General features: G+C 66.2%; 59 protein-coding genes (2 of these 59 only partly in view). 29 read left to right on the top strand and 30 right to left on the bottom strand.

Annotated elements, in window-relative coordinates; genetic code table 11:
- The 9 genes from FCG67_RS18770 to FCG67_RS18725 form a co-directional block, all read left to right on the top strand.
- On the top strand, positions 1-799 hold the 3' portion of the coding sequence (locus tag FCG67_RS18770; RefSeq protein WP_136911270.1) for an NAD(P)/FAD-dependent oxidoreductase. 458 nt of this gene lie to the left of the window's left edge; only the last 799 of its 1,257 coding nucleotides appear in the window; its start codon lies off the left edge, out of view; the stop codon is at positions 797-799.
- Between the two features lie 307 nt (positions 800-1,106).
- Positions 1,107-2,771 (top strand): PucR family transcriptional regulator, encoded by a 1,665-nt coding sequence (locus FCG67_RS18765; protein ID WP_136911206.1) that lies wholly within the window; start codon positions 1,107-1,109, stop codon positions 2,769-2,771.
- Between the two features lie 455 nt (positions 2,772-3,226).
- Positions 3,227-3,685: a RidA family protein gene (locus FCG67_RS18760; protein WP_425467859.1), complete on the top strand. Its 459-nt coding sequence runs from the start codon at positions 3,227-3,229 to the stop codon at positions 3,683-3,685.
- 100 nt (positions 3,686-3,785) lie between these two features.
- Entirely contained in the window at positions 3,786-4,025 is a 240-nt protein-coding gene (locus FCG67_RS18755) for a hypothetical protein (protein WP_136911204.1), read from the top strand.
- Between the two features lie 285 nt (positions 4,026-4,310).
- Positions 4,311-4,544, top strand: a complete 234-nt coding sequence (locus FCG67_RS18750; protein ID WP_136911203.1) for a DUF3263 domain-containing protein — start codon at positions 4,311-4,313, stop codon at positions 4,542-4,544.
- Positions 4,545-4,600: 56 nt separating this feature from the next.
- On the top strand, positions 4,601-4,939 hold the full coding sequence (locus tag FCG67_RS18745; RefSeq protein ID WP_136911202.1) for a WhiB family transcriptional regulator: 339 nt from the start codon (positions 4,601-4,603) through the stop codon (positions 4,937-4,939).
- Between the two features lie 32 nt (positions 4,940-4,971).
- A complete protein-coding gene (gene alr, locus FCG67_RS18740) occupies positions 4,972-6,195 on the top strand; it encodes an alanine racemase (protein ID WP_136911201.1) in 1,224 nt (407 codons plus the stop codon).
- Between the two features lie 1,395 nt (positions 6,196-7,590).
- Complete coding sequence (gene trpS, locus FCG67_RS18730; RefSeq protein ID WP_136911200.1) at positions 7,591-8,631, top strand: tryptophan--tRNA ligase; 1,041 nt, start codon at positions 7,591-7,593, stop codon at positions 8,629-8,631.
- A gap of 393 nt (positions 8,632-9,024) precedes the next feature.
- Positions 9,025-9,651, top strand: coding sequence for a helix-turn-helix domain-containing protein (locus FCG67_RS18725; protein WP_211243264.1), 627 nt, complete (start codon positions 9,025-9,027; stop codon positions 9,649-9,651).
- On the opposite strand, the gene FCG67_RS18720 is transcribed toward FCG67_RS18725, so the two are convergent.
- Positions 9,633-10,208: a dihydrofolate reductase family protein gene (locus tag FCG67_RS18720; RefSeq protein ID WP_136911198.1), complete on the bottom strand. Its 576-nt coding sequence runs from the start codon at positions 10,206-10,208 to the stop codon at positions 9,633-9,635. The genes FCG67_RS18725 and FCG67_RS18720 overlap by 19 nt on opposite strands.
- A 316-nt stretch (positions 10,209-10,524) precedes the next feature.
- Here FCG67_RS18720 and FCG67_RS18715 point away from each other — a divergent pair, with 316 nt between their 5' ends.
- On the top strand, positions 10,525-11,088 hold the full coding sequence (locus FCG67_RS18715; RefSeq protein ID WP_136911197.1) for a hypothetical protein: 564 nt from the start codon (positions 10,525-10,527) through the stop codon (positions 11,086-11,088).
- Positions 11,089-11,706: 618 nt separating this feature from the next.
- Here the strand turns inward: FCG67_RS18715 and FCG67_RS18710 are convergent.
- From FCG67_RS18710 to FCG67_RS18685, 5 genes are all read right to left on the bottom strand, one after another.
- Positions 11,707-12,765: a serine hydrolase domain-containing protein gene (locus FCG67_RS18710; RefSeq protein WP_136911196.1), complete on the bottom strand. Its 1,059-nt coding sequence runs from the start codon at positions 12,763-12,765 to the stop codon at positions 11,707-11,709.
- Positions 12,766-13,854: 1,089 nt separating this feature from the next.
- Positions 13,855-14,436, bottom strand: a complete 582-nt coding sequence (locus FCG67_RS18700) for a GTP-binding protein (protein ID WP_136911195.1) — start codon at positions 14,434-14,436, stop codon at positions 13,855-13,857.
- A gap of 6 nt (positions 14,437-14,442) precedes the next feature.
- A complete protein-coding gene (locus FCG67_RS18695; RefSeq protein ID WP_136911194.1) occupies positions 14,443-14,832 on the bottom strand; it encodes a DUF742 domain-containing protein in 390 nt (129 codons plus the stop codon).
- Between the two features lie 6 nt (positions 14,833-14,838).
- Positions 14,839-15,252, bottom strand: a complete 414-nt coding sequence (locus FCG67_RS18690; protein WP_136911269.1) for a roadblock/LC7 domain-containing protein — start codon at positions 15,250-15,252, stop codon at positions 14,839-14,841.
- A 2-nt stretch (positions 15,253-15,254) separates the two neighbouring features.
- Positions 15,255-17,561 (bottom strand): sensor histidine kinase, encoded by a 2,307-nt coding sequence (locus tag FCG67_RS18685; protein ID WP_246045154.1) that lies wholly within the window; start codon positions 17,559-17,561, stop codon positions 15,255-15,257.
- A gap of 541 nt (positions 17,562-18,102) precedes the next feature.
- Between FCG67_RS18685 and FCG67_RS18680 the strand changes: the two genes are divergently transcribed.
- Positions 18,103-18,417 (top strand): hypothetical protein, encoded by a 315-nt coding sequence (locus tag FCG67_RS18680; protein ID WP_136911192.1) that lies wholly within the window; start codon positions 18,103-18,105, stop codon positions 18,415-18,417.
- Between the two features lie 159 nt (positions 18,418-18,576).
- Here FCG67_RS18680 and FCG67_RS18675 read toward each other — a convergent pair whose 3' ends face one another.
- The gene (locus tag FCG67_RS18675) at positions 18,577-19,452 is read right to left on the bottom strand and encodes an alpha/beta fold hydrolase (RefSeq protein ID WP_136911191.1); all 876 of its coding nucleotides are present in this window, start codon (positions 19,450-19,452) and stop codon (positions 18,577-18,579) included.
- Positions 19,453-19,966: 514 nt separating this feature from the next.
- Between FCG67_RS18675 and FCG67_RS18670 the strand changes: the two genes are divergently transcribed.
- The 4 genes from FCG67_RS18670 (at position 19,967) to FCG67_RS18655 (ending at position 23,903) form a co-directional block, all read left to right on the top strand.
- The gene (locus tag FCG67_RS18670) at positions 19,967-21,481 is read left to right on the top strand and encodes an MFS transporter (RefSeq protein WP_246045153.1); all 1,515 of its coding nucleotides are present in this window, start codon (positions 19,967-19,969) and stop codon (positions 21,479-21,481) included.
- Complete coding sequence (locus FCG67_RS18665; protein ID WP_246045152.1) at positions 21,471-22,088, top strand: acyl-CoA-like ligand-binding transcription factor; 618 nt, start codon at positions 21,471-21,473, stop codon at positions 22,086-22,088. Before FCG67_RS18670 ends, FCG67_RS18665 begins: the two co-directional genes overlap by 11 nt.
- Before the next feature lie 161 nt (positions 22,089-22,249).
- Complete coding sequence (locus tag FCG67_RS18660) at positions 22,250-22,921, top strand: SRPBCC family protein (RefSeq protein WP_136911188.1); 672 nt, start codon at positions 22,250-22,252, stop codon at positions 22,919-22,921.
- A 106-nt stretch (positions 22,922-23,027) separates the two neighbouring features.
- Positions 23,028-23,903 (top strand): hypothetical protein, encoded by an 876-nt coding sequence (locus tag FCG67_RS18655; RefSeq protein WP_136911187.1) that lies wholly within the window; start codon positions 23,028-23,030, stop codon positions 23,901-23,903.
- 101 nt (positions 23,904-24,004) lie between these two features.
- Here the strand turns inward: FCG67_RS18655 and FCG67_RS18650 are convergent, their stop codons facing one another.
- On the bottom strand, positions 24,005-24,523 hold the full coding sequence (locus FCG67_RS18650) for a hypothetical protein (protein ID WP_136911186.1): 519 nt from the start codon (positions 24,521-24,523) through the stop codon (positions 24,005-24,007).
- Between the two features lie 238 nt (positions 24,524-24,761).
- On the opposite strand from FCG67_RS18650, the gene FCG67_RS18645 reads away from it, so the two are divergent.
- The 5 genes from FCG67_RS18645 (at position 24,762) to FCG67_RS18625 (ending at position 30,175) form a co-directional block, all read left to right on the top strand.
- Positions 24,762-25,352, top strand: coding sequence for a hypothetical protein (locus FCG67_RS18645; RefSeq protein WP_246045151.1), 591 nt, complete (start codon positions 24,762-24,764; stop codon positions 25,350-25,352).
- 112 nt (positions 25,353-25,464) lie between these two features.
- Positions 25,465-26,130 carry a DUF6891 domain-containing protein gene (locus tag FCG67_RS18640; protein WP_136911185.1) on the top strand — a complete coding sequence of 222 codons (666 nt, stop codon included), beginning with the start codon at positions 25,465-25,467 and terminating at the stop codon, positions 26,128-26,130.
- A 119-nt stretch (positions 26,131-26,249) separates the two neighbouring features.
- Positions 26,250-27,119, top strand: coding sequence for a DUF1707 SHOCT-like domain-containing protein (locus tag FCG67_RS18635; RefSeq protein ID WP_136911184.1), 870 nt, complete (start codon positions 26,250-26,252; stop codon positions 27,117-27,119).
- Between the two features lie 26 nt (positions 27,120-27,145).
- Positions 27,146-27,940 carry a DUF1707 SHOCT-like domain-containing protein gene (locus FCG67_RS18630; RefSeq protein ID WP_246045150.1) on the top strand — a complete coding sequence of 265 codons (795 nt, stop codon included), beginning with the start codon at positions 27,146-27,148 and terminating at the stop codon, positions 27,938-27,940.
- Positions 27,941-28,003: 63 nt separating this feature from the next.
- Positions 28,004-30,175, top strand: a complete 2,172-nt coding sequence (locus tag FCG67_RS18625) for a hypothetical protein (RefSeq protein WP_136911182.1) — start codon at positions 28,004-28,006, stop codon at positions 30,173-30,175.
- A gap of 20 nt (positions 30,176-30,195) precedes the next feature.
- Here FCG67_RS18625 and FCG67_RS18620 read toward each other — a convergent pair whose 3' ends face one another.
- The 3 genes from FCG67_RS18620 to trpB are packed head-to-tail and all read right to left on the bottom strand — an operon-like array spanning position 30,196 to position 32,898.
- Positions 30,196-30,951, bottom strand: a complete 756-nt coding sequence (locus FCG67_RS18620) for a GntR family transcriptional regulator (RefSeq protein ID WP_136911181.1) — start codon at positions 30,949-30,951, stop codon at positions 30,196-30,198.
- Positions 30,948-31,712 carry a tryptophan synthase subunit alpha gene (gene trpA / locus FCG67_RS18615; RefSeq protein WP_136911180.1) on the bottom strand — a complete coding sequence of 255 codons (765 nt, stop codon included), beginning with the start codon at positions 31,710-31,712 and terminating at the stop codon, positions 30,948-30,950. Before trpA ends, FCG67_RS18620 begins: the two co-directional genes overlap by 4 nt.
- Position 31,713: 1 nt before the next feature.
- Entirely contained in the window at positions 31,714-32,898 is a 1,185-nt protein-coding gene (gene trpB / locus FCG67_RS18610; RefSeq protein ID WP_246045149.1) for a tryptophan synthase subunit beta, read from the bottom strand.
- Positions 32,899-33,157: 259 nt separating this feature from the next.
- Between trpB and FCG67_RS18605 the strand changes: the two genes are divergently transcribed.
- Positions 33,158-34,039 (top strand): SGNH/GDSL hydrolase family protein, encoded by an 882-nt coding sequence (locus FCG67_RS18605; protein ID WP_136911179.1) that lies wholly within the window; start codon positions 33,158-33,160, stop codon positions 34,037-34,039.
- Positions 34,040-34,077: 38 nt separating this feature from the next.
- Here the strand turns inward: FCG67_RS18605 and FCG67_RS18600 are convergent, their stop codons facing one another.
- Entirely contained in the window at positions 34,078-34,680 is a 603-nt protein-coding gene (locus tag FCG67_RS18600; protein WP_136911178.1) for a P-loop NTPase family protein, read from the bottom strand.
- Positions 34,681-35,200: 520 nt separating this feature from the next.
- A complete protein-coding gene (locus tag FCG67_RS18595) occupies positions 35,201-36,646 on the bottom strand; it encodes a DUF6924 domain-containing protein (RefSeq protein WP_136911177.1) in 1,446 nt (481 codons plus the stop codon).
- A gap of 296 nt (positions 36,647-36,942) precedes the next feature.
- Here FCG67_RS18595 and FCG67_RS18590 point away from each other — a divergent pair, with 296 nt between their 5' ends.
- Positions 36,943-37,278 (top strand): hypothetical protein, encoded by a 336-nt coding sequence (locus FCG67_RS18590; RefSeq protein WP_136911176.1) that lies wholly within the window; start codon positions 36,943-36,945, stop codon positions 37,276-37,278.
- A gap of 129 nt (positions 37,279-37,407) precedes the next feature.
- Positions 37,408-37,857 carry an SRPBCC family protein gene (locus tag FCG67_RS18585; protein WP_136911175.1) on the top strand — a complete coding sequence of 150 codons (450 nt, stop codon included), beginning with the start codon at positions 37,408-37,410 and terminating at the stop codon, positions 37,855-37,857.
- A 122-nt stretch (positions 37,858-37,979) separates the two neighbouring features.
- Here FCG67_RS18585 and FCG67_RS18580 read toward each other — a convergent pair whose 3' ends face one another.
- Genes FCG67_RS18580 through FCG67_RS18570 form a run of 3 tightly spaced genes read right to left on the bottom strand, consistent with a single transcriptional unit; the run spans position 37,980 to position 40,456 of the window.
- Complete coding sequence (locus tag FCG67_RS18580) at positions 37,980-38,603, bottom strand: IMPACT family protein (protein WP_136911174.1); 624 nt, start codon at positions 38,601-38,603, stop codon at positions 37,980-37,982.
- 29 nt (positions 38,604-38,632) lie between these two features.
- Complete coding sequence (locus FCG67_RS18575) at positions 38,633-39,052, bottom strand: DUF1707 SHOCT-like domain-containing protein (RefSeq protein WP_246045148.1); 420 nt, start codon at positions 39,050-39,052, stop codon at positions 38,633-38,635.
- 30 nt (positions 39,053-39,082) lie between these two features.
- Complete coding sequence (locus tag FCG67_RS18570) at positions 39,083-40,456, bottom strand: flavin-containing monooxygenase (protein WP_136911172.1); 1,374 nt, start codon at positions 40,454-40,456, stop codon at positions 39,083-39,085.
- 45 nt (positions 40,457-40,501) lie between these two features.
- On the opposite strand from FCG67_RS18570, the gene FCG67_RS18565 reads away from it, so the two are divergent.
- Positions 40,502-41,422: a poly(ethylene terephthalate) hydrolase family protein gene (locus FCG67_RS18565; RefSeq protein WP_246045147.1), complete on the top strand. Its 921-nt coding sequence runs from the start codon at positions 40,502-40,504 to the stop codon at positions 41,420-41,422.
- Between the two features lie 12 nt (positions 41,423-41,434).
- The gene (locus FCG67_RS18560; protein WP_136911171.1) at positions 41,435-41,896 is read left to right on the top strand and encodes a HEAT repeat domain-containing protein; all 462 of its coding nucleotides are present in this window, start codon (positions 41,435-41,437) and stop codon (positions 41,894-41,896) included.
- Positions 41,897-41,994: 98 nt separating this feature from the next.
- On the opposite strand, the gene FCG67_RS18555 is transcribed toward FCG67_RS18560, so the two are convergent.
- Positions 41,995-43,179 carry an FAD-dependent monooxygenase gene (locus tag FCG67_RS18555; protein WP_136911170.1) on the bottom strand — a complete coding sequence of 395 codons (1,185 nt, stop codon included), beginning with the start codon at positions 43,177-43,179 and terminating at the stop codon, positions 41,995-41,997.
- Positions 43,180-43,279: 100 nt separating this feature from the next.
- Here FCG67_RS18555 and FCG67_RS18550 point away from each other — a divergent pair, with 100 nt between their 5' ends.
- Complete coding sequence (locus tag FCG67_RS18550; protein ID WP_136911169.1) at positions 43,280-44,011, top strand: TetR/AcrR family transcriptional regulator; 732 nt, start codon at positions 43,280-43,282, stop codon at positions 44,009-44,011.
- Between the two features lie 135 nt (positions 44,012-44,146).
- Here the strand turns inward: FCG67_RS18550 and FCG67_RS18545 are convergent, their stop codons facing one another.
- Positions 44,147-44,881: an SDR family oxidoreductase gene (locus tag FCG67_RS18545; protein WP_246045146.1), complete on the bottom strand. Its 735-nt coding sequence runs from the start codon at positions 44,879-44,881 to the stop codon at positions 44,147-44,149.
- Between the two features lie 75 nt (positions 44,882-44,956).
- Between FCG67_RS18545 and FCG67_RS18540 the strand changes: the two genes are divergently transcribed.
- Positions 44,957-45,571, top strand: coding sequence for a TetR/AcrR family transcriptional regulator (locus FCG67_RS18540; RefSeq protein ID WP_136911167.1), 615 nt, complete (start codon positions 44,957-44,959; stop codon positions 45,569-45,571).
- 137 nt (positions 45,572-45,708) lie between these two features.
- Here FCG67_RS18540 and FCG67_RS18535 read toward each other — a convergent pair whose 3' ends face one another.
- The 3 genes from FCG67_RS18535 to FCG67_RS18525 all read right to left on the bottom strand — a co-directional run bounded on the left by FCG67_RS18535 (position 45,709) and on the right by FCG67_RS18525 (position 49,132).
- Positions 45,709-47,196, bottom strand: coding sequence for a GMC family oxidoreductase (locus FCG67_RS18535; protein ID WP_136911166.1), 1,488 nt, complete (start codon positions 47,194-47,196; stop codon positions 45,709-45,711).
- 288 nt (positions 47,197-47,484) lie between these two features.
- Entirely contained in the window at positions 47,485-48,393 is a 909-nt protein-coding gene (locus FCG67_RS18530) for a hypothetical protein (protein ID WP_136911165.1), read from the bottom strand.
- Between the two features lie 118 nt (positions 48,394-48,511).
- Entirely contained in the window at positions 48,512-49,132 is a 621-nt protein-coding gene (locus FCG67_RS18525; protein WP_136911164.1) for a transglutaminase-like domain-containing protein, read from the bottom strand.
- A gap of 77 nt (positions 49,133-49,209) precedes the next feature.
- Between FCG67_RS18525 and FCG67_RS18520 the strand changes: the two genes are divergently transcribed.
- Positions 49,210-49,884, top strand: coding sequence for a hypothetical protein (locus tag FCG67_RS18520; protein ID WP_136911163.1), 675 nt, complete (start codon positions 49,210-49,212; stop codon positions 49,882-49,884).
- Positions 49,885-49,891: 7 nt separating this feature from the next.
- Here FCG67_RS18520 and FCG67_RS18515 read toward each other — a convergent pair whose 3' ends face one another.
- The 4 genes from FCG67_RS18515 to FCG67_RS18500 all read right to left on the bottom strand — a co-directional run bounded on the left by FCG67_RS18515 (position 49,892) and on the right by FCG67_RS18500 (position 52,182).
- A complete protein-coding gene (locus tag FCG67_RS18515; protein WP_136911162.1) occupies positions 49,892-50,542 on the bottom strand; it encodes a hypothetical protein in 651 nt (216 codons plus the stop codon).
- A complete protein-coding gene (locus tag FCG67_RS18510) occupies positions 50,529-51,242 on the bottom strand; it encodes a hypothetical protein (protein WP_136911161.1) in 714 nt (237 codons plus the stop codon). The genes FCG67_RS18515 and FCG67_RS18510 overlap by 14 nt, the downstream gene beginning before the upstream one ends.
- 218 nt (positions 51,243-51,460) lie before the next feature.
- A complete protein-coding gene (locus FCG67_RS18505; RefSeq protein WP_136911160.1) occupies positions 51,461-51,892 on the bottom strand; it encodes a hypothetical protein in 432 nt (143 codons plus the stop codon).
- 56 nt (positions 51,893-51,948) lie between these two features.
- A complete protein-coding gene (locus FCG67_RS18500; protein WP_136911159.1) occupies positions 51,949-52,182 on the bottom strand; it encodes a hypothetical protein in 234 nt (77 codons plus the stop codon).
- 247 nt (positions 52,183-52,429) lie between these two features.
- On the opposite strand from FCG67_RS18500, the gene FCG67_RS18495 reads away from it, so the two are divergent.
- Positions 52,430-52,843: a hypothetical protein gene (locus tag FCG67_RS18495; protein ID WP_136911158.1), complete on the top strand. Its 414-nt coding sequence runs from the start codon at positions 52,430-52,432 to the stop codon at positions 52,841-52,843.
- A 5-nt stretch (positions 52,844-52,848) separates the two neighbouring features.
- Here FCG67_RS18495 and FCG67_RS18490 read toward each other — a convergent pair whose 3' ends face one another.
- The 5 genes from FCG67_RS18490 to FCG67_RS18470 all read right to left on the bottom strand — a co-directional run.
- Positions 52,849-53,220, bottom strand: a complete 372-nt coding sequence (locus FCG67_RS18490) for a DUF4259 domain-containing protein (RefSeq protein ID WP_136911157.1) — start codon at positions 53,218-53,220, stop codon at positions 52,849-52,851.
- A 230-nt stretch (positions 53,221-53,450) separates the two neighbouring features.
- On the bottom strand, positions 53,451-53,702 hold the full coding sequence (locus FCG67_RS18485) for a hypothetical protein (RefSeq protein WP_136911156.1): 252 nt from the start codon (positions 53,700-53,702) through the stop codon (positions 53,451-53,453).
- A 40-nt stretch (positions 53,703-53,742) separates the two neighbouring features.
- Positions 53,743-54,369, bottom strand: a complete 627-nt coding sequence (locus tag FCG67_RS18480) for a class I SAM-dependent methyltransferase (RefSeq protein ID WP_136911155.1) — start codon at positions 54,367-54,369, stop codon at positions 53,743-53,745.
- A 63-nt stretch (positions 54,370-54,432) separates the two neighbouring features.
- Positions 54,433-56,034, bottom strand: coding sequence for a hypothetical protein (locus tag FCG67_RS18475; protein WP_136911154.1), 1,602 nt, complete (start codon positions 56,032-56,034; stop codon positions 54,433-54,435).
- Positions 56,035-56,091: 57 nt separating this feature from the next.
- Positions 56,092-56,469, bottom strand: partial view of a MerR family transcriptional regulator gene (locus FCG67_RS18470; RefSeq protein WP_136911153.1) — the final stretch only. 693 nt of this gene lie beyond the right edge of the window; the window shows 378 of its 1,071 coding nt (coding positions 694-1,071); the start codon falls outside the window, past its right edge — the gene reads right to left on this strand; the stop codon is at positions 56,092-56,094.

The raw sequence follows: 56,469 nt of genomic DNA, 5'->3' as shown, positions 1-56,469 counted from the left end.
ACGGGCCATCCTGCTCGAGGAGATCGAGCACATTCGGGCTGCCGGTCAGGGCATCGAATTCGACGTCCTGACCGGCGACGACGCGCGCGGAGTTGAGCCGTCACTGTCCGACGAGATCGGAGCCGCCATCCGGCTACACGGCCAGCGGTTCATGAATCCCGGTGACTTCGTGAACAGTCTTGCGGAGGCGGTCCGCGAGCGCGGAGGCACGATCCGCGAGGGCCACGAGGTCTCCGGCGTCGTCGATGAAGTTGGCGCCGTGCGCGTTTCGAGTCCAACCGGCGACGTTAGGCGATTCGATGCCGTCGTCCTCGCTACCGGAACGTGGCTCGGCGACACCGCCCGCGACTTCGGCGTCGGGATTCCCGTACAGGCGGGACGCGGATACAGCTTCAGCGTCGCGATCGATCACGTTCCGGCCGGGCCCGTCTACTTCCCGGCACAGCGGGTGGCCTGCACCCCCCTCGGAGACCGCCTCCGGGTCGCCGGAATGATGGAGTTCCGCGCCCCCGATGCCGCCCTGGATCGGCGGCGGATTGCCGCCATCGTGCGGGCCGCGCGGCCGTTGCTGCGTGGCGCTGACCTCGATGCGCGGCGCGACGAATGGGTGGGTTCACGACCGTGCACACCGGACGGACTGCCGGTGATCGGAGCGACCCGATCGCCGCGCGTGTTCGCGGCCGGCGGTCACGGCATGTGGGGGATCACCCTCGGGCCGGCGACGGGGCGCCTGCTCGCCGACACCATCACCACCGGGCGAATCGCACCCGAGCTGGCGCCGTTCAATCCCCTGCGATGAGTCGAGCGGCGGTGAATTCCTAGGCACATGCCGTCGCCCTCGACGCGAACTTCCGAATTGGCGATTTCCCGTGCCAGGCGTCAGGTCGCGTCGAGGTGACGGCAGAATTCCGAGCTGAAACGTGTGCCTGCGATCGGACTCCCGATCAAGGCGTAGCGGTGCACGAGCGGACTACCGGCAGCGAGCCGCTGGGCACTACCGTAAGAACACGAGTTCGGCTGGCTGGGCTTCGATCATGACTTGCACCCCCGTGCTGAGCGAATGAGAACAGGCCCAGCCGAGTTGTCTCCGGCACCGAGGAGTACCGATGATCCACGTCAGTGCATTGATCGACTCCCTCGGCGGAGCCCTGCTTCGCCAGGTTGTCTCCGGTCACCGAGACCAGATCAGCGACGTCACCCTCTCTGGCGACCCGTCCTTCGAGCACTCCGGCGGCCTCGTCCTGGGACTCGGGATCGACAGCACGGCCGCCGCCGTCGACCTCCTGAATCACTCAGACCGCACCGGCGCCGCTGCCGTGATCCTCAAGGCACCCTTCGCCGACGACCCGGACGTAGCCGGCCTCGCCACAGAACTGGGCATCGGACTGGTCGAGCTGCAGCCGCAGGCATCGTGGACACACCTGGTGTGGTTGACACGCAGCATCCTCGATCACTCCACGACACTCGCGGGGTCGGAGATTCAGCGTGATCCCAGCGGCTACGGCGAACTGTTCGCGTTCGCCGACGCTGCCGCCGCGATCATCTCCGCACCCGTGACGATCGAAGACGCCGACTCGCGTGTCCTCGCCTATTCCGAACTCCAGGACACCGCCGACCCCGCCCGCATCTCCACCATCGTCGGACGTCGCGTCCCCGACCGGATCATCAGCCACTTTCGCTCCCGCGGAACCTTCCGGCGACTACAAAAGTCCGACGAGCCGATCTGGGTCGATGCCGGCCCTGACGGCGTGCTGCCGCGCCTCATCATTCCTATCCGCGCCGGACGCGAGCTACTCGGCTCGATCTGGGCCGTGGACCCCGGACCCGTCCCCGACGACCAGGTACGCGAGCTGACCCGAACCGCTTCGGTGATCGCCCTGCACCTGCTGCGATTGCGCGCTCAGTCTGGTGCAGCACGACGCATGATGGCTGACCGCCTTCGCGCCGCGTTGCTCACACCCGACCACGAAACCGGCCTGCGACTCCCTCCAGGCCCCTGGCGGGTCGTCGCATTGGCCGACACTGGTACCGACGAGGCGCCGGATTACCGGGTCGAACTGTGGGAGTCGGTCATGCGCCGGCACGGATGGACACAGCCACTCCTCACTGCCATCGACGGCGTTCCGATAGCCGTGGTCACCGAAAATGGGGCGCCCCGTACCGTGGGGAGCTGGGCATGGCTCCATGCATTGGCCGCCGAGACATCCGCGTACGACAGTGGCGTGGCTGTCCTCGCCGGAAGGCCCGCGCACACGACGAAGGATCTCCCCCGATCACGCGCCGAGGCAACCGAACTCATTCGCCTGGCCCGCACAGGGCGCGTGGCGGCTCCGGCGACGACCTTCGAGGAGGCCTGGCACGAGATCGTTCTCGCGCGAGCCCAAGCGGCTCTACTCACGGGGCCGCCCCTCGGCGAGGGACCCGTCCAGACGTTGGTCGAGCACGATGCAGAGCGCGGAACCGAATACGTGGCCACTCTGTCCACATTCCTCGCGCACTACGGCGAACCGAAGCGGGCCGCACATTCGCTCCATATCCATCCGAATACGTTGCGCTACAGAATGAAGCACATCACCGAACTCACCGGACTCGACCTGACTGAGACCCGACTCCGCCTCGCTATCGCAATCCACCTCACCTCAGTCCTGGACGCCCGAAACGACACGAAAGCCAAGAAGGACCTCTCTGCCCGGGACGTCACTTCAGGACCATCCGACGCTCGCGCGGCGACTGACGGTCCGAAGGACCAGACGTCCGAGGAGATACCTTAGAGGCGACGTGCCAGGAACCCCGGGACGCAAAACCCAACGCGCGCTTCTGATCCGGAAGGGCTCACTGCTAGTGCTCACCACGGTTGCCGGTCCCGGTGGCATATCGAGGAATGCTCCACATGACGGATACTCGGCACCGAGATCCGCCGCCTACTTCCGCATCTCGGACAGAGACCTTTCGCCCCAAAGCCTTCCTCGTTGTTGAATCCGCACTAGATCTCCGCTGCGATTGGTGCCGACGGGACGATGCGCTTCTGGGTGACGAGCAGCACAATTGACACATCGAACGACGGCCATGGGCGCTGAACATTGACGCCGCTCAGGCAGCGCACATTCTCCGCCCACTGGCCAATTCCCGTAAATGACAACAATACTCGAATCAGGAGCAACGTATGCGCGAGCAACTATCAGCCCCCGATGCACCCCGCGACGCGAAGAGTGCCGCCCCTGCGCGCTTGACATCAGGAGCGGCGATCCTCAGCAAGTTCGGGTACACCCTGCCGGTAGCGTCGGCGCCGATCGGTGCCTATGTGGCGGCCGTGCAGGCTGGCAATCTGGTCTACACCTCGGGACAGCTACCGCTGGTTCAGGGGATGATCGAACAGCCAGGAAAGGTTGGTCGAGACGTTTCAGTGACCGATGCGTCGAGGGCGGCGGAGATCTGCACCCTCAATGCCCTCGCTGCCATCGATGCGCTCGTCGGACTCGACGCCGTTGTGCGTGTTGTGAAGGTGGTCGGGTTCGTCGCGTCCGCGGACGATTTCACGGGCCAGCCATCCGTCATCAACGGGGCCTCGAAACTGCTGGTGAATGTCTTTGGTGACGCCGGGGCACATGCGCGCTCAGCTGTCGGCGTCGCGGAACTGCCCTTGAATGCACCCGTCGAGGTCGAACTCGTCGTTGAGGTCGCCTGACTCGCAGGCGGTCACGCAGTCAACCCAAGCACCGATGATTACTCGCCACACGTACTCGCTAAGACAACACGAGCCAGGTCACCCGCCGAAAGGATGCATCATGGCGCGCTCGAAGCCCCTACCGGACCAGCAAATCATGAATTTCGCACTCAAGTGGCGCCATTGGGGTGGCGGTTCGGCGGGTGACATCTTCATCGAGTTCGGCCTCACCCCGGTCGAGTTCTTCCGAAGGCTGGAAGCGTTCCTGAACGCCGGCGCAGCAAATCACCTTCCTACTGATGTTGCCCAGCAGCTGCGCAACATCTGCCGTGGCCGACTCGCCACCGGCTGTCGCGCATGAATGCCGCGCTAGTGGTCTTATGAGGACGATGTCGTGATAGCCGAATACCCTCAACTGCGTCTCGACGTCGATGCCCTCGACCACAACAGGGCCTGAGCACCCACGACGGTGTGCTCTTGTCCGCCGAGGTCGCGGAAGCCCACGGGTACGCGGCCGCCACTGCCTGACGCGCCGGTCCGAACGACTTTCCTTGACCGGCTCGCGTGATCCCGCCGCGCGAGCCCGAATCGGCAATCCGACATCCGCACAACAACACTGACAGTCCGCTGCCCTTCGGGAGGAATGATGACCGAAAACGACCACCTCCTCGCATTCGCCCTGAAGTGGAGGCACTGGGGAGGAGGTTCGGCGGGCGACATCCTGGTGGAGTTCGGTATCACCCCGACCGACTACTTCCAGCGGCTCCGCGACTACCTGCACAGCGGCGCAGCCCCAAAGCTGCCGGAGCATGTCGTGCACCAACTCGACACCCTCTGCATCACCCGGCTGGCTCAGTCCGGTCTTCGCCATAGCCACTGACGCGCAGCAGGTGCGACCGGCGGAACACGACCGCACCGCAGGAGGACGACACCACGATGCCCAGATCGGTCCCCCAACTCCCAGCCCCGGTCAGCGAAGAATGGGACTGGCAACTCCGCGCACGATGCCGAAACATGGACACCAACCTGTTCTTCCCCCGCGACGACGAGGGACACGGAGCGCGGGCCCGCCGCGAACGCGCCGCGAAGGCCGTCTGCGCTCGATGTCCAGTCCTGCAGACATGTCGGCTCCACGCCCTCCGCGCCCGAGAACACTTCGGAGTCTGGGGCGGCACTACCGAAGGGGACCGGAATCGGATCCCGATCGATGCGTATGGACCGTGCCGTTCCTCGGTAATACCCGCCGCCAGAGCAGCCAATGAACAGTCGGGTTGACCGCGATCAGTCTGACAACTCGAAAGGCAATCATGCTCCAAGAGCACAGATCCCAGGACATCCCGGCTGTGCCCCAGGCCTGCGCCATCATCGACCTCGATGCCATCCGCAACAACGTCGAGGCGCTGCGGGCGCGGGCAGGCACCGCCGAGGTGATGGCGGTCGTGAAGGCCGACGGCTATTCCCACGGGCTGGTTCCGTCCGCGCGCGCCGCCCTGACCGGCGGCGCGTCCCGGCTCGGGGTGGCAGTGCTGGAGGAGGCGTTCGCGCTGCGCACGGCGGGTATAACCGCACCGGTGCTCGCCTGGCTGGCAGTTCCCGGCGCCCCGTACCGACGAGCAATCGACGAGGATGTCGACCTATCGGTGCACACGATCGGTCAGCTGAACGAGATTGCCAACGCAGCAACCGTTTCCGGACGTGCCGCGCACATACACCTCAAGGTGGACACCGGGATGGCACGCGGTGGTGCAGCCACCGACGACTGGCCCGGACTCGTCGAGCAGGCCCGAGCGCGCGAACTCGATGGACTGGTGCGGATCGCGGGCATCTGGTCACACCTGGCCTGTGCTGACCAACCTGGTGAACCCAGCATCGGGCGGCAGCTCATGGTGTTCGACGAGGCGCTGGAGGTGGCCGCACGCGGCGGTGTGCGGCCCGACGTTCGCCACATCGCCAACTCGGCGGCGACGCTGCACTTACCGGAGAGCCATTACGACATGGTGCGTCCCGGCATCGCCACCTACGGCGTGGATCCGCTTCCAGCCGAACACCGCTCACATACCGTCGCGCTGCGCCCGGCGATGACGCTGGGGGCACGCCTCGCGCAGGTCAAGCGGGTCCCGGCGGGCACCCCGGTTTCCTATGGGCACACCTATGCGACGGCCGGCGACACCACGCTCGGGGTGGTACCGCTCGGGTACGCGGACGGAGTGCCTCGCTCCGCGAGCGGAACCGGTTCGGTGCAGGTTCACGGACACCGCTGCGCGATTGCAGGACGGGTGTGCATGGACCAGTTCGTCGTCGACATCGGCGACGAGCCCGCCGAGCCCGGCGACATCGTCGTGCTGTTCGGCCCGGGCGACCACGGCGAACCCACGGCCGCCGACTGGGCACAGGCCGCCGGGACTATCGCCTACGAGACCCTCACCCGGATCGGCGGCCGCATCGTGCGGACCTACACCGGATCGACGCCGATGGACACGCCACCACGAGAGCCAGCGCCGCACGCCACCACACCAAAGGAGGAGCGATGAAGATTCCGCTGTGGATCGGTGGCCCCGCTCTGCTTTCGCTCGCGGCTGTAGATGCGGCACTCGAGCTTCAGTCCCGGGCAGTGGCCTCGCTGACGCGAACTCTGATGCGCGGGATGGCAACTGACCTTGGAATACTGTCGTCAATCGACACTGGTTCTGTCAGGGGCGGCGGGCCTCACGTGACCGAGGTTTGGCCCCACCCTCTGTTAATCCCGGTGGATGTGGACGGAGATAGGTGACCCCCCTTCGATCTCCCGGCCCGCGACAACTAGCTAGCACTCACGTGCGGCACCAGGCCGCAACGTCGTTCAGCATCCTTCGAGAGCCTCACCGGCTGGTCAACCTATCCAATCCGTTTGCAGCCCAGCATGCTCCGCTATTGGTGAACACCCCTCCAAGTCGTCCAGTCCATCCAGCGCCGCGCCCATGCACGCACGTGTTTGACGACCCTTCAGCAGGACGGCGCCCGCCCGGATATGCATGTGGCTGCCGCCGGACTGGTCGGCCTGCCAAATTCGGCAAGCAGTGCCATCAGTAGATGATCGACACGATCAGGCATGCCGCTTCGACCAGTTGACGGTCGCCACGGACGCGGGCGCGGGCCAGGGCGGTGTCGGGCATGATGCGGCGGGTACACAGCTGACAAGCGGTCTCCGCATCCAGGCAAATAGTCGCGGCGAGGTCCCAGTTGCGGCCTCGGCCAGGGACCAGCGCCCCTCGGTGGCAGTGGCGGTCCAGGTGCCACCGACCGAGCCGTCGATCTCTACTCGGACGCATGTGCCGACCGGTGCCTCGGCATGACGCATGGTGTGGGGCAGTGCTCGCATGAAGGTGCCAGGACCACGGCCATGAACCGCCGGTCGGTGTCCTGGCCGATGGCATGGCGGAGCGCCGCGATTGCCTCGCTTGGGCAATCGCGAATGCCAACCTATTCGTTGAAGACCGTCCTGCTGCAACGTCAACAGGTCGCCGCCGGTATCGAGAAGAGATGCTCGATGATCACCCTCTTGCCAAGGTCCTGCCCTCGACGGTCGGGGCGCTGAGTCGGTACTCCTAGCCCTAACCGAACGCGTGAAAACCCCTCCTGCGGAGCTAGTTCGGTCAATCAATTGGGACCAGGGGTCCGAACTGGCTCGGTTGGGATACTCCCGCCGAGCGGCTGCACGGACTGCTCGAGGTCTTGTCTCCATGAGCATGGCGAGCTTGTAGCGCGCCATGAGTTCGAGACGGGACGGACTGCTACGCTGGCCGGGTGATCGAGATCCGACAGGCATGGTGGTGGCTGCTCCAGCAGCCCGTCTAACCATGTCCGCGGGCTGTACGCAGCCCGCGCGGGAGTCGATCCTGACCTTGCTCGAGGTTCCGTACAGCCCCTGACCGTCCAGGAGCCATACGTTGACTTCCCTCGAAACGACCACTGAACGCAGCGGACGTCTGCGCGCCGACATCGCCGAAGACCCGACTCGTTACCGAGTCTTGACCGGTGAACGCCCCACCGGCCTATTGCATCTCGGCCACTATTTCGGCACCCTCGCCGAACGGGTGCGCCTGCACGACCTCGGGGTCGACACCTTCATCATCCTCGCGGACTACCAGGTCATTACCGACCGCCACGCCATCGGCCAGGTCCGCGACAATGTGTACAGCGCGGTGCTGGACTACCTGGCGGCTGGGATCGACCCGCAGCGGGCGACAATCTTCACCCATTCCGCGGTGCCAGCGCTGAACCAACTGGTGCTGCCGTTCCTGAGCCTGGTCACCGAGGCCGAGTTGCACCGCAATCCAACCGTCAAGGCCGAACACGCCGCGTCCGGGCGAGCCCTCAGCGGTCTGCTGCTCACGTACCCAGTGCATCAGGCCGCGGACATTCTGTTCTGCAAGGGCAACCTCGTCCCGGTAGGAAAGGACAACCTCCCACACGTCGAGATGACGCGTGTGATCGCGCGGCGCTTCAACGACCGGTACGGCCAGGTCTTCCCGGAACCGCAAGCGCTGCTCACCTCGAGTCCCGAAGTGCCGGGCCTGGACGGCAGGAAGATGTCCAAGAGCTATGGCAATGCCATCACACTGTCGATGACCGCCGACGAGACCGCGGCCGTGATCCGCAAGGCGCCGACAGACTCGCAGCGCCGCATTACCTTCGATCCGGCTGGCCGTCCTGGGGTGTCCGCCCTGTTGACCACCGCAGCGTTGTGCTCAGGCCGCGACGAGCATGACCTTGCCGACGAGATCGGCGACGCCGGTGCTGGCGCTCTCAAGAAGCTCACCACCACTACCGTCAACGACTTCCTCGCTCCACACCGGCAACGCAGAAACTACCTCGCCCAGGACGCCCGCCACGTCGCCAGCGTGCTGCGTATCGGAAACCAGCGCGCGAACGAGATCGCACAACAGACACTCGATGAGGTTCGGACCGCGATGGGAACGACCTACTGATGGGTCCTGCCGCGTGCGCGGTTGGACAGCGAACAGGCGGGAGCATGCCTTGGGGTAACGAGAAATACCGTACGCTCGATCACCACCTTCGGCCCGAGGCGTCACCGTTTCACCCCGGCTTTCCTGGCGTAACCGTCAGCGGGGTATCGGCTAGCAACTCGCTGGCGGGTGAGGCATGGGCCGTGCCGGAGATCGTTCAGGATAGGTGGCTGACGATCTGAGACGGTCAAACCTGCTGTGCGAGGGTGGGCCGCTCAACGACGTCACCCCGGACGAGGGTGTTCCCAAAACGGGATTAGGATGCCGACGGTGGGCTTGCTTTTCGAGACGCGTGCGTCGGATTCGTTGTGGATCGATTCTGTGTGGACGTGCCGAAGCGAGCGGGTCACGGAGATGACCAGTGTTGCGACCGAGACCTGGGGCCTGGTGTTCTGGGAGCAGGAGGGCGCGGCGCACGCGGGCATTGCAGGTCCCGAGAGTCGCTGCGGCACCGCCCCTGTGCCCGAAGGCGCGAACTTCGTCGGGATCCAATTCGGGGTCGGGACGTCGCTTCGCGCGGTAGCCGCGCCGTCCCTGGTCGACAGCGGGATCCTGTTGCCGGATGTGACCAGCCGGACCTTCTGGCTGGCTGGTGCCCGCTGGGAGACGCCGCACCGGGACGACGCCGAGGCGCTCGTGGACCGGCTCGTCCGAGACGGCGTTGTGGTCCGCGATCCTTTGGTCGCGGACGCGCTGCGCGGGCACCGTCCGGCGGCCACCGACCGCACGCTCGAGCGACGGTTCCGGGCCGCGACGGGCCTCACCCGAGGCGCGGTGCGGCAGATCGGGCGGGCCCGATCCGCCGCGCTACTGCTGACCGCAGGCGAGTACCCGAGCGATGTCGTCGACAAGCTCGGGTACTACGACGAACCCCATCTGGCCCGCGCACTGCGGCGGTACGTCGGGCGCACCGCACGGCAGCTCCGCGAGGGCCGCGCCGGTGTGATCGCGCTCGATCCCGCTCAGCGCACGACGTCGTAGACGAGCTTGGCCACTCCGTTGGAGTAGGTCGCGGACTCCTTGAGGCGCAGTTGCTGCTTGTCCCGGTCTGCCCTGCTGAAAAGACTCTTTCCCTCCCCCAGCAGCACCGGGAACACGAGCAGGTTGTATCGGTCGATCAGATCGGCGTCCGCCAGCCGCCGGGCCAGCTCGGCGCTGCCGTGAATGAAGATAGCGCCACCATCGCTCTGCTTCAGAGCGGCGATGTCGTCGATCGACCGCAGGATCGTGATCGGACCCCATCCCTCGATCACCGCGTCGTCGGTGAGACTGGTCGAGACTACGTACTTTGGAAGTTCCTTGTACGCAGCGTGATCCGCGGAGTCCCGCCAGATCGGGGCAAATACCTCGTAGCTGCGACGGCCGAACATCAGTGCCGTCGTGTCGTCGAGTTCTTCGCCCTTGAGCGAGTAGGCCTCGGGCACGAATTCGGTCTCCATCACCCAGCCCCCGCTGCGGTGCCCCTCCTCCTTGCCGCCCGGCGAGTCCACCACACCGTCCAGCGACATGAAGCCCGTATAGACCAGTTCACGTGTCAAAGTTTCCTCCTGAGATCGAAAGCGGAGTTTCCGGTGACCGAGCCTACGGGCGGAGGGAGCTGCCGTCTTGGTCAGAAACGACACCCACCTCGGCGATCTCGCACACAATGCCTCGACCGGTCGCGTGCCAAACGATGCATGCACTGCGCAGCAGGTTTGGTCACGCAGCCCATTTGGGTTCACCAGTACGCACCGGCAGCGCCGGCCGGGCGGTACGTCTTGCGTGGCAACAGTCTGGTTCGCGACACCGCCAAACTAGGTGTCGGTTTTTGCGCATTCGCGGTGTCCACGTGGGCACTGCCGTACCGTGCGGCCCATGGGGAAGTGGAGAGTGTCGGCTGGACTACTTGCCGTCACACTGCTATCGGGCTGCGGCGCGACGGACGACGCCGCCGAGGAGTCCGCGGCCCCGGTCACGGATGCGTCGGCGTCGGCGTCGGCACTGACGAAGCCCACGTGCCTCGCCGAGAGTCTCCTCGACTACATCGGCAACGGAGTCACTGTCCCCGAGCCCACCATCATCCCGGCCGGCTTCGTCCCCACCGCCACCATCACCTGCAACGGCGACTGGGGCGCCGGCGTCACCGACCATGCGGTGTCCTGGGTCGAGGAACACCGACAGGGCAACCTGGACGCCGTGCTGGCCGGGTTCGCGCTACCGTCCGAGCAGGACGGCACGTGCTTCACGGATCAGCCCATGCCGCCGGTCGTGTGGCTTGTCGACGACCGGGGCCTGGGCATGCGGCCGGTGGTGCCGACCGGGCGGTGCGGCGAGTTCAAATGGGACGCAATCACCGCGATCGACGCGTTGCCGCTCAGTGAACGGATCGTGCACCAAGTCCCGGTGTCCCCGGAGGCCGAGGCCAGGTTCGCGCAGTAGCTCGTGGCCTCGTAGAGCGATCCCGATTGGCGGGCCGCACCGCTGCGGGGAACAGCAGCATCCCTCCGATCCAACTTCCACTTGGCCCAGCGCCAATCAGAACAGCGGGTCATCACCCGCGACGGCGCGACAAACGTTCTTGCCCGCCGCGCCGTCACGAAGTGAAGCGGCGCCTACGTCGACTTGCCCTGACAATCGAGGTAGCTCAGCCGGATTGCACATGCGGCCGTGAGGAGCAGCACTGGCCAAAACCATGTCCAATCGGCTGGCGCGTCAGAGAATACGGTGTAGCCCGAGATCCCCAAGAAGATGCACGAGAGGACGCCCAGCAATGACCGCAGAAGCACTCGCGACTTGATCAGGTTCGTCAGGGATTCCGTCCTCTTCGAAGCCCTAAACGAGTGGGCGGTTCGATCGCCAGTTGGGGACTGACGTTGTCGCCCTCGGCATTCGACCTCGCGGTCGTAGTTGGGGCCACACCTTAGCCTCGATCTTTCGCGCCGCTGATGTGCCGGCCCGATTGTGGTCGTCGACGGTAACCACCCCAGCGCTGCCATCCATCCACCACCAGCCCGTCGATAGAGAATCTCCACCACCAGCTTCGGGCGCGCGAGGGCATCAGAGCGCTTTCAGCAGATCGAGTCCCTCCTTCTCGATGTTCGCGACCTGATTGGTCTGGATGACGACAGCTCGGCCTCGGGCTCGGTCCATCATGATGACGCCCTCGAAGCCGCCGGTCCCGCCCGCGTGCGTCGTGTACTCAACACCGTCGCGCTCGAAGACCGTCCACGACATCCCTCCTCGCGTGCCGCCGATCTTGTCCCATCGAGGCGTCATCGCACTCGAACCGGGGGCAGTCCCGGCCAGCAGCGCCGACGTGTAGCGGACCATGTCGGGAAGGGTCGAGCGCAGTCCACCGGCCGGTGCATAGGCGCCGATGGGCCAGGGGTCCTGCGGCCTGCCCTGGGCATTGAACCCGGCGCTGACGCCGGGCGGGAGGTCGGCGGCCGTCAACGGCAGCCAGGTGTGTGCGAGGCCGAGCGGTTCGAGCATCCGCTCGCGCAGGAGGGTCGCGTAGTCGGTGTGTGCGGCCGCGGCAAGGGCCTGTCCGAGCAGCGCGTATCCGAGCGTGGAGTACGAAACGACGAGGCCGCGCCCGACGAGGGGTGACCAGCGTGCCTGATTCAGAAGTGCTTCCCGATCGAAGGTGAAGGGATTCTTCCCCTCCAGCTGCCAGGCAATCCCGCCGGCGGCCATGTCGGGCGTGAGTGCGAACTGAGGCAGACCGGACTTGTGGCTCGCGAGCTCGATCAGCATCACGTCCGCGACGGGCGTTCCGGCCACGGGGAGAAGCTCACCGACCCTGGTGTCCTCACGGACCTCGCCGCGAGAAATCGCTTCCGTGAACAGCCCCGCGGTGAAAGTCTTTGTGATGGAACCGATCTCGTACTCGGAATCCTCCGACGCGCCGAAGTAGGCGTAGCGGGTTCCCGACGAGTCGATATACGCGACACCGGCCTGATCGTGGGGTGCCCGCTCGAGGATCGGTCGAGCAGCCGCAGCAAGGCTCGCATCACTCACGGCGGTGACCGGCGCGAGAGCGGCAGCGGTGGGCGCCGCGCCTACCACCAGCGCGACCGCGCAGGCGGCAGCGGTCATCAAGATCGATCGGCGCATGTCTGTATCCCCCCCAGAAAAGTAATGGACGGTCGGTATATACCGGTGGCAGTGAGGAGCGTTACAGAGCGCTGCAATCAGCCGGGGTACGCCCTGTCCACTCCACGGGGCGGGAGGCTCCAAGCTAGGACCTGCTCGCACACCCGGTCGCATACCCAGCATGGAATCTATCTAGATTGGTGCGATTCGGAGTCCTGGTTAAGCGTGATCGCCGTCTGGTCAACCTAGCCAATTTGCTTACAGCCCAGGCCGAACCGGCATGGGTGAACACCCCTCCAGTTCCATCCACCCATTCATATCCACGAACTGCGACGAACGAGATCGCGCAACTCGCAAGAGCGGTGGCCTTGTTCGTTTTCGCTGCACGGATCGGTCCGCTGGTCACGGCTGCTCCAGTCGGTCTCTCCGAATCAGGTGAGACTGTTACGAGGTCAGCGCCGACGCGAATCGGACGTGCTCGCTAGGCTCGGCGCAATGCGCATATGGATCAACGGCGCGTTCGGTGTGGGAAAGGCGCAGACCGCGTTCGAGCTGAATCGACGTGTCTCTCGCTCTCACGTCGCCGATCCTGAACTCATCGGATTCGCAATCAACCCCGCGGTCAACTCACCTCGGAACTGCCGATGCGATCGACAAGGATGATGACTACCAGTTGGACGACGAGTTACCAGGTCGCGACGTGTAGCGGCCGGCCTTGCGTCCCGCGCGAGCACGACGTCCGGCCGCAAAGATGCCCAGCAACAGAATCCCTGCGAACAACATCACTCCGCCTACACACGCGACAGCGATCATCTGGTTCGACATAGCTGGCCAACCTATCGCCGATTGCTGTCCCACGGATCACCGCCCCACTCGCCATCGACGACATCCAGCCAGGGATCGGCTCCAGACCACAGTCGCCACTGTCCGCCGATGTCGATCTCGTGCTTCATCCGTGGCTTACGTTGTCGACTTGTCCCGAAAAGCCGCACACCGCTTGATCGTCGGTTTCCGAGCCGAGCTGGAAGCAGAAGAAATGGGAGATCTGTTCCAGTACCTGGTTCGCCCACGCAGGAGACTGATCCCGCCTCGACGACAATCGAGCGTTGCTCAGGCCACCGAGGTGCTGACCTGGGCGATGAGGTGTTCGACGAGCGTAATCAGCACAGACTTGCACGAATCCCGATCACGAGCGTCGCAAAGCACGACGGGGGTATTGGCGTCGAGGTCGAGTGCCTCGCGAACCTCGTCAGTCGTGTAGGCCTGGGCGCTGTCAAAGCAGTTCACCGCGACCGTGAACGAGACTCCGCGCCGTTCGAAGAAGTCGATGGCGGCGAACGAGTTCTCCAACCGGCGGGTGTCTGCGAGAACGACGGCGCCGAGGGCCCCGCGCACCAGTTCGTCCCAAAGGAACCAAAATCGGTCCTGTCCAGGCGTGCCGAACAGGTACAGAACCAGGCTTTCATCGAGGGTGATACGACCGAAGTCCAGGGCCACGGTGGTCGTGGTCTTACCCTCCACGCCCGACAAATCGTCGATGCCGGTGGACAATTCGGTAATCGTTTCCTCGGTACGTAGTGGTGCGATCTCGCTGACGGAGGCCACCATCGTGGTCTTCCCGACTCCGAAGCCGCCGGCTACGAGGATTTTGACCGAAGCAGCCAGGTCGGCTGAGGACGCATTGTCATGCATAGTTGTCTACAGCTTTCGGATTCCATCGAGCACTGCTTGCAAGATGTTCAGGTCGCCGATCCCGGCAATGTCGTTGTAGGAGTCGCTGCTGGCGGGAGCCCGGAAGTTCAGCATCCCCTCGGCGATGAGATCACCGACCAGGATTTTAGTAACCGCCAGAGGCAGATTCAGGTGCGCCGAGACCTCGGCCACCGACTGCGCAATAGAGCACAGCTGAACGATCTCCGCGTACTCCGTTTCGATGTGCTGCAGCCGCGGAGCGGGGGACACGGTCACCACGAGCGTGAGCATGTCGAGGTCGTGTCCCGCGCCCATCGTGCGGCCCCGCGTGACGGCGTACGGGCGGACCAGAGGACCGGCCGCATCGTCGAACCACGATTGACCATTACGTGTCACGGCAACCTACGCTCCCTGCTCGGCCACACCGTTACGAGGATGGGCAGACAGATAGCTACCGACACGCTGCACTGTCAGGTTCATTTCATACGCGACCATACCCAGATTCGCGGTGTCGATGGCTTGCAATGCAATACATGCGTTGCTTCCGGCCGCCGTCACGAACAGCACCGCATTCTCGAGTTCGATGACGGCCTGGCGAACGCCGCCGCCTTGAAAGCGCTGTCCCGCGCTGCGGGCTAGCCCGTACAGGGTGGCCGACATGGCGCCGAAGTGCTCGGCGTCCTCACGGCTCATGGAGGTGGATCGGCCCAGCAGCAGCCCATCGGTGGAAAGCACGACTGCGTAGCGCACCCCGGCAAGACGATTGACTAGATCGTCGAGAAGCCAGTTCAGATCACCTGTGTTAGAAGTCGTCACGTTCACCTTCCTTCACCTTCCATTTCGTCCCTGGTTGTATACCCCGGCTGGGGTTCCGAATGCCGAGCCTGCTGGGTACCGTACGCGATGGCGGACATCAGATCTCGCGCTTGCTCCGCCGATCGTGACGGCTGCTGCGCGTCCACCTCGAGTTGAAGATCGTGCGCCAGCTCCGGTGCCAGACTGGCCTGCCGACGACGGCGAGGCAGGCTCGGGCGAACGCCACCGCCGTTGTCGGGCAACGGTTGCGGGTTGAGGGACTCCGGTTCGACGGCGGGGGTCGACGGCTCACGCCAGGACGTTGCCACAGAAGATTCCGTGTACTCGACATGCGGCGCGCTATCGATGCGCTCGACATTCGACCACGCCTGCGGCGGGGCCACCGACTGCACTGGCTGTTCGATGGGAGGCGCTGGAGCCGGGGGTGCCAGTGTTGCGACACCCGCCGCAGCCGAAACCGATTCGGCGGAATCAGACCCCGGCATCGCGCTGTCTAGCCGCCTTTCGGGCCGATGTCCGGCGAACCGATCTGGCTGATGGCCAGCTATAGGTGTCGCATCGGCGGCGACCACCGAGTTCGGCACCAGCACGATGGCGCGAACGCCGCCGTACTCGGATTCGGTTAGCTGCACAGAGATTCCGTGCCGTCCACCCAGTTGTGAAACGATAAACAAGCCCAGGCGTGAAGTCGCCGAGAGCGTTTCGACTCCGAAATCCGGTGGATTGCGCAGCATCTCGTTGACACGGTCGAGTTCTTCGGCGGACATTCCCATGCCCTGGTCAGTGATCTCGATCGCGACCCCCTTCCCGACCACGTTGCCGCTCACTTCGACGCGCGACTGCGGCGGGGAGAACGCCGTCGCGTTGTCGATCAGTTCGGCGAGCAGGTGGATGAGGTCGGCGACCACGTTGCCGACGATGAACACCTGAGGCATGCGGCGGGTGTGCACCCGCGTGTAGTCGAGGCTCTCGCCGGTCGCGCTACGCACCAGATCGACCAGTGGCACCGGACTCCGCCACTGGCGGCCGGGCTCGCCGCCACCGAGGATGATGAGGTTCTCGGCGTTGCGGCGTTCGCGGGTCGCCAGGTGGTCGAGTCGGAAGAATGTCTCCAGCAGGGCGGGATCCTCTTGGCTTTGTTCGGCCTCGTCCAGGACCTCGAGTTGCCGGTGCACCACCAACTGGCTTCGGTGGGCGATGTTGAGGAACACCGCGCGCACGCCCTCGCGGGTGCGGGCCTCGGTGACCGCGGCGGAAACGGCCGCTGTGTGTGCGCGGTTGAAGGCCTGTGCCACCGAGCCGATTTCGTCGTCACCGAAGTCCAGGTGCGCAGCTTTGGGATCGACTTGCTCGCCCGCGCCCAGCTTGCGCATGGTTTCGGGCAGTTCGACCTCTGCCAGGTCCAGCGTTTCCTTGCGTAGGCGCGTGAGCCGCCCGATCAGCCGGTTGGCCAGCCATAGCGACAGCAGGAACGCCACGAGCGCAAGCGCGAGCACAGCGGCACCCGCCCACAGTGAGTTCGCCGCGGTGCGTTTGCCCTCGTCGGCAGCGATCTGGTTCGCATGGTCGTTCAGGCCTTTCCATGCGCCGATCACGCCTTCAGACAGCTGTTCCTGCGCGGTCTGCCACTCGGCGAAGGTCATTGGCGGTGGCGGGACGTCACCGTTCTTGTCCGACTTCGGCGGATTGATGAGGTAGTCCTCCATCGCGGCCACCTGCTGCCAGCTGGGAGAGGCCAGTGCTGCCTGGATCTTCTCAGCTGCTGGATCAGCGCCCAGATCGGCGGCGAGCTGCGGAAGTGCGGTCCGGTAGAACCCGACCAGATTTCGATAATCGTTACGCAGCGGACCGCTGCTGAGCTGTCCCTGCAGTTCGGCAGCGGTGAGCGCGGCGGAACGTGACATTCCCTCCATCGCGTGCAGGACGCGCACGCCATTGATGAGTGTGACGCCGACCTGGGCGTTGGGCGCGTTGCCGGTGATGAGGTTGGTGCCGAGCGCAACCGCATCGAGAATGGTGTTGTAGAGGGCGTACGTGTCCTCGATCGGCATTCTTCCTGCATCGATCTGACCGCGAATCTGGGGCAGGCGAGCTAACAAGGTGTCGAATCCACCAGTGTCGGCACCCATGGTGCCCTGCGAGGCGCTCTGCAGCCTCGATGAGTAGGGGGCCAGCTCTGCGAACGCGGTGTCGAGCTTGTTCCGTGCCGCGGCGAGCGCGGCCGGATCGCTCTGTTCACCGGACAGATGCCACAGCGACAGCATCCGTTCCTGTTCTACCCCGGCAACCACATCGCGAGCGAGGCTCACGGCATCTCCGTTCGCTGCCGCCCATTGTTCGGACTGTCGGCCCTCACGTATCAGGTATCCAGCTGTGCCTACGCCGATTCCGAGCAACGCCAGGCTTGGAACCAATGCGATGGCCAGGATCCGGGCTCGGATACCGAGGCGCACTTTCAACATCGGGGCAATATAGCCGGTCGAATGACTGACGCGTACTTCGGCCTCGCTACCCCGAGCTTTCCTGATTCCGCTGGGCTGCTTGGTGTTTAACCCTAATCGCTGGCGGGTCGAGGTGGATTGCAAGGCTAACGAATTTCTTTCTATTCGTGTGCTTCTAGAGACGGTGGCGGACAGGGCCAGGCCCCGCGTGCCGTCGCGCGGCTACGGCCAGGATGCCTAGAGGACGACGGCAGCCTTGCCATCGGGCCATCCGGCTGAACCACGAGAACTCGGGGCTCGCGAAAGCGCGAAAGCGACCATTCTGTGCAGAGAAATCGACACCGGGACAACGGGATTCTCGATGCCACCGATGCGATCGAATCAGCCACTAACCGGACGAGCGATATATATGGTTTCCACGACGTCGCTCGGCGTCGAAACAGCACAAGCGGAGAGGATCACCTTGAAGCGTTCAATCATCGTTGCGTTGGCCAGCGCAACCATCGCCCTCGGCACCGCGGCTTCGGCATCGGCCGCGCCCATCAGTCTCGGAAATCCGGCTGACGTCGCCGATTCCGGCAGCAGCAACTTCTTCAACGCAGCCCCCGGCCACAACTCCGGATCCACCGACCTTGCGAACAGTGTGGGCCTGGCTCCGTTTGAGCTGCTGTGCAGGCTGCTCACCGGCGAGCCGCTATTAGCCTGTATTCCACACGATTTGTGACCCCATGAATGGGTTGTGAAGCCGACGACACACCGTGTGTTCTCGCCCTGTCCGCACGAAACCTGGTTCCGCACTGAGTCACCACGATGGTGTTGGTGAACACCCCCCGCCCCTGCCCCGCCGCTCTTGGGCAGGGGCGGGACGGACATGCTGGTCGACCTACGTGCGACCGGGCCGCCGCTGGATTACCAGCATGGCGGCGAGCAGCTGATCCCAGGTGGTGGCCGGAAGCTCGTGGCCGATGCCGTTCAGAGGGAGCAGGCCGGCACCGGGGATCTCACGAGCCATGGCCTGTCCGTTGCCGTAGGGAAAGAACGGGTCTTCCGTACCGTGGACGACGAGGGTCGGCACGGCGATGTCGCCCAGACGCTCCCGCCAGCGGTCGCCCGCCTCGACAAATGCCAGGTTGCGCATGCTGGAGGCCATGTTGGTGGTGCGGTCGACCATCCGAGTCATCTGCAGCCGTGCCGCCTGTTCGTCGAATCCGAGTGCGCCCGCGCGCACCCGGGCCTGTTCGACGCCGTAGTCGATCACCGCCGCCCGGTCGGACCAGTCCGGATCGGCTGCCTCCGTAAAGAACTCCACGATCCGGTCCGAGTGTTCGGGCAGATCCGAATCCGCGGGGCCTGGGGACGTCGGACGGGTGTTGATCAGGGTGAGCGCCGACAAACGGTCAGGGTGGTCGAGGGCCGCAAGCTGACAGATCCATCCGGCCACCGAAAAGCCCACCAGGTGAGCTCGCGGAAGTTCGAAGACATCCATCAGTCCAATGATGTCCAAGACCAAGTCGCGAAGGCTGTAGCCGGGAGAGCCGGTCGCATAAGCAGTCGACCGGCCAGTGTCGCGGATGTCATAGCGCAGGACGAACCGACCAGCGCCGGCAAGCCGGTCGCAGAACCGGTCTTCCCAGAACAGTCTCGATGTGCACGGCAGCACCACTGGCGGCTGCCTCCGGTCCCCAAATGTGGTCAGACACAGGTCGACGTCACCGACGGTGACAAGGTGCTCTGGCGATCGTTGAATATGAAGCGGCATGGCTACTCCTCCACGGTTGCATCTCGCAAGAAGAGACCACTTCCGCGGCTCTAACTCATCGGTCCGGGTGCCCTTCCGTGACCAGCGACGCCGCCCCACGCCATGATCACGAAGTCCGGCTGGAGTACTGGTCGACGAAGTGCGCTCCGCTGGGACTTTCACAGACATCGCGGAGATGCACCTCCAATCATTGGAACTGTGACGACGCGGCAGCCGGCGACGAACCCGACCAGTGATTTCAGTAGCCCCTCGACGACGCTCGAGCGCCAACCACGCAGGAAATCATCCAGATTTGTCTGATCAGGAGCCCTCCTCAGGTGCGATAGCCGGCCGGTCAACCATCCAATCCGCATGCAGCCCGGCGTGCTCCGCCATTGGTGAGCACCCATCCACCCATCCATCCACCGCCATCCAGCGGGAAGGTGACGAATGGATGACGCGACAAGTTTTGACAGCTACTACCAAATGCGAGATACTCTCATTATCGAGTAGAACCCAAATGATTGGAACTGCCATGAAAGCACCAGGCGTGCGCCGCTGGCTGGCCCTCGGCGCCCTGGCCGTCGCCATGCTGACCATCGGACTCGACGTCACCGTCCTGACCGTCGCCCTGCCCACCCTCGCCGTCGACCTGCACGCCGACACCGCCGCACTGCAGTGGTTCAGCGGCGCGTACACCCTCGCCCTCGCCGCCTTCATGCTTCCGGCCGGCGCGCTTGGTGACCGCTACGGACGCAAGAAGTTCCTGCTCGCCGCCCTGCTGCTGTTCGGCGCGGCCTCGATCGCCTGTGCCTTCGCGGCCTCCTCCGGACAGCTCATCGCCGCCCGCGTGGTGCTCGGCGTCGCGGCGGCCGCCATGATGCCGCTGTCCATGTCGGTGCTGCCCGGCCTGTTCCCCGAACCGGCGCAGCGTCAGCGCGCCCTCACCATCTGGATCACCTCCACCGCCATCGGCCTGCCGCTCGGCCCGATCGTCGGCGGCTGGCTGCTGCAGAACTTCTGGTGGGGTTCGGTGTTCCTGCTCAATGTGCCCATGGTGGCCATCGGTGCGACCGCCGTCGCGCTGCTGGTGCCGGAATCGAGCTCCGACAACAAGTTCCGGCTCGATCTGCCGGGCGTAGCCCTGTCGATCGCCGGAATGCTCGGTCTTACATACGGTTTCATTCGCTGCGGGCAGGAGGGCTGGGACGATGGCCTCGCCTGGGCGGCCATTCTCGGCGGCGCGCTCGTGCTCGGGGCGTTCGTGCTGTGGCAGCGGCGTGCGGCCTATCCGCTGATCGACCTCGGGCTCTTCGGCGCGCACGGATTCCGCTGGGGCACCGTCTATCTGGTCCTGGTCAACTTCGCCATGTTCGGCATCTTCTTCACCATGCCGCAGTACTTCCAGTCCGTGCTCGGCACCGACGCCCTCGGGAGCGGGCTGCGGCTGCTGCCACTCATCGGCGGGCTCGCCGTCGGTAGCCGGGTGGTGGACAGGGTGCTGCCCAAGGCCGGGCTGCGCGCAGTGCTGACCACCGGATTCGCGCTGCTCGCAGCCGGACTCGGCATGGGTGCACTGCTCACCGTGGACAGCGGCTACGGGCTCGCGGCCACCGCGCTGGTCCTGCTCGGCTTCGGTATGGGGCTGGTCATGCCCGCCGCCATGGGTCTGGCCATGGACGACCTCACCCCCGAACGCGCCGGCTCCGGCTCGGCCCTGCTGCAGGCGCTGCGGCAGGCGGCGGGAACCATCGGCGTCGCCGTGCTAGGCACCGTGTTGTCCACGCAGTACCGTTCCAGCCTCGGCGAGCTCAACCACGACCCCGTCTCCGACGGTGTCAACGCCGGGATGGGAGTCGCGCACAAGCTCGGCGATCCGGCCATGCTCACCCACGTGCAGACGGCATTCATGGACGGCATGAGCGTCATGCTCTGGGTGTGCGCCGCGATCTGCCTGGCCGCCACCGTTCTGGCCGCGACGCTGACCCGGCGAAAGCCTGTGACACCGGAGCCCGAGACCGATGCTGCACAATCGGTTCATGCCAGCTGAGTCCACCAACGCTCTACATTCCGAGGAACCCGCACGTCGGCCCAAGCCGACGCTGCGGGAGCGGAAGAAGGAACGCACTCGGCGCACCATTCGCACCGAGGCGTTCCGCCTTTTCCGGGAGCAGGGCTATACCGAGACCACCGTCGAACAGATCGCGGAGGCCGCGGACATCTCGCCCAGCACCTTCTTCCGCTATTTCCCGTCCAAGGAGCAGGTGGTCCTCGCCGACGACCTGGATCCGGTCATGATCCAGGCCATCGAACGCCAACCTGCCGATATGCCGCTGCTCGCGGCCTTCCGCCAGGCCACCATCGAATCCTTCGAGGAGATCTCCGACGAGGACTACGCGTTCGAGAAGGAACGGGTCGACCTGGTGTACTCGGTGCCGGAACTGCGCGGTGTCATCGCCCGGGAATTCGAGCGCAATATCGAACTGATCGTGGGGCTCGCGGTGGCGCGAACCGGGCGCAGCACAGAGGATTTCGAGATCCGCGCACTTGCGGGCGCGCTCACCGGGGCCATGCTGGCGCAGATGGGGCGCGACCCGTTCGATCTCGATCAGATCCTGCGCATCATCGATTTCCTGGGTTCCGGAATGCCGATCTAGACCGGCCGCACGCCGGTCAGGCTCGCCACCGTGTCGTCAGTTGCGGTCGAGAAGAATCCGCCCTCCACGTCAACGAGGCCGTGTCGGTTGAAGGCAGGGGCGGCGTATCATTCGCCCGGTCGCCGAAGGCGGCAACGGTCTCGACGGGTGAGGAAACGCGAATGGTCGAACGTCCTGAGCAGCTCTGCGGACAGCGAGCCGGGAGCTCGGCACCCAAGCTTGTCGCAGCCTGCGTGCTGGCCGCCGGCATCGCGCTTGGCGGCACGGGAGTCGCCGGGGCCGAACCCGATTCGGGTTCCTCGTCCGCACTGGACGCGGAATGGGAGGCCTCGTGGGCCGCCTACGAGTTCGAGGAGAGCCAGGCCGGTACGGCACTGGTGACCGTGAACGTCGACCTGCCGGTCACCATCGACGCGCCCATCGATCGCGTGTTCCCGGCGTATTCGAACTTCTCCAACAGCTTCGGACGGCATCCGTTCCTGAAGGGCGTGCTCGATCGCCGCAAGTACACCGAGGGTGGCGCCGACGTCTGGGAGTTCATCGCCCTCGAGGACATCCCGGCAGGTCCGGTGTCGATCCCGGGACGCACCGTCGGGCAGCAGCGGGTGTACGCCGCCGACCACTGGTACAGCACCGATACCTGGGATATGCCCGGCGTGATCACCCACCAGAAGGTCACCTTCGCCGAGGACGGCGACGCGACCACGGTCACCGAGCACCTGACGTTCTCGGCGCCGGCGGCACTGATCGACTACACCGTGCAGAACGGCGTGTCCTCGCACATCGCGAACCAGCAGGCCATGCAACGCGACATCGAAAACGGCACGCTCTAGACGCCGATCGCGGCAGCCGAAAGACAGCCGCGCTCATCTGCGATCACGGGGCATCGACGCGGTGATCGCCGGATCCAGCCTTGGTAGCGCGTGCGATCATGTTGATGTGAGTGCTGGGGCTACTGCCGCGGCCTGGGCCGAGCAGCAGATCGCTTCTGTGCGCGACGATCCGGCAGGCCGGATCGCGCTCATGCAGCGCTGCTACTACGGCCCGTACGGCAAGGCCCCGCGGCATCTCCCGTTCCGACGGGCGGCGATGTCGTTCATGCAATGGCAACTCCGGCGAGGTTTGCTCCAACCACTGTCCAGCGACCATCCCGGCAGTCCATGGTGGCGCGCAGTGAACGAGCGCATCCTTCGTGACGGGTGTGAGGCGGTGGCCCTGAGCGGGGACTTTGCCGGGCCGACCTCCTCGCAGACGGTTGACTTCTGGATGTCCTTCGCTGATTACCCGACCGCTCGGGCCTGGTATCGGGCGCACAACGGGAGCGTGGTCGCCGCCTACCTCGAGCACCGCGACCAGGCGGAGGCCGAGAACGAGGCCGAGCGCTTCTTCATGAACGTCGTGCTCTGCCGTGTGCTGTACAGCCACGCCCTCGTCGCGGCCCCCCGAATCTCGCTTGGATGGCTACGCCCCCTCGCCCCGTTCCTGGGTGACCCGAGACTGGGCATGACCGGGATTTTCCTACAGCTCTCTCGCGTGCTTCCGGACGAGTACCCACTCGGCGAGGGGGTACGGTCCTACCTCGATGCCGAGCTCGGATTCGGCCGACTCCTGGACTATGGGGTGATCATCCCAAGGGTGCAGCAGCTCTATGAGTGGTCGTCCCACGAGCTCGCAGCGCCGGGCCTGCTGGACTGTATCCGGGACGGAGCCCTGACCTACGCATGGCCGTTCGAGGACCGCGACGTCTGGCAGCCCCCGAAGTCGTTCATCGTCCAGATGGCGCGACGGGCGCTCCGCCCAGAACGACGTGCCTGAGCGGCCACAGCCTCGGGTGCGGAGGCGCGACGTCAGTCGCTGGAGCTCATCCAGATTTCGTACGGACTCACCACCCGAAAAGCTGGTGGTCAAACTACGAGCTAGGTGTCGTACTCGCCGTCGTCCCACGGGGCGTAGAAGGCCATATAGTCCCCCGGTTCGACCGTGACATTCCAGTACCACTCATGGTCGTCCTCCGAATCCGGTCCGTTGAGGATCAGGCCGAACTCGTGCCCGTGCGCCATGACGGAGAACGGGGCGACGGTGATGTCACAGAACAAGACGGGTTGAATCTCCGAAAGCAGGCGCTCGACAGCCTTCTCCTGCTCCTCGAAGTGCGCGACGTTACCGGGAAGCGCACCACTCCCGGGTCGGATTCCCAGTGGAATGATCGTCGAATCCACAAGCGCCCCAACCGCATCGAACAGATATCTGGCTGCGAACTCCGACCCGGACCCGTCATCGAGCGCCCAAGCAAACGGAGTCGTGACAAAGAACTGGCGGCCGTCAGCAGTCGTCCCGACATACGCCGCGTGGTAGTCGTCCTGCGCAATCACAAGGAGCCGGGGAGCCAACTGCCCATCAGCGTCGCGCACACCAGCATCGAGATGACCCGTCACCCAAAGATAGTAACGATCAATCCACAGCGCTGGAGGGGGCCACTCGACGTAGACGCGCTGATCCCTTCCGAGACAAAGAGATACTCCGGCCTTCAGCGGCGGCCGCAGCCCACGGGATGACGGGCCCGCCCCCGAGATGTCGCCACGAACCGCTACCCTCCTACCCATTTCGATCAGCAAGGTCAGACTCGCGGATGAATGGAGCGGTGATGGGAATCCAGGGATCCAGGGATCCAGCGTGAGCGGAACCCCCAGCGGTGAGGAGGCGATCCCTGCGCCGCTGCTTCGGGACTACCGCCACATCGGAGGCATCGAATCAATCGAGATCGACGGCACTCGACACTTCTTCGGCTATGACTTCAGCGAAGATCTGGTCCTGTCCCCACTCATCAACGACCACGAACTCATGTCGGTCTTCGCGGAGACGCACATGGAGCAACGTGACGGCCTCCACGATCGCGAGTACTGGCGGGATCTCGTTGATGAATCACTCGAATACTCAGCATTGGCGGAGCCGGGCTCTTGCTCCTTCGAGGCCGAGCAGCTGCGGTTGATCATCACCTCGCTGAAGGAGATCGCAGAAACCGGAGTACCGGTGCCTGACTTCAACTACCCCTATCACCTCAGATTCCTGCTGGCCTCCGCCGGGCAATGGAGAGAGCAATTCACGGCAACCGCGGATGGCATCAGGTTCATCAAGGGCACTGAAAGCGCTGCCGAAGGGGCCACGCTCGAGCAGATCGCACGGAACGTTCTCCGTGAGACTCAGAATGTGATGAATGCTGCTGGGGGAAACTGGGCAGAGGTCTTCAACGCACTCGGACAATGACACGACGCGGTACCGCTCCCCGACGTCGAAGCCACCCGTGGATCGACGAAAGCTAGCATCGTCGCTGCCGGGGCGATTCGCCCGGTTCCGCTCGTGATCTGGAGGTAGCGCTGTGAGCGCGTTGTCGAACCCAAACACGTTCCCGCCCTATGCCACCCTGCCCGACCTGCCCCTCGACGAGGACGGCCGCGTTGAGCTGACCCGGCAGATCTGGGATCAGCTGATCGCGGGTCGGGGCGACGCCGACGATTTCATCGACACCTACGGCCCGGACTACGACCTCACCGACGAGCAGCTTGGGGCGGCATTCGCCGCGCTCCGCACCGCGCGGCTGCTCCAGCAGGCGGAGGTCGGTGCGTACACCTCCCGCACGATCGCGGCGTTCGAGGAGCTCAATGCCAACGGCGTGGTCGCCCGCGCGGACTTCTCCTGCTGCGGCAGCTGCGCGTCCGGCGAGATCTGGGGCGAGGCCGACGACAGCCGCCACTGGAAGGGCTACGCCTACTTTCACCAGCAGGACACCAGCGGTCTCGTCGAGGACGGTGAAACCTACATCGGCTACGGCGCGTTCCCGCCCGAGGACTTCGACGAGGCCGCCTACGACGCGCTCAGCGATGACACGAAGCAAGACCTCTACACGGCCGACGTGACGCGCCTGCTCGACCACGTGATGTTTCCCGTCTTCCGGCGGCACGGCATCGAGCCGGAATGGAACCGCGACCTGGGTACGAGGGTGCTACTCAAGAACGCCGACTGGTACACCCCGATCGAGGCCTAGCGCCCGGCCGAGTGGGAGTAGCCGAACGCGGGGACCGACACAAGGTATTGACAGGTCGGGGCCGGCTCGAGTCGGAGGCGGGCGGACACGACTCCGAACGGTTTCCTACGATCACGTGCGTGCCTGAGCAGGATTCCTCCAGAACTCGCGCGCGCGACATCGATCGCGCCCAGACGTGCGGGCTGCTCGACGCCGGATACGGTGAGGGACAGCTCGAGCCAGCCGAGTACCAGGCACGCACCGCCGCTGCGATGAAGGCCAAGACGCTCGGTGGCCTCGACGCGCTGGTCTCGGACCTGCAGATCCCCGAGCATCTCGTCGAGGCCACCCGCGCGACGGCGCCCGAACCGGTGCCTCGGCAACGGGTTCCCGGACGCGTCGTGGCCGCCCTCGTCGCCGCGGTCCTGGCGGTCGGCGGAACCCTGCTCTTCACCACCCGCGGGGACGACGCGGCACCCGAGACCACCGACGTCGCCGCGGCCCAGCAGGCTCCTGCCCCCGCGCCGAGCCCGGCGGGCGAGCCACAGCCGATCGTGATCGAGCCGATCGATCCCCTCACCACCGACGGAGTCCGCGAATTCGTGCGTCAGCTCGGGGTGAAGTTCGAGGGGGATCTGCGGGTGGACCAGGTGACCTTCTACTCCAGCTACGTGTTCGTGACCCGGATGCTGGAGGACCAGCCGCACCGCGAACAGGATTGGAGCTTCCGCGCCGGCTTCTCCACGTCGCGGGATCCGGAGTCGCGGCCCCTCGACACCGCCACGGTCGACCTCGCGGCCCTCGACGTGGACCGACTCGGCGACGTGATCGCGACGGGGGCGAACCGTGTCGGGATGCCGTCGGGAAGCGTGGAGTACATCTTCGTACGCCCGGACTCGCCAACCGAAGGCCTGGTCACCGTCCTGTTCAAGGACGACGCGGACCGATCGGGATCCGTCAACACCCGTCTGGACGGCTCGGTCGTCGACGTCTCCCCGGCCGAGGGATGACGATCATGCCGAATCGCCTCCGCCCCATGGCCGCGACAACGCGACTGCGCGCCCGCGAGGTCGACCGCGCCGCGGTGCGCGACGCCCTCGACTCGGCGTTCGCCGACGGCCAGCTGAGCGATCTCGAGCACCGGAATCGGGTCGAGGCAGCCGGGTCGGCGCGCACGCTGGCCGACCTCGATCGACTAGTGCGGGACCTGCAGGTGCCTGCGGAACTGCGGGAGAGCGTGAGCGCGCCGTCACCGCCGCGGAGCACCCGCTGGGCCGTCGCGCTCGCGACTGTCGTCGTCCTGGTGTGCGGAATCGTGGTGGTCACGTCGAGTCGGAACCACGACGATCCGGCCGCCACCCCGGCTGGAGCGCAAGCGGAACTGACCACCGCGGCGGGTCTCGGGCGGATGCTCGACGCGATAGCCCACCAGCTGGGCGACTCAGAGGTCGACCAGCTGACCGTCTACCCCGACTACGCGACGTTCTCACGCGCGGTGCCCGGCCAACCCGGCCGCGAGCAGTCGTACCGGTACGAGGTGGAGGACGGGCGGGCCCGGATCACGGACAACGGAACGTCGCCCCGCACCGAGGGCGTGCCCGTCGACCTCGCGGAGCTGCGTCCGAACGTTCCCCAACTGATCGGGCTGCTCTACGGCGCCGACCGCACGCTCGGTGTGGGCGACCCGACCGACATCTACCTGATCGCAGACCGCGGGGACGACGGACCGGCCGTGGGCATCTACCTGCGGAACGAGGACTCGGGGGCGCAGGGCTTCCTGACTGCCGGCTTCGACGGCACCGTCCGCAGCGTCCACCGAAGCGACCGGTAGTTCCTCGACCTGCAGGCGAAACGGACCTGCCCGACACCGGGCTGTTCGATGACAAGGAGACCCATGAACAGCGTGCACTGGAGCACCCACCTCGCCGAGGTCGACTGGCCGACACTGGAACACGCATACGGCGATGCGAGCGATGTGCCCGGCTGGATCGAGGCGCTCGCCGGGGCGGAGACAGTCGAGGAGTCGCTGCACGAACTGTGGGCGGCAGTGTTGCATCAGGGCACCCTCTATGACTCGACCGCGCCCGCGATGACGTCGATCGCGGCGGTGCTCGGCGCACGGCAGACCGCGGATGCGGAGAGCACGGCGTGGTTGCTGCTGATGTTCGACGACGCGGTGCGTGCCTATGAAGAGGTCGAGCTGGACGATGTCGAGACGGCCGCCCTCGTCCGGTCGGCCCGGGACTCGTTGACCCAGATCGCGGCGCTCGTGCGACCACTGATCGTCGACGACGGCTCGGAGGCCGCGGCCGCGGCATTGCTGCAGGCCGCTGCGCGCACGGCCGATTCCGCTGCCCTCGACACGCTCGCGGCGCGGGCGAGCGCCCGCCCGGCGGAGCAGGTCGAGCAGGCATGTGTCGCCGCGCTCACGACTCTCGGTGTCGATGTCTCGGCCGCCCTCGCTGACGGGGATCCCGGCCTGGTGATGGCGGCTGCGCTCGCGCGGATCGCGGCCGGGGGCACTGAGACCACCGATCTCGACGCGCTCGTAGCGGGATGGGAGCTCGCCGTCGAGGTGGCGCCCCGCATCGCGTTCGGCGTCGGAAACCTCCCGGAATGGTTGAGCGAGGTCAACCCGGAGGCATCGGCTGTCGTACTCGCCGCGCTGCCGGCGCCGGACGAGACGACGATCGCAGGACTCGTCGATGTCGTCATCGGTTCCCGGCGCAACGCTCCGGCGGCGGTCCGTCGCTTGCTGGCACTGGCGGCGCTGCCTGAGGCCAGGCCGGAGGCGATGATCGCTGCGCTCCGGCAGTGCCCACCGATACCCGAGGTCTGCGACCTGCTCGTCGCCCTCGCGGAGCGGGTGACTGGCGGCGACACCTCCGCCATCGGGTCGAGCACCTTCGACACGGATGCTCGAGCGGATTCCGCGCTCGCTCTGCTGCGGGCAGGCGACGGACGGTGGGCTCGCCCGATGGCTCAGGCCCTGCTCACGAACCCCGCCGCGCGCGGCCTCATGGTTGCCACCTCCGCGTCGGGACGTTCCGCGCTCGGCTACGCGCTCGTGCGCGAACACGCACCGTCCGCCACCATGCTCATCGTCGGCATCCGGCAGGCGCTGCGGCAGCAGCCGCCTGCCGATCCGTCCCGCGACGGCGCCGGACACCTCATCGAGTTGCTCGCCTCCTGGCCGGCCGAGACCACCGCCGAGGCCCGGCCCGAGGTACAGGCGCTGCTTGCGGTCGCGCCGAAGCAGTCCGCCGACGCGCTCGCGACATGGGGCGACACCGCCAGCATCGACCGCGTCCGCGAGGCGAGCGTTTCCGGCGACGCGACCGTGCTGCTCGCTCTCGCACGCTTGACGAAGGACCCGGAGGACTTCCGTCGCGTCCTCGACGCCGACCTCGAACACAAGGAGTCCGCGGTACTCGCGCACTGGGCTGACCGCACCGACCCGCGCTTCCTCGACTGGTGCCGCAGCCTCGTCGGCGCCGAAGCCGCGACGAGCGACTACCAGCGAGATAACCAGCTCGCCTCACTACGCATTCTCGTTGCCTTCGACGCGGGCGAGGCCGCAACCGGCTGGCCCGTGCTGCGCAGCATCATCGACGATGGGCGCGGCCCGATCGAAGAAGCCATCGGTCTCGCGCTCGAGTGGCGCGCCCAGCAGTTGCTACTGCCCAAGGCGCACAACGACTTCGAGGCGCTGCTCGCCGACCTCGTCGTCACCGACCGCAAGAACTACAACGGCCCGCTCATCAAAGCCGGTGCCGCCGCCGCGATCGCCCTCCTCGACCTCGGGCTGCCCCTGCCCGGCACTCCCGCACGAATCGTGAAGATCGTCGCAGGTGCCGTGACCGACCGGTGGGCACGCGATCTCGGCCTCCGCCTCGCCGAACGGCTGGCGGCAGCACCGGCAACGGTCCGCCGCGACGTCGCGAAGAAGCTCCGCTCCCTCGTGGACCGCGACGAGCGCTTCGACTCCAGCGGCGACACCGCTGTCGAGGATGAACGCGCCCTTGCCCGCCTGCGCCCGATCCTGCACGACCTGGAGATCGACTGAACCCCGCCGTACCCACGTCGTCAGGTGCGCCGGTCGTTGATCCGATAGGTGACGCGAAGCTGCTGGGGCCCGCGGTCGATGTGGATCTCCGCGATGTCGGACGGGATCAGGGCGGTGTCGTGCAGGACCGGGGTGCCGTCCTCGGTGACGTTCGTTCGGCGACTGAGCATCGCCGGGCTGATCTCCGGGCGCGCCAGCAGTTCGGCTTCGGCAGCACCGAGCGTGGTGACGGTGATCGACTCGTTGGCCGAGGCGACCGGGTAACCGTGTTGTGCGAGAACCTGATAGAGCGACGCGTCGACCAGTTCATCCGGGGAGATGCCCATGCTCCGCGGGATGTAGGAGTACTGCAGCACGGCGGGATGCGTGTCGATCACGCGGTGGCGGGTGACCACGAGCACCTGCTCGGTCGGCCCGAGGCGCAGGGAGCGGGCGACCTCGGGTGGCGGAATCTCCCACGCGGACCCGAGAATGTGCGTCTCGACGTTGGCGCCCTGTGCCCTGAGATCGTCTGCAAATCCCGATAGGTGGAGCAGGTTGTAGGTGTACCGCTTGTTCGCCGGGAAGGTGCCCGCGCCCGGACGCATCTCGATCAGCCCGTCGTTCTCCAGCAGTTGCAGCGCCTGCCGAAGGGTCATGATCGTGACACCGTAGGACGCCGCGAGTTCACGCTGCGCGGGCAATGCGTCGTCGGACTGCCATTCGCCGGTGTCGATCCTGGCCCGCAGGTCGTCGTAGATCGCCAGGTACTTGGGCAGTCGAGATTGCCTGGTCACGGATTTGCTGCCTCGTCGAGTCGTTGGCGGAAGTCTTGGACGGTTCCCATGATCGACGCCGCGGTCGCACCGTCGAGCACCGGGTCCATCAGCGCCGAGGCGACGACCACGCCGTCGGAGTGCCGAGCGGCCCGCGCCGCGCGCTCGGGTGAGTCGATTCCGAACCCGATCACAACCGGCAGACCGTCCGCCGACCGGAGGCGGTGGGCGGACCCCCACCCGCCCTCGTCCGTGGTCCGGTGCCGCCCGGTCGGCGCCATCGCGCCCATCGAGTAGACGAATCCACCACTGGCCCTGGTGATTTGCTGCGCCGTGTCCGCCGGGGTCGACGGGGCCGCCATGAGCACCGGGGACACGCCCGCAGTGTGGGCCGCCGCGAGATAATCCGCCGATTCCTCGAACGGCAGATCCGCGACAATGGACCCACTGATTCCGGCGGCAGCGATCGCACCCAGGTAGTTCGGGACGCCGCGCGAGACCAGGTGATTGCAGTAGGTCATGGCGATCAGCGGCACGGACGAGTCCGGGAGCTCGTCCAGGATTCGTTCCACCTGCGCACCCCGCTGGAGAGCGGCGAGGGAGGCGCGCTGGATGACTGCCCCGTCCAGCATCGGGTCCGAGAACGGGAGCCCGATCTCGACGGCGTCGGCACCCCCGTCGATCATGGCCTGCACGAGATCGGTCCAATCCTCTCGGATCCCGCCCATGACATAGCCGATCAGGCATTTGGAGCCGCTGTCGCGGACCTTGCGAAGCGTCATCTCAAGCACGTTCACGGTCGAGCCTCCTGACTTGTTCGGCATCCTTGTCGCCGCGGCCGGACACCGTGACCAGGACGGTGGAGTCGGGAGCGAACTGTCGTTCGCGGGCGGCCTGCGCAACCCAGGCGAGCGCGTGCGCGGACTCCAGGGCGGGGAAGATGCCTTCGAGTCGCGCGAGCTGCCCAGCCGCGTCGAGGACCTGCTCGTCGGTGACGGTCACGTAGTCCGCGCGACCGAGCTCGGCAAGGTGGGCATGCTCGGGCCCCAGCCCCGGATAGTCGAGACCGGCAGCGACGGAATGCGCTTCGAGCACCTGCCCCGCATCGTCCTGCAGATACAACGACATCGACCCGTGCAGCACACCCAGGGTGCCGTTGGTGGCGCCGGCGCCACCCGCGCCCTCGACGCCGACGAGGCGCGCCTGCGACGAGGCGAACCCGGCGAACGTTCCCGCCGCGTTGGATCCGCCGCCGACGCACGCAACGACGATGTCGGGGACGCCGCCGGCGAGCAGTTGCGCGCACTGCGCCGCGGCCTCGATCCCGATCACGGACTGGAACTCGCGAACGATCCACGGGTAGGGGTGCGGCCCGAGCACCGAGCCCAGGCAGTAGTGGCTCTCGTCCGCCCGAGTGACCCAATGCCGAAAGGCCTCGCTGGTGGCATCCTTCAGCGTCCTGGCGCCGGTTCGAACCGGAATCACCTGCGCGCCGAGCGTCTCCATCCTGTAGACGTTGAGCTCCTGCCGGGCCATGTCGACCTCGCCCATGTACACGGTGCACTTCATGCCGAGCAGTGCAGCGGCCGTTGCCGTGGCGACGCCGTGCTGACCGGCGCCGGTTTCCGCCATGAGTTCGCGTTTGCCCATCCTGCGGGCCAGGAGTGCTTGGCCCAGAGCATTGTTGAGCTTGTGACTGCCGGTGTGATTGAGGTCCTCGCGCTTGAGCAGGACGCGGACACCGAGCTCCTCGGAGAGCCGCAGTGCCCGCGTGACGGGCGTCGGGCGCCCGCAGTACTCGGCCAGGAGTCGACTGAGTTCCGCCCGGAACTCCGGGTCCGCCCACGCATCGCGGAACCCTGCTTCGACCGCGCGGCATGCCGGCGCGAGCGCCTCGGGGACGTATCGCCCACCGAATCGGCCGAACCTGCCAGACAACCCAGGGTCGCCCATTGGTGACTTGGCCACACCCACCCCCAATACGTTCTAGCGTTCTAGTGTTATAGAACAATACTAAGGTAGCAGCCCGCGCAGGCATAGCGAAGCCTCATCGCCAGCCCACCGCCCTTGGCTCATTGCGCCATCTTCGACCAACCACCCATCCCCCACCGATGCGCCGTCCGGTAGCCTCGGCCAATGGCAGGCGAAAATGCCATTTTCAGCTTGGCGTGGCCACACGGCGTGAGTGGCCGTGCGACCGCCGGCCACACGACAAAGGGAGAGCGCTATGGGGTTGAGGGCTGGAGTCAGGCGGTTCGTAACGACACTGGGGGCACTGGTCGCCGTCATTGGGGTTGCGGCCGGGTCGGCATCGGCATCCACGCCGGCCGATCCCCAGCCCGGTCGCGAGTACGTCAATCTCGGCGACAGCTTCAGCGCCGGATCAGGAATCTCCCCGATCGCCCCCAGCCAAGAGCCCAAGTGCTGGCAGTCCGAGCAGAACTTCTCACACATCGTTGCCGCGCAGCTCGGCTATCAGCTCACCGACGTGAGCTGCGGCGGCGCGGATACGGACGCCTTCTACCGCGCCCAGCATGAGGGCATGCGACCCCAGCTCGAATCGCTCTCGCCTACAACCGATCTGGTCACCCTGATGATCGGCGGCAACAACCACGACACCTTCTCAGGCGCAATGGCGACCTGCGTCGAGGCGCTGGTGAAACATCCCAGCGCGTTCGACCCCTGTCGCGCGCGGCACGGGACCAGCCTGACCGATCCGATCGCCAACCAGACCTACCCCGCACTGGTCACCGCGCTACACGACATCCACGCCAAGGCACCGCGCGCCCGCGTCGTCATCGTCGGCTACCCGTGGCTGCTGCCCGCCAGCGGCAGCTGCTATCCCCAGATGCCGGTGGCCGAGGGCGATGTCCGCTACCTGCGTCAGATGCAGGCCCTGCTCAACGACGCCGTCGAGCGCGCGGCCGCAGAAACCGGCTCGACCTTCGTGGACATGGCGCAGGTATCCGAGGGGCGCGACGCCTGCAAGCCGGTCGGGCAGCGGCTGGTGGAGCCGCTGATCGGCTCCACCCATCCGATTCCGGTTCACCCGAACGCCGACGGTGAGCGCGTACTCGCGGATCAGGTCATGGCAGCTATCCGGCAGTAGTCCGGACCGACCATCAGTCGCACGTACTCACCCCAACGTCACGCGTCGAGGTGACGCTCGCCCAGCGACCTGAGCCACGCATCGACCTCACGCTGTCCCGCAAGCCGAATCAGTGGCCACCCCGACGCGACTCGCGCTGCCATCCGCTGCCGAGTGACAGCGTGCTGTGTCCATGCCCAGAGAATGATGTTGTCCTGCGGATTGCGCTTCACCCACGACAACGGACTCTCACGGTTGCCGTGCCACAGCTCCTCGCGCAAGAGACCGCGCCGAAGCGTGCGGCGGATAACCCTGCCCATCACGACCGGCCGGGAGTGATCGAGCCATACGACCGCGTCGGCGCCACCCGGCGTGCCCGGGTCAAGTAAGCCATCCAATCGCGATGTCCAGTTGCCGTCGATCACCCATCCGTTCGGGTGCTCGGCCGTGAAATCGCGAACAAGCGAACGCGCCTCGTCGAGATCGCGATACGTCCAATCAACGTCCCAGAAGACCGCATCGAGCTCTAGGCGCGGAACGCCGAGAACCTCCGATACTCGCGCCGCGAGCCGACTTTTGCCGGCCCCGGACGTCCCCAGAACACGCAACCTGCGCGGGACAGATGCGGCCGTCGAATGGGTGGCAGCAGCCTCACGGACCATCCACTCAATGTAGGGCGCGCCCGGAACCATCACTCACTCGATACATACGGCACGACCCAGACCGTGCAGCAGCACCGGGAGGTCAAGCCCGCCCCGATCTGGAACGGGCTGGACCTGCCGGTAGCGGACTCGCGTGAGTGCTACGACATCGAGACCAGGCCTGCGCCACCCCAGATCGCGAGGAGCCCGACTGCGCCGACTCCCGCGATGGTGCCGATCTGGCCGAGCTGTTCGTCCGAAGAACCCATGGATGTACTCCTTCAATTGATGGTCGGGTTGTCGTACCAGCGGGCAGCGAAATCCGTTGCGCGACTGGATGACGCCACATTCATACATGTCGAGTCCCCCAGCTCGCATTCCTGCACGTCGGAGCTGTACCAACGAGCAACGCGATTACTCGAGTTGCCTGCACGGCGGCCAGCGCGGGTGCGTCCGCGACTCGTATGCGGAAGGTCTGGCCTACTCCGGATTCGACGCACAACGCCTGTCAGAGAGCAGCGCCGGGACTACCACTGCTCGTTCAGGAGAATCCGCGATAGACCCCGTCGGGGCCGGCAGCATCAGCGAAGTCTTCGAAGTCCATGTTGGCGAGGGAGAGGTTGTTCTCGATGGACCACATCTGTGACGGGATCACCCTCACAGTCTGGCCTCTGCCGTGACCTGAGTCTGCGGGTCCGGTGTCCACAGCGAGGATCGGATGTTCGGGGTCGGTGATCGTGGTGGTGTCTGCGATGAACACGTAGTACGGGGGCTGGTCACCGATCCGTTTGAGCAGTTCTGAGATCGACAGGCCGTCGTTCGCAGGGTTGTCGATACAGGTCAGGCACGCCATGAATTCGGATTCGTCGCCTTCGCCGGCTGCCATCGCCGCGGCGACCACCTCGCGCCAGGCGGCGCCGTTGCTGAAATCGGTTCGGATGAACAATGAATCCCCGCCTCGATCGCCGAGGTAGTCGTCGAGGTGGCGACCTGTCCCCAACATCTCACTGAGTTCGGCGTCGGCCCGTTCGGCTATGTCACGGTCGAGCATCTCGCGGATCTGTGCGGCGGTGGCGGCCGGCGGGTCAGCCGGAGCGATCGATCCGATGATTCGTGCGCAGTCGTCGGAGTCGATCAGGTTGTGGCTGCGGATCTCGAACGTCCATGGACCGACTGCTTCGCGGTGACGCAACGGTGTCTGCCCTTGCATCCAGGTGATCTCGGGCTCGCCGACCTCGGTGACCCATTGGCGCAGAGTGAGGTAGCCGTACTGAGCCGTCACCTGCAGATCCAATGCCCCGGTTCGTGGATCACCGTCAACCGGTTGGACTTCGATGGTCCGCGGCAACCAGGCGACCTGCGGCCGCGGCATCTGCGCAAGCGCCAATGCCTTCGCTTCGTACTCGCGCTGAGCGGGGGTGACGAACCGATCCTCTTCCTCCCGGACCGGGCCGATCCAGGTGAACAACGCCGGATCGAAATCCTCGTCGAAATGGGGTGCCGCCAGTTCCATCACCTGCGAACCTTCGGACCTCGACAGGGCGATGCCCAGTTCTGCGTCGATCACGTAGGTCACCTCACCACTTGGCATAGCGTCGGCGAACTGGACCTGCCAGCCCGCGCGGCCGCGGACCTCCACCAGACGGGGCAGACTCGTCGGGACCAGCCGCTGGTCCGTCCCTGAATCTTCCAGTGGCCACATGGCATACGCCTGCAGGAGTTGCCATGGCGCGGCACCGCTGGTCATGACGAACCGATTCGGAGATTTGGCGGTGTGGACCATCACTCCGTCGTCGGCGCGGCGGTACTCATCGGTGCCGTTCTCGATGTAGGTCGCTTCGCCGGCTGCGTCCTCGATACGCCACGTCGTGGGTGGCAAGAACCACGCCCGCCCCATGAAGGAGTCATCGCACCACATGTCGGCGCGGACGGCCCGCCCCATCGTGCTGTAGTTCAAACCTCGTATTTGCGGCCACGTCATCGACATCCACCCAACCTAGGACGTTTCTCTATTCAGCCGGGTACTTGTCCGAGAAGTTGGACGGAAGGCGCGCGCGTTCGCGCTTCTGAACCGTCTGTCATGTGTCCGCTTGACTACGATTCGGTGCGTGCCGGGGATCGCCAACGCCACCACGTCGGCGGTGACGACGACCGGACCGAGTTGCAGCCATATGGAGCGGCATCAAACCTGGGCCGGCCACGCCAGGCTCGCCTGTAACGCGGCACCCGCCGGCCCCTATAGACAGACTGTCGATCACCTATTGCTGGGGGAGGCAATTCGAGATGAACCGCACAATGCTCGGCGCGGCCTGCGCACTGGCAGTCAACCTCGGAACCGTCCTGGCACCCAACGCAGCGGCGCAAGATATCGGCTTGCGTGAGTACCCGTGCAGCGACCAATTCCGGGTGCCATGGGCACTCGACGCATGGAATCGCGTCAACAAGGTTGCGTTCAGCCCCTTCGGATCCGACAACATCCACTGCGTCTCCTTCCACGGAATGACCGCCGTGTACCAGCTCGATCCACAAGGAAGAAAGCACGCTCTCAACCCGCCATCAGGGTTCTTGATCGGCGCATTTGCGCGTCAGCTCTATTTCTGGGATCCCGCGACGTACTGACCAACAGCGAGGGCCCGTTTCACGTCGAGCGGCGCTGAAGGTTGAAGAAAGCGGCCGCGAGCAGCGGGCGACCCGCCGCGGCAACCGCGCCCCGGCGATCATATTTGGATTCGTTGAGGAGGTGCACCGGTGATAGCTGATGCAGAGTTGGATCCCGCTGCGGTCGAGATCGGCAGTTTCTTCCCGCATTCGCCAGACGCCGTGTGGCGTGCTCTGACAGAACCGGCTCTGCTTGAGCGATGGTTGATGCGATCAATCGGGTTCGCCGCGTCTGTCGGAACGCATTTCACTTTCGCAGTACCGAGTCAGCCGACCGCCGAGATCGCCTGCGAAATCCTGACGGCTCGGCCAGGTGAGCAGTTGACCCTGAGTTGGGTCGATCTGCGAGCCGAGCATCCTGCGCGGTGGATCGTTGACTGGACGATCCAGCCACAGGGTAATGGCACGCGATTTCTGTTGACGCAAACAGGATTTGATATCGATGACCGGCGGCAGAGAATGGCACGCAATGCCTTGGAGCGGGGATGGAAGGTGACCTTGTCGCGGCTCCGTGAGGTACTCGACCACCTTGAAACGTGAGGTTCCACGATCGGGGATTCACCTCGATCCGCACCGGGCGGCGGATCTGGTGACCGGCGATCGCAACCTGACCTTCAATGGACCGCAATGGATCTCGGCGTCGACAGCCGCTCGCGGCCTGCTCACACGTCCACCCACCGCGCACCCGCCGCGACGAGCTCGCCTGCGCCGGCTGTGATTTCGGCAACCGCGTCGGCCAGCCGGGCGGGGTCCCGGGTGGCGAGGGTGAGGGTGACGGCCGCCCCGTAGTCGGTGTCGACGACGGCGACTCCGCGACCGCGCAGTTCGGCCTCCACCCTGCCGGCGGTGCCATGACCGATCTCGAGCGTGAGCAGCTCGAGGCGCTCGCGGCCGACCAGTGGCGCCGCGTCGACCACCGCTGCCACCGCCCCCGAGTACGCACGCACCAGCCCACCTGCGCCGAGCTTGACACCGCCGAAGTACCGCGTCACCACCACCGCGACGTCGACCAGGTCCCGGGTGCGCAGTACCTGCAACATCGGTACCCCGGCGGTTCCCCCGGGCTCCCCGTCGTCCCCCGCGCGTTCGGCCCGCTCCGAGGGCTCGTCTCCGGTGGTGTAGGCCCAACAGTGATGCCGCGCATCGGGATACCGGCGGCGCTGCTCGTCGAGGAAGTCCTGCGCCTCGGTTGCTCCGTCGACGCGCCGCAGCACCGCGATGAACCGCGAGCGTTTGACCTCGATCTCGGCCAGGATGTCGGTGGCCGCAGGCAACGTGGAAGGCATGATGGTCCAGTCACCAATTCCGGGCGCAGTCAGGCGACCTGTATGTCGAGGAGCTTGCCGCTGAGTGTCGCAGTCACGTTCCCCTTGTAGGCGTCGCCGTCCTCGACATACACCGTCACGCGGGGCTCGGTGCCGGAGGCGCGGCCGAACAGCAGATAGCCGAAGCCGCCGAGGAGAACCACCGCGGCCACCGCGACCAGTCCACGCCACCGCAGACCGGAGCGGCGGTCCGGGGCCTCGGGTGCACCCGACAACTCGAGGAGGTGGGCCGGGATCTGCAGGTCAGCAGTCAGCCTGCTGAGGTCACCGATCGTTGCCGCATGCATCGCGGTCGCGGTGCGGGCCTCGTGCTCGTCCACACCGAGCTGGCCGTCGTTGTACGCGGCGTCGAGCAAAGTGCAGGCCTGCGAACGGTCGAGGTCCCGTGCTCGGGTCGTAGCTGAACTCAAGTCGGACACCCACCAATCCTAGGAAGGCGGTCAGCGCGCGGCCCGGGCGCGGCGGGCACCGCGCCGGCGCTCCCGCTCGAGACTCCAGAGGTAGTGGTCGAAGTCGACCTCCATGGTGTGCCGCGGAGAGTTGTAGAACCGCCGCTTGGCGCGATCGTGCTCGGCCGTCATCTGCGACCGGATCTCGGCCTCGGGCGGCGGAAGGTACCGGCCGGCGAGGGTCTCAGCGATCCATGCGCTCTGCGCCTCGGCGAGCGGCATCACCGCGCCGAGCGGCTGCAGAAGCCCGACGAAGTACAGGCCGGGAAGATCTGGGTGCACAGTTCGCTTCCACAGCGGGAGGTCGTTCTCGGGCGCGGCGACGAGCTCCGGGTCGAAGAACGGAAAGCTCACCCGGTAGCCGGTGGCCCACACGACGAGGTCGGCCCGGGACCGGGTTCCGTCCGCGAAAATGACCGTGTCGCCTTCGAACCGGTCGATCGTCGGACGTGGGGCGATCGCGCCGGCCCGCAGTCGCGCACGGATCTGCTCGGACTGCACCGGGTGCGCCTGACCGGGCCGATGCGTCGGCCGCGGGAGCCCGTAGCGTGTCATGTCACCGGCCGTGAGCGCGGAGACGCGGAGCCCGGCGGAGATCGCCCAACCCGGCATCCAGCCCGGCATCACGAATCGGTCGGCGGGCTTGCCGAGCAACATCTTGCGCATCACCCAGTGGCTGCGCCGCACCGCCAGCGTGGTGCTGCGCGCGACCTTTGACGCCTCGACCGCGATGTCGAGACCCGAGTTCCCCATGCCCACGACCACCACGTCGCGTCCCGCGAGCTGGTCGGCGGTGCGGTAGTCGTGGGCGTGGATCTGCTCGCCGGTGAAGGTTCCAGGAGCGGGGTCCGGCCAGCGGGGGTCCCAGTGGTGCCCGTTCGCGACCAGCACGGCGTCGTAGGTCTCCACGCGCTCGCCGGCGGGGCCGGTCGTCCGTACCGACCACGTGCCGTCCGGGGCACGCTCGACCTGCTCGACGGTGGTGCCGAAGGTGATGGTGTGCCGGAACCCGAAATGCTCTACGTAGGACTCGAAGTAGGCGCGGACCTGGTCGTGCCGCGCGTAGGGCGGATAGTCGGCGGGCATCGGGAAGTCCGAGAACGCCATCCGCGGGCAGGACGTGTTGATCTCCAGCGTCTCGTAGCAGGCGGACACCCCGTTCGGGTTGTCGTAGACCCAGTTACCGCCGATCACGCTGCCCTGTTCGAAGCAGTCGAACGGGATTCCGGCGACGTGGAGCGCCTTGGCCGCGGCGATGCCCGACGATCCCGCACCGATCACGCACACGCGGGGCAGGGTCTCGACGTTCGGAGCCGGCGTGGTGGCGGCCGGAGCGCTCCGCCGGGGTTTGACGAAATTGGGCATGGCGGCCATGTTGGCACGGGCCGACGCTGGGTAGCATCGGTTTCCGTGACGTTACGGCGACCCCTGCTGCCCACCACCCGACAGGCCCGGACAATGCTCCTCGCCGCGATCATCGCGATGCCGATGGCATCCGGATTCTCAGCACCGGCCCTCGCATCGGCTCCCGCGGCAGGTGCCGCGGCGCCTGCGGCTCCCGCCGCTCCGGAAGGGCAGTCCGTCAGCGAGCGCTACGCGGCCACCGGCATCCACGCCGTCACATCGGTTGCGGTGACCGGATACCAGGTGTTCCACCCCGCCGACATCGCCACCAGCCCCGACCGCCATCCGGTGGTCACCTTCGGTAACGGCAGCCACGCGACGTACGAGCAGTACGAGGAGCTGCTGCGCCACCTGGCCTCCTGGGGCTTCGTCGTCGTGGTCGCCGACAGCAGCGTCACCGGCGACGGGACCGAGATCCTGGCAGCAGCGCGCTACATCCTGGCGCAGAACGACAACCCGGAGAGCGTCTTTCACGATCGCATCGACGTCGGCCACGTCGCGGCGGTCGGACATTCGCAGGGCGCCGGGGGATCGATCAATGCCAGCACCGACTCCGACGGACTCATCACCTCCACCGCCGTGCTCGACCTGCCCGATCCCTGGTGGGCCACTCGTCCCGTGGACGAAATCGACGTGGCTCGACTGACCGGTCCGGTGTTCTACCTGACCGGGGCCGAGGATCCGGTCTCGACGGCCATACCGCAGGCCGCCTACCACGCCGTCAGCCCGGGGCCCGCGGCCCGCGGCCGCCTGCTGGGCGTGGGGCACAACTGGCCCACCGACGGCGGCGGATTCCGCGGGTACCTCACCGCGTGGTTGCGCTTCACCCTCGCCGGCGACACCGACGCCGCGCGCGCCTTCGTCGGTCCGGCACCGGAGCTGTTGGCCGACCCACGGTGGGACGGGACTGCGGTCAAGGGTTGGTGAACCGAGAGATTCATGAGTTCCGAATCAGCAGCTGCACGTGACGTGGTCACCGACTTCGCGCATTGGAGCGCGGATAGGCGTTTCTCCGCACTGCGAACATTCGTTCCCGAGGATGGCGACGGACCCCTGCTGGCGCTATTTCTGCTCGCGGTAGCGGCTGATGTGTCAGAAGACGACTTGGTGAGGATCGAAGCGATAAGGGTCTTCGCGATCCTTCGGATCGATGACGATTCCCTTGCCGAGAGATGCCGCGGGGCACTGATCCACCTGGCCCGGACAGACGACGACTGGGATGTCCGCAACGCTGCTGGTTGTGCGGTGTTCGACCTGCCTGGCGCCGAGCGTGAACTCGAGACGATGCGCTCTCTGATCGCGGCGGAGCAAGAAGACTTCGTGCGCGAGAATGTCGGAGCCGCACTGGACATGTTCCTCCGGCGCCGTGATTCCGCTTGGTTCCACCCGCTTGACACCTGAACGCACACCCAGCCGGGCCAGCCGCATGCTCAGCTGAGTAATCCAATGCAAGCGGCCGCATCCGGACCCGTGGGTCGGACACTGCAATAACCCCTACTTCATTGTGCACCTACGATTTCCGGGTAGTTCTTCAGCTCGATATCATTCTTCGAGTTCTCCGCGGACCTCACCATCATGTCGAAGAACCTCGAATGCAGAAACCAGTTGCGCAAGCGCAGACCCAACGCGGTCTTCGGCGCCAGGAACCGCCCGGGCTGCGCACCATTGGCCATCTTGCAGTAGCGCTTCATCATTTCCTGGTAATGGCTGAATGCCACGGCGTAATCGCCGCCCGCGGTGGCCAGTTCACCGGCGAGCACGTAGGCACCGACAACGGCGAGACCGGTGCCGAAACCCGCGAGTGTGCTGCCATAGCCGGAATCGCCGAGCAGTGCGACGCGACCCTTGACGAAGGTCTTCATGCTGACCGTGCTGATCGAGTCGAGGTAGAAGCCGTCCAGGCCGGGTAGCTCGGCCAGCATTCCGGGCACCTCCCAGCCCACGCCTGCGAACTTCTCCGCAACCAGGCGCCGCTGTGCATTGAAATCATCCCGGTCGTAGTCGAGTTCTGGGGAGGCGAACAGATACATCTGACCGGCTTTGGAGCCGCCCACGAGAGCCAATCGCCCCGGTGCATTGTGACCGTGCGACACCGCGCGTTCACGCAGCCTGCTCCCGTCGAGCTCCCAGTGCGAGGCTCCGGCAATGCAGTAGTAGTAGCCCTGATGTTTGACGAAGTCCTGTTCGGGACCGAAGGTCAGCTTCCGCACCCGGGAATGGATGCCGTCGCAGCCGAAGACCAGATCGAAGGTGCGGGCGGGCGCGCGGGCGAATTCCACATGTACGCCGGCGGCGGTTTCGGTAAGGGCGGTGATGGTGTCGCCGAACAGGTATCGGCAATTGTCGGCGGTGCGCTCGTACATGACCTCGGATAGGTCGCCGCGCAGGATCTCGATATCGCCGCCGGTGAATTCACCCGAGATGAGGGCCTGCTGCCGACCCTGCGCATCGACGAGCACCATGTCGGTCTTGCCGGTCTGGCGGGCCTTGATGTCCTCGATGATGCCCATGCGCTCGAGCACTGCCATATGCGTGTGGCCGGTGAAATCGATCGCCTGGCCGCCGCCGCGCAGGGCGGGCGCCTTCTCCACAACGGTGACGTCGAAGCCGTAGCGGTCCAGCCAATAGGCCAGGGCGGGACCGGCGACGCTGGCGCCGGAGATGAGGACGGTGGTGTTGCGCATGTCGAGGACCCCTCCATTAACTGTGTCTACCGGACGCCGTTTTGTGATTAGCGTATGATGGACGCAGTTAAACGTCAAGAACTCCGAGGGGATGACGACCATGGCCGGACCGACCGCCGCCGAACTGCTCTGGGGAGTCACCAAGGCGCCCAGGCGCGGACCGAAACCATCGCTCACCCTGGACCGGATCGTCGCCGAGGCCATCGCCCTCGCCGACGCCGAAGGATTGGCCAGTCTCTCTATGGCCCGCCTGGCCGAACGCCTGGGATGCGCCAAGATGGCGCTCTACCGCTATGTCCCCGGCAAGAGCGAGCTCGCAGCAGTCATGCTGGACACGGCGTTCGGACCCGCGCCGGAAGTGGCTGCAGCCCTGCCGGATTCATCGGAACCTTGGCGCGAGTACCTGACAGTGTGGGCCGTGACCGCTTTCAACCGCTATCGCGCCCACCCCTGGGCGCTCGAGCTCACGACCGGCCCCCGACCCATCGGTCCCAATGAACTGAACTGGCTCGAGACTGCACTCGCCGCGCTCGACGGCAGCTCACTGACCGGCCCCGAACGCCTCGACAGTGCGGTGCTGCTGCTCGGTCACGTCCGCAGCCTGGTTCAGCAGGTGGGTTCGGCCACCGAGGACGACGATATGGAGGGCCAGCTGGTCAGGGAGATCGGCGCGATCCTGGCCGCCCACGGCGACAGCTTCCCGCGCGTTGCGGCCGCGTTCGCCGACCCGGCCGAGCAGACCGATCCGAATGCCGGACGCAATGATGCCCTGCGATTCGGCATCGACCGCATCCTCGATGGAATCGCGGCCTACGTCAGCGCACGGAAGTAGGCGGATCCCCGCGACACAACCGATGATGAAGCCCGAAGTAGCCCGGATGCGAAGGAATCCCCTTGCCGGGCCTGCGATTTTCGATGGTGCGGCGCGTTCACATCAACCGACGATGATGCACTGAAAGACGGTCATTCAGATCCGAGGCCCGAGAAAAAGGCCGCCGCTCGCATCGAGCACCTGACCGGTGATCCACCGAGCATCGGGTGAGGCCAGGAACCCGACCACGTCGGCGATATCGGCCGCTTCCCCCAATCGGTCCAGGGCGGTCATCCCTGCCAGGAAATTCTCGATGCCCGGGGCCTCGAAGTAGGCCCCGTTCGTCGCCGTCCTGGTCGCGCCGGGCGCGACGGCGTTCACCGTGATGCCGCGGACCCCCAGCTCGTTGGCCAGCGTCCTGCTCATCGTCTCGATCGCGCCCTTCGTCATCGCGAACGAGGTCTGGGTCGCGTTGGCCATCCGGGCCGCCACCGAGGAGAGGGTGATGATCCGTCCGCCGGCGGGGAGCAACGGCAGAGCCCGCTGGATGATGAAGTACGGAGCCCTGACATTGACCGCGAACAGGCGGTCGAACTGCTCCGGCGTGGTGGCCTCGATCGGACCCGCCGGCTCCGCGGCCGCGTTGTTGACCAGGATGTCGAGCGGCCTCCCAGCCAGGCCAACGGCCAGCCCGTCGAAAAGGGCGTCGATGTCGCCGTCCACCCCGAGCTCGGCACCGACCACGAAGCCTCCGCCACCCGCGGCTTCGATCTCGGCCAGTGTCGCCGTCGCACCGGCGCGATCCGTGCCGTAGTGCACGGCCACAGTCGCGCCGTCGGCAGCGAGCCGCAGGGCGACCGCCTGCCCGATCCCCCGCGAGGCTCCGGTCACCAGTGCGGTTCGACCCGCCAGCGGGCCATCATGCTCAGAACTGTTAGTTAGTAGCATGATGGTAGTCTATACCACATGAGTGCTCCCCAACCCACCCTCCGGGACCGCCGGCGGGCCGAGACGCAGCGCGCGATCCAGGCCCACGCGATCCCGCTGTTCGCCGAACGCGGCTACGACGCGGTAACTCTGAGCGAGATCGCTGCCGCCTCCGGAATCTCGCCGATGACGCTGTACCGGCACTTTCCCACCAAGGAAGACCTGGTCCTGGTCGGTCAGCAGGACCAACTCATCGCCGACCGGATCGCGGCAGGCCCGGCCGACGGCGCGCTGGTCCAACGGATCGGGCGGGCCCTGATCGAGGCGGCCGACCTGATCAGCGGCTCCCGGACCGATGCCGACGATCTACTGCTCGACCGACTCCGTCTGATGATCACCGTGCCGGCGCTCCGGGCCCGACACCTGGACAGTCAGTACGCCACTCAGCAAGCCATCGTCGACGCCCTCCGCGGCGATGCCGCCGCCGACCCCGAATCGGACTTCCGCGCCTGGGCGGCGGCCGGCGCTTGCCTGGCTGCAATGAACGCCGCCCTCACGCGCTGGGCCACCGAGGACGGTCGCCCGGACCTGTCCAACCTGATCGCGGCAGCATTGACGGCCGCCTTCGGCCCCGACGTGACCGGCGGAAGTTGATCCACTGCAGAAGAATTCGACTCGCATGCCGCTCATCGGCCGTACCGCATTCGATCAACGCGGCGACAAATCCATCCCGGCCAACCACCGGTTCCGCCGCAGGCCACCGAAGTCGAACCCGCAGAACTTGCCGTAGCTCAGATCAGTTGCGCGGCACGTTCGGCCATCATCACGCAGCCAAGGTATGTGTTGCCCGCAGGCAGCACCGGCATCGCCGAGGCATCCACGACCCGCAGGCCCTCGACCCCGCGCACGCGACAGCGCGCGTCCAGGACGGCGTGCGGGTCTCCGTCCGGACCCATCGCACACGTGCCGCCCAGGTGTGCGTAGCTGATCACGCCGCCGTCGACCAGGTCTGCCGCGGCGCCTTCGGCGCTCAGGTCTGCCATCGGTTGGACGCGGGTGGCGCCGAGCCCCGCGAACGGCCAGGTCGACTCCAGCGCGGCGATGCGACCCAGGATCCAGTCGAGGCGTTCCAGGTCGTGCGCTGCCAGCACCGGCATCGCCACATCCGGTTCGGCGTCAGGATCGACCGAGGTGATCCGAACCGTTCCCCGCCCGGTGACATCGAGCAGGTACGGGACGACCGAGAAGTACGCGCCGTCGGCGGTCGGTTCGCCGATCGGCAGGTTCAGAACGTGGAAGTCGATCGTGTCGGACTGCGGCGTGCGGCCCACCCACACCGGCTGGACAGGACCGCCGCGCAGCGCGCTGCCGCCCGCGTGGTGATAGAGGAGCGGGAAGCCGAGGTGATCCTGCAGGTTCGCCCCGACCCCGGGGATGTCGGCGACGACGGGGATACCGAGGCGGTCGAGCAGTTCCTTCGGACCGATGCCCGACCGCTGCAGCAGGGCGGGTGAACCGGTTGCGCCGGCGCTGACGATGATCTCGCCTGCGGACAGTTCCCGGTCATCGGCGGTGAGGACACGTGTCGCCCGTCCCTCCTCGACGACGACCCTGTCCACGGTCACCCCGGTCTCGACGGTCAGGTTCGGTCGCGATCGGACCTCCCTGGTCAGGTACGCCTGGCTCACGGTCAGCCGCTCGCCGTCCTCGGACACCGTCAGCGGGAAGATCCCGACGCCAGGGAGCTGACCGGGGTTGTTGACGTCGTCGGCCCACGGCACGTCGAGTTCCCGCAGTCCCGCGAGGAAGGCCCGCTGGGATTCGGTCTGTTGGTCGGGGGTGGAGCGGCGTACGACGAGGGGCCCGTCGGAGCCGTGCAGCTCCGATGCGCCGCAGTCCAAATCGTTCTCCATGGCCCGGAACGTCGCAAGGACGTCGGGCCAGCTCCACCCGTCGAGCCCCCGCGCGGCCCACGCGTCGTAGTCGGCCGGCTGGCCACGCATCGTGGCGAGGTAGTTCACGGCCGAGGTGCCGCCCAGGACGCGCCCGCGCACCATCTGGACCGTGGTGTGCCCGGCCTGCATCGGGAACGCCCGAGCGAAAGGCGTTCCGGCCCATACGTCCCCCGCCGAGGTTGGCCGCAGGACGGAGTCGTCGTACGCCGCGTCGTCCGGGCCCTGCTCCAGCAGCAGCACGCGCCGATCCGGGTCCTCGGACAGCCGTGCGGCCAATACCGCACCGCTGGTGCCCCCGCCTACGACGATCACATCCGCGTCCATCGCCACCCTGCCTCGACTCGCTCGCCCATTGCTTCACAGTGCTCGACTCGGTCACATTAGTGGCCAGCTCTGTGATCGGGATCACTGGGATGTGTTCCTGCATGAACTCTGCGCGACCTCGGCGTCGACACGACTCGAATACAAGGAGTCCGCGGTAGCCGTCGCGGCGGCCTCCGGCGCGATCAGCCGTTCCATCCGGTCGACGTGGCGCGACCCGCTGGTGAAGTCTCCGAAGTCGGGATGGCCCCAACGGTCACCGCTGTGTGCGGCCTGGGGCTCCGTGATCGATCACTGGAAGTAGGACGCATAGTCGCTGAAAGGAACCTGGCCGGTGGGGCTCGACTTCACGGCGTCGGCAACCGCCGAAGGAATGGGAGCCCAGTGGGCGGGCATCGCGGCCGCCAGGGACGGATTCAATATGTAGAGCAGGGCGAAGTTCACTATCCAGAGCGGCGGCGCCATCGACATGCCCACCTCCGAACTCACACCCCCCTTGGTGTTGGTGACCAGTTGAGCTGCCCCCGAAATCTGTTGCGCTGCGAAGCCATAGACCGCTTGTACCGTGTATGCCGACTGGTAGAGCGCTATCAGGGTCTGGGTCGCACCGTTGTTCCGCATCCAGGTGCCCACAAACCCGCCGGGAGCGAGCAGAGGGTTCACCTGCCTCGTCGGCGCGTCCGCATTGGCCGGGCTCTCCAGCAGTCCGCTGGGGTTCACGTAAAGCCCGTAGCTGGCCAGAACCGACGGTGTGGAGTTGCCGTCTACGTTGGAATAGACGGGGCGGCCGTTCGTATTGGTCAGGATCTGGACGCATGCATTGATCATCTCGGCATCTTCCACGCTGCCGCCGACTCCACCGCCGGACGTGAGGTCGCGATACTGCTGCTCGGATAAGGCGTCGGCCCTGTTGAGCCCGATCTGGCCGGCAATCTCGTCCGCCGCTTGCTGACCGAGGGGCTGGTTGAGCTGACCCGAGCTGGTCATCTGCGTCGGTGCGAGGCGCTCGTAGCCGGGCGCCCCGGAGAAGGGGATCGCGAACCCGGTGTCGACGGCGTCTGCCGCTGGTTCGCCGCTGGCTGTCTGGGTAGCTGCCAGGGAGAGAAGGCACGCTCCAACCAGTGCCAGCAACGAGGTGGTCCTGCGGCGGGGAGTTGCTCCGCGCCGATGCCCCGAACCCGCGAATCCAATGACGCGCATACGTCAACCTCCCAGAACACCGTCGGGCGAGGCAACAAGCTTGCGTCCCAGTCAAACGCCGTGACTGACGCCGTGTCAAGACCCGCGCCGGCCCAAGCAAGGTGCGCGTAGTTGACGACTACGCAGGTTCTGGATCTGGCAGGACTCCTAGGCCGCCGGTGGCCAGGGACCTGATGTCGTCGACGGAGCGCAACGCACGGATCAGCTGCGGCGGCGGGCTGACGTGCAATGTCGGGAAGTCACGCTCCCCCAGTTCCGGCCGCACCGGCCACGCCAGCCGCTCGACGTCGAGGTCGAACTGTGCGTCGACACCTGCCTTGTTGCCTCGAGCGTCCAGACGGTGCCAGCGCCCCTCCAGGCTGACGGCGACGAGCCCGTGCAGCATGTAGTAGCCGTCATCGACGAGCCACTGGTAGCACAGCGCGGTCGGAACTCCGCCGACTCGCAGTACCGCCGCGAGGAGGTGAGACTTGGCGTAGCACAATCCGACCCGGCTCTCGAGGACCTCGCCTGCCGTCACCGTCACGCGGGGATCGTCAGCGTCCCATGAATGCGCCACTTCGTCCCGGACAAACTCGAACGCCCTTCGGGCATAGTCCGTTCGGTCGACAGACTCGCCCAGTAGGCGGTCGGCGATCGACCGCACACCCGGGTCGCTCGTCTGTACGACGTCGTCGCCGAACAGATAGTCGGCCACCGGCGCGAGGGCCTGCAACTCCGGTACCTTCGAGTCGACCATCTTGATCTGTCTCCGCTCTACACAGGTCTTGGGTCGGACATCCAAAGGTTCCCATCACCAGGAACGAGGGTTCCACGATGAGCGACGATCCTCATACCCCCTCAGGTAGCGAGTCCCGTGCGGAGCGGCGCTGGACCGCATCGGCGTTCGTCCTGGTTGCGATGGCCGTGCCGTTCCTGCTTCCCGCGCGCTACTCACCGGGCACCGACTGGTTGCTGCCCGCGATCGAGGGGTTCGTGCTCCTCACCCTGATCGTGGTCGACCCGGGTCGCATCGACCGGCCCGGCCGGTGGGTGCGGGCGCTGTCGATCGCGCTCGTGGTGGCGATCGCTGCGGGCGCAGCGTGGGGTTCGGCACGGCTCGTCTGGGATCTGCTGCACGGCGCCCCGCAAACGACCGTGGCGAACGAGCTACTCGTATCGGGGGCGCTTGTATGGTCGCAGACCGTCCTCGCATTTGGCTTCCTGTACTGGGAACTCGACGGCGGAGGACCGGTGACCAGGCATTTGCAGCCCCGGACCCACCCAGATCTGGCATTCCCCCAGCAGATTGATCCCGGCCTCGCGGCACCCGGCTGGCGGCCGGTGTTTGTCGACTACCTGTATCTGGCCCTGACGAACGCGACCGCATTCAGCCCCACCGACGTCATGCCGCTCGCGCGGTGGGCGAAGCTCACCATGTCCGTGCAATCGATCCTGTCGATCGTCATTCTCAGCCTGGTCGTCGCCAACGCGGTCAACCTCCTCGGCTGAGACCGACTCATTGAACCGGATACCGGAGTGCCTCGACCTTGGCAAGGGCTCTTGCGGCGTCCGCCGTGGGATTCAGCGCGGCCATATGCTCCTCGGTGAGCGGGAGCGACGCCATGAGGTGGTGCGCGAGAGCCGGACTCATCTCGCACCCGTAATAGGTCGCGTGGTCGAGGAAGTCCTCAAGGGTCCAGTCGGTCAAGGCCCCGAACATCCACGAGGCCCCGTCCGCGTACACATCGCCATCGGGATAGGCGAAGTCCGAGCAGTTCCACGACGGGTCACCCACCGCCCACCACAGGCAGACCGTCATCGTCGGCACGCCATCGAGGGTGAAATCGTCTATATAGGAACGGAACACAGCGGGTAGGTGGTCGGTGAGCCCCGGCCAGAGGGCGGCATCAGCCTGGTCGAAGGTGTTCATCTCCGATTCGTGGTCGAACCCCCGAACGTAGGTTCCGTTGGGACCGAAGATGATTGAGTACTCGTCTCCGGCTCCGTTGTCCATCGAGGCCAGCGACTCATCGGCCCGCCAGCCAGGTCGATACACGTACTTGGGAGAGTCCGTGGTCATGACTGCGTCGAGTGCGGCCAGCACGATGCTGCGGCGCCGTAGTTCCTCGGGGCCCGGGAGCGATTCGAGGAGCTCAGGGGTGGGCATGTGGAGACCTTCCTGTTGTCTCGATGTCGTTTGGCGTCCTGACCGCCAAGAACCGCGCAATCCCGACAGTCAGCCCGATACCGACCACCACAACTCCGACGACGACCCCTACACCGACGAAGTATGCCGTGAGAGACGTGAAGAAGTTCGTGGTCCGCATGATGACAACCACCGCGCCGGCACTGAACGCAGCACCAATCGGAAGTAGCGCAGCGAGCCACCGCACCGTCGACGTGGCGCGAGGATCACCGAAGTTGTGAAGGAACCGCCACACGAACAACAGCGCGCCCAGATATCCCAGGATCCCGGACGAGACATTCACCATCTCTTCGTACGGTCCCATCTGGATCGCCGACAGGGGCGAGAGCACAAGCGAGAGCACGAGCCAGAGCACAAGCGAAGGAACTACCAGACCAGCCACGAGGCCCAGAAGAGCGGCTGGAATGGCCAATTCCAACCGCATAGCGCGACCGCACATGCCCCGCTCGATCGCCCGCTCCCGGAGCATCTGCTCACTCACCGCTTCCGGGACCGCCGGGAAACCGTGACCGTCTCCGTTGATGCCGCGGAGTTCGGTGTCGAGTTCCGAAAGCAGCATCCGACGATCGGCCCCGCGGACACCGGCACGTCGCCAGAGGCTGTTCGCCTGCTGGATGATCTCGGCCCGTTCGGCGCTGTCAGCGCGTGCGATGGTGTTCAAACGACGTCCGTTCCACTGTCAGCTGCCCGCGCCCAGCCGGCAGCTCCCCCCTTGAAGTGTGCGGTGGGGATCGTATTCGCTGAGCGCTTCTCCTGACCACGAATCCAGACGAGGAAATCAGCAAATGAGGCTGGCCGGAATGAGATGGACCGTGACGGTTGACACGGCACCGATGGCTCAACCGGCACATCGACAGGTCTGAAAGTCTCCATCTCCATTCAGTTGGTTTGGGTGAGTGTTCCGATGACAGCGACTCGTTGGCGTGTTGCAGGGCCATGAGCCCCGAGGGTGTTGAGGTCATCGTCGTCGTTGACGAGGCGCCAGAAGCTCGATTCGTCGACTGCGGTTCCGAGGACCAGCCAGGTGGGTCCGTATCGGGTTGGCGCCCACCAGAGCTCGGCGGACGTCACGGTGTCATCGAAGAGGCGGTCGCCGACGGGGTACCCCTCCAGCGCGCCGATGAAGGTGAAGGGTCCGCACCCGGAAGGCATGGCGTCCAGCAGGTCGCCGGTGATGCGGTCGGCCTGGTGGTATGCGTGGTCTTCACTGTCAGCGTTCGCGGACGAAAAGTCCGGCATCCGAAATCTGACAGGGACCGCGCCGCCGGACGCGGCGGTGAAAATCCGGAACACGGGGAATCCGCCTGCCATTTCTCCACCTCCCCTGCGGGGCATGTCCGCCGCACTCGTCAATTCAGGTGCGTCGCTCAGCGCTCGACCGGTACGAGGCCTGCCTCGACCTGCTCGGTCGGCAACAGTAGCTCGGCGACGGCGGTGCGGTCATCGTCGTCCGTATCCAGTTCCCAGAGGTCGGTGAGCAGCTTGCGGATGGCGGCCGCGAAGTCGGGGTAGGTGTCGAGCGGCTCCTCCGGGTGCTTGGCGCTCCACCACTGCACGGTGCCGTCGGGCGCGGCGAGCACCGCGGGGCGCCCGAGCTCCACAGCGGCACGAGTTCGGGATGCCGCTCGACAATCGCCCAGGCCGGCGCCCACACGGCGTCGGCCTGGGTCTGCAGAACCGGATGCACGGTCGCGCCGCACTCGAGGGCGATGCGCACGACGACCTCCGGCAGTCCCCGCGAGCGGATGCTGGCGGCGTGCTCCTCCGGCGTCATGCCTTCTTCTTATCGCATTCCTGTCGCCACGAGTTGGGGCAATGGGCAGGTCGCCGCGCCGCTACGGTGGGCGCATGACCTCGCCCCTGATTGCCGAACCCCGGCTTGACCATATGGTCACCGATGCTGTGACAGGGCAGGCCATTCGCAGCACCGAGTACAGCGGCGTGGTGTGGATCGGCGGTCAGCCACCCACCGGCGGCATGTACCTCCGTCGCACTGTCTTGGCATCCAAGCCCCGTGTGTCGTCGGTGTTTTTGCCCGACTCCCTGCCCTACCTGGACGCGGAGGCGACGGTCGTCACGCACACGTGGGTATCGAGCGGCCCAGACGCCTTTATCGTCGCCGGACAGGCCGAACTCGCGCCCGACCCACGGAGCGCTCAACTGCGCTGGGTGCAACTCACCGTCCGCGTCGCCGGCAGTGTTCCCGTCGGCATCGGCTACCGCATCGTTGTGGAGGCCCACCCCGACATGATCAGCCGATAGGCTCCTCATCCCTCGCGCCTGGCCACCTCGGCCAGTTGGTCGAAGGTCCGCACGAGGACCTCGCGGCGCCGCTCCTTGTGGCCGGGCTTGGGCTCCAGCCCATCGATCGCCCCGTCCCAGACGGCCAGGAACCGGTCCTTCCACCCGTGGATCGTCTCCGGGTCGGGCAGGCTGACCCCGACGTAGTCCTGCTGCGCGATCAGGTAGAGCAACTCCAGGTTGCACGGCACCGCGACGCCCCAGTACTCGTCCGGCTCGATCTCGACCGGGTCGCCGGACATCGCCTTGGCGACTTCGCCGACGAGCCGTCCGGTCAGGTCCGAGAGATGATCGGCGGCGGTGTCGTCGTCGAAATTGCCGCTGCCCCAGGTCCCCATGATGTCCGCACCCTTCCGCTTCCGATTCTCGCGACATTGAACCAGACAGCACCGACGTTCTCAGGGCTTGCCTCCCTGCTCGTCCGGTTCAGGATTGGCCTCCAACACCCGATTCAGTGGCGGACAGACAACCAGTGCACAGAGGTAGGCGATGCCGGCGACCGCCGCCTCGTACCAGTACAAGGTGGCGGCCGCTCCCGAGCCGAGCAACGACACGGTGACGGGAAGGCTCAGGAGAAAGACGGCGGCTCCCACGCAGATCGCGAACAGCTGCCGCCACATCCAACGGCGCGGGTTGATCTCTCGGGCAACAGCAATCGCAGCTGAGCGCCGGCGAGCGCGCACGCACCGAGCAGCGCGCCGACGAATCCTGCGATCGGCAGCGCGACCAGCAGCGTGGCAGGCGCGGACCGGACCATCATGGCCGCGGTGAGCAACGCGACCGCGATCGGGATGGCCATGAGCCACCCACGCCAGGTCATCGGCGAGGCGGTATCGCTCGCTGCGGCCTCCGTCGATTCCTCACCGGGTGCTGTGCCGGCGTGCGGTGATCGCGCCGTGAGGCCTGGTGCCGCTCGCCGTTCGTGTATGTGTCTCGATCACCTCGAAGCCGGCCGCGACCAACTCCTGGCTGAGTTCGGCCACCGGCCATCGATAGGCAGTGGTTACGGCATGGTCGAAAGGCCCTAGGGTTCCGGCTTCAAAGAAGCCCACCAATAACCCTCCGCCCGGCCGGATCACGCGCGCGAACTCGGCGAGTGGAGTCTGGATGTCCTGCGGATTGTGGTGAATGAGCGTGTACCAGGAGAGCACGCCACCCAATGAATCCGTCGCGGCGTCCAACGCCTCGAAGCTGCCGAGTTCGAAGGAAAGTTCTGGATACTGCGTGCGAGCTCGTTCGACGAACTCGGGAACCAGATCGATCCCGCTCACAGCTTGTCCGCACCCGGCCAAGAAATCTGTCCATTGCCCCGGACCACACCCAGCGTCGAGCACCGGGCCTGTCAGGTCGGCGGCCCAACTGCTCACCAGCGCCCGATCGGACGGGTGTGTCGAAGTCATCGAGCCCAAAAGATCCGTGTATTCCTGGGACCTGGCCGAGTAGGACTCTCGGACCGTGTCGCCTCGTCGGCCGCTCGCGGTTTCCATGCCGTCCATGATCGCCGATGGGGCACCCCGACCGCCGACAACTTGCCGGGGACGATCCGACGTTCAGTCGTCCAGCGCTTCCTCGATGAGCGGCTCGAGTGCGCGATTGGCTTCAGGCGAAAGGCTTTCGGTCAGGGCGTTGACGGCGTCGATGACCTCGTCGCGTTCCAGGGTGTAGAGGAATTGATGCTTGCGGTTGAGGGTGGCGATCGTGTCGAGGAACCCGGTGACCGCCGTGGTGACCGCTTCGGTGTGCTCGGGCTCGTCGGTGCCGGACGCGTCGCGGACCTGACGGAGCGCTGCGACGAACGCGGTGCGGGACTTCTTGGAGACCGCGCCGGGGATGCCGTCCCGGCCGTCCCAGTGGCGGAGCGGGTTCTCGAGGTTCTCCGCCAGCCATTCGGGTTTGCGAGGCTTGCGGACGGTGAGGGCCACCCGCTGCACCTTCCTGTACTGGGCGCGCACGCCGGTGGCGACGTCGGCGGGGATGCTGTCGAGGTCGAGGCTGGTGAGGGACGGGAGCTCGTCGGGGCCCGGGAAGTCGGAGGGGTTGTAGCCGAACAGGTCGCAGATCCACAGGGTCGTCAGCTGCGGCAGCCTCCGCAGTTCGTCGAGTTCGTCGAGTAGTCCGGGGGCTCCGAACAAGTGCAGCCAGGAGACGCCAGGGAAATGCCCGACGACGTCGCCGATCTCGAGTTCCTCGATGGCGCTGACCCGCAGTCCGTGCGTGCGTTCCAGGCCGCGCACGGGCGGCACCGTGCCGGTGAGGTTCACGGTGATCCAACGGCCGTCCTGCTCGGCGACCACCTGCAGCATCGGCTCCGCTGCGGGCTCCTCCGCGCTCAGCTCGTCGATCAGAGCGTCGAGCGAGTCGAAGCTGCTGGCCGCGCCTTGGCCGCGCAGGATCAGGTGATCGAGGCTCAGCGGGAGCACGAGCCGTTGGAGTCCGGTGATGTCGATTGAGAGTTGGTCGAGGTTCGTACGGGAGAAGTCCAGTTCCCGCTGTCCATGGCCCGTGAGGCTCAGCTCCTTCACCAGGGGTGATGACTCCAGGAACGGCAGGAGGTCGTCGCGCCACGCGTGGAGCTCCACCTGGTAGAGGCTTCGCCAGGCGCGCAGCGATGCCAGGCGGAAGTCGTCGCCGATCAGGTAGCCGGCGTCGTCGCTGAAGCGGCGGGCGTGGGCCAGGCGCGCCTCGTACTGTTCACCGCTGCTCGCGTACGTGAGCCCCGGTGTCGTCGCCACCTCTTCGCCGTTCAGCGCGGCCCTGAACGCAGTCCTCGTCTCATTGGGAATCGAGTCCCAGCGGTACTGCCGCTCGACGTCGCGGTCGAACTCCCAGGAGAAGTACGCGCGGGAGGCGGTCTCGCCGGTCACGGGAAGCGAACCGATCCGAAGGTGGGAGGCGGGAACCGTGAGGGGGACGTTCCTCAGCATCTCCTCCGGGGTCCAGAACATGAAGTCCCGCACCATCCGCGGCACGCCGGCCAGCGTGGTGACGTCCGGAACCTCGGTGCCCGTCCAGGCGAGGACCGCGGCCGTCGCGAGATCCTGGGACTCGTCGACCGCGACGACCTGGCACGCTCCGTAGCGGCCGATCCGTTCGAGGGGGAAGACGAAGACATCGCCGGGTGCGGCGACGGACGGGGATTCGGATTCGGTCATTGTGCACCTCGATGCCATCGGGGTGGCCCCCGCCTTTTCGTGCACCGACTATTTCATCTACACCCGTCCACCCTCATCAGACCCTCTGCCTGCCTGTATCTCTCGCGAGAACACACCGTCCCGTCGACGTCCGCGGTCCTGCGTACTCAAGATCGCTGCGGCGGTGGCCGCGATCGTCCGGTCACCGTCGTCGGCCAGCCGCGTCAGAGCCGCCCGTGCCGCCGTGCCGGGAATCTCCGCCAGGGCCTGCGTGATTCGCAACCGCGTGGGCGCGTCGTCAGCGGTGTCGAGCTTGTCCTGCAGAACCCCGACGATGTCCTCGGCCCCCGGCGAGACCTCCGCCAACAGGCCCAACACCTCGGCCGCCTCGACATCACTGAGCCCCGCGACGATCATCTCGAGAAGTACGGGCACCGCGTCGGCGCTGCCCCGAGA

The organism is Rhodococcus oryzae, assembly GCF_005049235.1.
Taxonomy (GTDB): domain Bacteria; phylum Actinomycetota; class Actinomycetes; order Mycobacteriales; family Mycobacteriaceae; genus Rhodococcus_G; species Rhodococcus_G oryzae.
This window is presented reverse-complemented; position numbering and strand designations above follow the sequence as displayed.

What these genes read in the sequence shown, in the direction of transcription:
- FCG67_RS18745 (WP_136911202.1), top strand. Translation starts at nt 4,601, where the DNA reads ATGCCCAGATCGGTCCCCCAACTCCCAGCCCCGGTCAGCGAAGAATGG.
- FCG67_RS18680 (WP_136911192.1), top strand. Translation starts at nt 18,103, where the DNA reads ATGGTTTCCACGACGTCGCTCGGCGTCGAAACAGCACAAGCGGAGAGG.
- FCG67_RS18480 (WP_136911155.1), bottom strand. Translation starts at nt 54,369, where the DNA reads ATGGAAACCGCGAGCGGCCGACGAGGCGACACGGTCCGAGAGTCCTAC.
- FCG67_RS18715 (WP_136911197.1), top strand. Translation starts at nt 10,525, where the DNA reads ATGGGGAAGTGGAGAGTGTCGGCTGGACTACTTGCCGTCACACTGCTA.
- FCG67_RS18540 (WP_136911167.1), top strand. Translation starts at nt 44,957, where the DNA reads ATGAGTGCTCCCCAACCCACCCTCCGGGACCGCCGGCGGGCCGAGACG.
- FCG67_RS18670 (WP_246045153.1), top strand. Translation starts at nt 19,967, where the DNA reads ATGAAAGCACCAGGCGTGCGCCGCTGGCTGGCCCTCGGCGCCCTGGCC.
- FCG67_RS18700 (WP_136911195.1), bottom strand. Translation starts at nt 14,436, where the DNA reads ATGCATGACAATGCGTCCTCAGCCGACCTGGCTGCTTCGGTCAAAATC.
- FCG67_RS18560 (WP_136911171.1), top strand. Translation starts at nt 41,435, where the DNA reads ATGAGTTCCGAATCAGCAGCTGCACGTGACGTGGTCACCGACTTCGCG.
- FCG67_RS18595 (WP_136911177.1), bottom strand. Translation starts at nt 36,646, where the DNA reads ATGTCGATGACGTGGCCGCAAATACGAGGTTTGAACTACAGCACGATG.
- FCG67_RS18525 (WP_136911164.1), bottom strand. Translation starts at nt 49,132, where the DNA reads ATGGTCGACTCGAAGGTACCGGAGTTGCAGGCCCTCGCGCCGGTGGCC.
- FCG67_RS18530 (WP_136911165.1), bottom strand. Translation starts at nt 48,393, where the DNA reads ATGCGCGTCATTGGATTCGCGGGTTCGGGGCATCGGCGCGGAGCAACT.
- FCG67_RS18580 (WP_136911174.1), bottom strand. Translation starts at nt 38,603, where the DNA reads ATGCCTTCCACGTTGCCTGCGGCCACCGACATCCTGGCCGAGATCGAG.
- FCG67_RS18485 (WP_136911156.1), bottom strand. Translation starts at nt 53,702, where the DNA reads ATGACCTGGCGTGGGTGGCTCATGGCCATCCCGATCGCGGTCGCGTTG.
- trpA (WP_136911180.1), bottom strand. Translation starts at nt 31,712, where the DNA reads ATGACGCTTCGCAAGGTCCGCGACAGCGGCTCCAAATGCCTGATCGGC.
- FCG67_RS18765 (WP_136911206.1), top strand. Translation starts at nt 1,107, where the DNA reads ATGATCCACGTCAGTGCATTGATCGACTCCCTCGGCGGAGCCCTGCTT.
- FCG67_RS18625 (WP_136911182.1), top strand. Translation starts at nt 28,004, where the DNA reads ATGAACAGCGTGCACTGGAGCACCCACCTCGCCGAGGTCGACTGGCCG.
- FCG67_RS18755 (WP_136911204.1), top strand. Translation starts at nt 3,786, where the DNA reads ATGGCGCGCTCGAAGCCCCTACCGGACCAGCAAATCATGAATTTCGCA.
- FCG67_RS18590 (WP_136911176.1), top strand. Translation starts at nt 36,943, where the DNA reads ATGAACCGCACAATGCTCGGCGCGGCCTGCGCACTGGCAGTCAACCTC.
- FCG67_RS18535 (WP_136911166.1), bottom strand. Translation starts at nt 47,196, where the DNA reads ATGGACGCGGATGTGATCGTCGTAGGCGGGGGCACCAGCGGTGCGGTA.
- FCG67_RS18570 (WP_136911172.1), bottom strand. Translation starts at nt 40,456, where the DNA reads ATGCCCAATTTCGTCAAACCCCGGCGGAGCGCTCCGGCCGCCACCACG.
- FCG67_RS18490 (WP_136911157.1), bottom strand. Translation starts at nt 53,220, where the DNA reads ATGGGGACCTGGGGCAGCGGCAATTTCGACGACGACACCGCCGCCGAT.
- FCG67_RS18750 (WP_136911203.1), top strand. Translation starts at nt 4,311, where the DNA reads ATGACCGAAAACGACCACCTCCTCGCATTCGCCCTGAAGTGGAGGCAC.
- FCG67_RS18495 (WP_136911158.1), top strand. Translation starts at nt 52,430, where the DNA reads ATGACCTCGCCCCTGATTGCCGAACCCCGGCTTGACCATATGGTCACC.
- FCG67_RS18710 (WP_136911196.1), bottom strand. Translation starts at nt 12,765, where the DNA reads ATGCGCCGATCGATCTTGATGACCGCTGCCGCCTGCGCGGTCGCGCTG.
- alr (WP_136911201.1), top strand. Translation starts at nt 4,972, where the DNA reads ATGCTCCAAGAGCACAGATCCCAGGACATCCCGGCTGTGCCCCAGGCC.
- FCG67_RS18550 (WP_136911169.1), top strand. Translation starts at nt 43,280, where the DNA reads ATGGCCGGACCGACCGCCGCCGAACTGCTCTGGGGAGTCACCAAGGCG.
- FCG67_RS18675 (WP_136911191.1), bottom strand. Translation starts at nt 19,452, where the DNA reads ATGCCGCTTCATATTCAACGATCGCCAGAGCACCTTGTCACCGTCGGT.
- FCG67_RS18665 (WP_246045152.1), top strand. Translation starts at nt 21,471, where the DNA reads ATGCCAGCTGAGTCCACCAACGCTCTACATTCCGAGGAACCCGCACGT.
- FCG67_RS18520 (WP_136911163.1), top strand. Translation starts at nt 49,210, where the DNA reads ATGAGCGACGATCCTCATACCCCCTCAGGTAGCGAGTCCCGTGCGGAG.
- FCG67_RS18725 (WP_211243264.1), top strand. Translation starts at nt 9,025, where the DNA reads ATGACCAGTGTTGCGACCGAGACCTGGGGCCTGGTGTTCTGGGAGCAG.
- FCG67_RS18660 (WP_136911188.1), top strand. Translation starts at nt 22,250, where the DNA reads ATGGTCGAACGTCCTGAGCAGCTCTGCGGACAGCGAGCCGGGAGCTCG.
- FCG67_RS18505 (WP_136911160.1), bottom strand. Translation starts at nt 51,892, where the DNA reads ATGGCAGGCGGATTCCCCGTGTTCCGGATTTTCACCGCCGCGTCCGGC.
- FCG67_RS18555 (WP_136911170.1), bottom strand. Translation starts at nt 43,179, where the DNA reads ATGCGCAACACCACCGTCCTCATCTCCGGCGCCAGCGTCGCCGGTCCC.
- FCG67_RS18605 (WP_136911179.1), top strand. Translation starts at nt 33,158, where the DNA reads ATGGGGTTGAGGGCTGGAGTCAGGCGGTTCGTAACGACACTGGGGGCA.
- FCG67_RS18630 (WP_246045150.1), top strand. Translation starts at nt 27,146, where the DNA reads ATGGCCGCGACAACGCGACTGCGCGCCCGCGAGGTCGACCGCGCCGCG.
- FCG67_RS18600 (WP_136911178.1), bottom strand. Translation starts at nt 34,680, where the DNA reads ATGGTCCGTGAGGCTGCTGCCACCCATTCGACGGCCGCATCTGTCCCG.
- FCG67_RS18475 (WP_136911154.1), bottom strand. Translation starts at nt 56,034, where the DNA reads ATGACCGAATCCGAATCCCCGTCCGTCGCCGCACCCGGCGATGTCTTC.
- FCG67_RS18515 (WP_136911162.1), bottom strand. Translation starts at nt 50,542, where the DNA reads ATGCCCACCCCTGAGCTCCTCGAATCGCTCCCGGGCCCCGAGGAACTA.